We start from the raw sequence: 50,337 nt of genomic DNA on the forward strand, positions 1-50,337 counted from the left end.
TCCACGTCGCTCGGCGTCTTGCAGCGCGCGCACCTGATCTCCAGCCAGGGGAAGCCTCCATTCACGGCCTGATCGATGGTCGGCGATGGATCGATCGGTTCGCCGTCACTCCACATCCGCTCGTTCCAGCTTTCGCAAAGCAGCGTGTCCGCTTGCTGGATCATTGCTTCGCCCTTGGCCCGCATCTCCGCCGATTGGCCAGCCAGGATATTCGCCATCGCGCGTGCCTTGCCGAGCTCTTTCGCCAGAGCCTTGCGATCGCCGCCCGACAGGGGCGTAGGATGATACTTCGGGGCCATCCGGACATCCAGGCGCAAAGAGATCGGATCGGCAAATCCTGAGCAAACTACGGCGTCTCGAACGCTGGCCAGCACCCGTCTTCTTCATGTCTGCCGGTGCGCTGCTGGCAGGTGTTGTCGAGCAACCGTTGCGCCACGTCCTTCCAGACGGCGTTGGCGCCATACAAGCGGACGGCATCGGCGGTCTGGATCTCCACGGTCCGCTCGCAGCGGCGGCAGGAGACGCGCAGCACGTGGGCCTTAATTTCCGAGAGGCGTCGCTGTCGAGCCTGGGCCACGGCCGGGCCGGCGCGAGGGTCTTTGAGGACCGATTCCCAATATTCGGCCGGGAGCGGAGCATCTGGACCCGCAGCGGACGGCGCTCGTCTACGGTCGGCTTCAGCGGTCAGTTTTTCCATTTGCTTCGGGTTCGGCATGCGCCAGCTCGCGGGTCGGTCGGTCATGTCCGAATTAGAACATAGCAAGAACACTGTCGAGTCCGACCGGGCAGCCGCCGAGAAAAAATCCTCCTGTCGGACGGGTCGCGATGTCGGAACCAAGCCGGGTCGTTCGTCTTGAATCCGGTATCAGTATCGGAGTTCCGCCGGCATGGCCCACCGCGCTAACTGGAAAGGCTTCCTGCGTCTTTCCCTCGTCACCTGTCCGGTCGCGCTCTATCCGGCCACCTCGGAATCTGAAAAGGTCTCGTTCAACCAGCTGAACCGAAAGACCGGCCATCGGATCAAGTACGCCAAGGTCGACGCCGACACCGGCGAGGAGGTCGACAACGAGGACATCGTCAAGGGCTACAAGGTTGATACCGATACCTTCATCGAGGTGACCAAGGAGGAGCTTGAGAACGTCGCGCTGGAATCGACGCGAACCATCGAGATTGACGAGTTCGTCGACCGCAGCGAGATTGATCCCCGATATCTCATTCGCCCCTACTATCTGCGTCCCGACGGCAAAGTTGGGCACGATGCCTTCGCCGTCATTCGGGAAACCATCCGCGAGATGAACAAGGTCGCGATCGGCCGCGTGGTGCTGACCAATCGCGAGCACATCATCGCGCTCGAACCGCTCGACAAGGGTCTGATGGGTACGCTGTTGCGCTACCCTTACGAAGTCCGCTCCGCCGAAGAGTATTTCGACGACATCCAGGACGTCAAAGTCACCAAGGACATGCTCGATCTCGCCAAGCACATCGTCAATCAGAAGGCGGGCCATTTCGAACCGGACAAGTTCGAAGACCAGTACGAAACCGCCCTCATCGATCTCATCAATCAGAAGCGCGCCGGCAAGCCCATCACCGCGAAAGCGCGTCCTCGAGGTGAGAACGTCGTGGACCTGATGGACGCGCTGCGCAAGAGCATCGGAAGAGAGAGGGCGGCCGCGACAGAGGCGCCGAAGAAGACAGCCAAGAAGCCGCGCAAGGCAGCGGCCGGGCAGAAGGAAATGCTGATGCCGATCGCAGGCAAGAAGCCGGCGAAAGAGGCCGTGGCGAAGAAGCCGGCAGCCAAGCCGCAGCGGAAGTCGGCTTAGGTGTCGTGAAGCATCCGGTGACGCCGGACGGCCACTCCTTCGTCGTCCGCGGCAGGCTCTGGCAAATGGCGTCTCAACGAGGTCACGCGAGATCATCTCGTCGGCCGTCTAATGGCGGCCCGGTGCGCGCGCCAGGAAGGCGGCCGACCGCGAGGCCGAAGTAACGGTGCATCGGACCGCGGACGAGGCTAAGCAGGCGCTCGGCGAGCGCGGTCCGGTATGGCGGGACGACGGCTCGCCGGCTCTCGGTTGCTCTGCAAAGTAGGAGCGATATGGCCGCGGTGAAAAAGACTTCCAGATCGACCTTGAGCGCAGGCATTCTCGCATACCGCAAGGGCGCTCATGGGCTCGAGGTTCTGCTCGTTCATCCCGGCGGCCCGTTCTGGCGTAAGAAGGATGATGGCGCCTGGTCCATTCCTAAGGGCGAAATCGATGCCAATGATGCTCCGGAGCACGTCGCTCGACGCGAATTTGCCGAAGAACTCGGCCCGAGCGCTTCGATTGGTCCGCTCCAGCCGCTGGGGGAAGTCCGACAGCGAGGAGGCAAGCGCGTCATCGCGTTCGCCGGCAAGGGCCACTTTGACCCGGGGACGCCGACCAGCAATAGCTTCGATATCGAATGGCCGCCCCGAAGCGGTCGACGGCAGAGCTTTCCCGAAGTCGACCGAGCGGAATGGTTTGATATCGAGCTCGCGCGGACCAAGATGCTGTCCGCCCAGGTCGAGTTTCTCGATCGTCTTTTGGCAATCGCAGTTGAGAGCGCCGTCAAATGATGTTCCGGATCGGAATCATTTCGGACACGCACGGCCTGTTGAGGCCCGAGGCGGAACGAGGCCTGACGGGCGTCGATCACATCATCCATGCCGGCGACATCGGGCGCCCCGAGATCGTCGACGCGCTTCGCCGGATTGCGCCCGTCACGGCCATTCGTGGAAACGTGGACAGTGGCGAGTTGGCTCGCGACTACCCCGACACGAACCTTGTGCGCCTGGCGGGAAAGTCGATCTACGTTCTGCACGACCTGAAGACGCTGAAGGCCGATCCCGGTGGCGGCATCGACGTCATCGTCTCCGGGCATTCCCACGTGCCGAAGATCGACACGGTCGGTGGCATTCTCTACCTGAATCCCGGCAGCGCGGGACCTCGGCGTTTCAAGCTGCCGATCACGTTTGCGACGCTCGAACTCACGCCTGACGGCATGCGACCGGAAATCCACGACCTTGAAGGCGACTGAGTGCCACCGCGGAGGGCCGGAGGAGGCGAGTGCGTCAATCCTTCCGTTTGCCGGGCTACGCCCCCGGGGGGAAGCGCTATTTGCGCGGACGTTCTCGCTCGCGCACGACCTCCTTCGCCCGCTTGTCGGACCTGAGCCCGAGATAGACGGGCTGGCGCAGTTCGCCCTTGCTCGTCCACTCCGCGAATTTGACCTCGTCAACCAACGAGGGTTTGACCCAGGTCGTGGCAGCCTCGTCCTTCACTTTGGCAGGGAAGGGTGATTTAGGGGTCGTCAGCTTCACGAGCTTGGCATGGAGGTCTTCCAGGACCTTGTGGCTGAAGCCAGTGCCGACATGTCCGATGTAGCGCCATGTGTCGTCTTCCCGCACGGCGAGGACCAGGGCGCCGAAGAACGGTCTGGTGCGCTTAGGCGCTGTGAATCCCGCGATCACCACTTCCTGCCGCTTTGCTGTCTTGATCTTCAGCCAATCCGCCGTCCGGCTTCCGGACGCATACGCGCTGTCGGCGCGCTTCGCCATAACGCCTTCCAGACCTTTCCGCTCGGCCTCGGCGAAGAATTTCGTGCCGTTCGCTTTGCGGTGACGGCTGAAGGCGATCAGCCGGTGGCTCGGCAGGATCGCTTTCAGCCGCTCCTTGCGCTCGAGAAGAGGCCGTTTGCGCAAGTCAATTGCGTTCTGAAACATGAGATCGAAGGCACAATACAGGAGCTTTGCTTCATGACGCAGCGCGTTCTGCAGCAGCTGGAAATGCGAGACGCCGTCCTTTCCGATCGCCACGAGCTCGCCATCGATCACGGCGTCGCCCTTCACGCCCTCCAGCGCTTTGGCGACCTCGATATAGCTGCGGCTGATGATCTTGCCGTTGCGGCTGTAGAGCGAAACCTTGCCCCGGCGGATTTCCGCGATCATCCGGAAGCCATCGTACTTATCCTCGAAAACCCAGCCGGGGTCGTCGAACGGCGCGTCGGTGAGCGTAGCGAGCATCGGCTGTAGGCGTTTGGGCAGGGTCGACGTCCGGCTCATTCAATGGCCAATCCTTCAGAGCGTGTTGTGTAAGGCACGGACGTCCTTCAAGAATGAGGGAACGCTGAAAGCCATGGCATGTTCCGTCAGACGCCGCGGCATATCGCAGGGTGCGCGACGTTAACTATCGAACGGGAAGGTCTGATCAGACCGATGGCCAGAAAACTGAGAACCTACCAGACTTCGCTGGGCTTCTTCGATCTGGCGATAGCCGCTCCTTCCATGAAAGCGGCTCTGGAAGCGTGGGGCGCAGACAGCAATCTCTTTCATCAGGGCGCGGCGAAGGAAAGCGAGGATCCGGACGTCATCGCCGCAACCATGGAAAAGCCTGGCGTCGTGCTCAGGCGCCCGGTCGGATCCGACGGATCTTTCAAGGAACGTGCCGAGCTGCCCACGGATCGTCTTCTTGCCAGCGACCGTCAAACTAGTCAGCCAGTTGTCAAGTTCGCCGCCCCGAGTGACAAACACGCCATAGATTTCGAGCGTGTCGAATAGCTAATCGGCCGCACGTCGACTCTTCCATCAAGGAGTCTTACCTGCCATCCTGTCCGAAGGTCGGGGCCATACTGCGGTCGACTTCGTCGAAGCTGGAGTGGCGTTCTTCGACCGCGAGAAATACCCCGACTGCGAAATCTCGGACGAAGAATTTGCATCCCTGCACACATCGCGAAAGTCTGAGGACGTTGTCGAGAGCAAACCGTCTGCGGACATCCGTTTTGTTGGCTGCTTAATGAGCAATGGGCGCTACCTGTCGGCGAGAGGGGCGCCAGACAGGAAAAGTTGGACGCTCAACGATGATCCATCTTGAATGCCGATGACCAGACATTGTTTCGCTGAGAAGCTGTGTTACAAGCCGCTCCTAAATCTAAGGAGCTGTCATGGCGAAGAAAGCAACAAAGAAACGTGCCAAGCGTCGCGAATGGACCAAGGCCGATGTCAAGGAATTGAAGGCGCACTCGAAGGCACGCACTCCGGTCGTTAAAATAGCCAAGATCACCAAGCGCACTGTCGGCGCGCTGCGCCAGAAGGCGCTACATCTCGGGATCGGGCTCGGACATCAGCGGTAACGAATAGAAGAGGGGGCGCGTCGTTGACGCGCTCCGCCAGCTTACGGCCTTACGCTGCAGTAAGCGGCGGCACGAAGCTTCGAGGCGGTACGGGGCCAATGCGGCTCGCGGTTGTGGCTGTCGTGCATTCTTGAGCTTTGCCTATCTGCCGGAGCCTTGCGCTTGCGAGCAGACTCTTGTCGATTACTTCCATAGTTTTTCGAGAAAGCTAGGCTCGCACGGCGCGACCGCCATGCTTTTGAAGCCGGTGGTCTGGTACGACATCACCTAGCGCGTTCTCATTTTCAGACGTCGCCCACGAGGCCTCACCACTCTCGTCGGTATGTTCTGGGGCCTGCGACCCCCAGGCCGTGAAGGCCAAGTCCCCATGAAGAATGGGGGCGGAAAACGGCGGGCCGTGTAGTCGCCTCACTTCGCTTGGCTCCGGCCCGCACCAGCCCCGCTCGTTTTCCGGCCTGTGACGGCCACCCCCCGCTCATTGGCGCTGGCCTAGTTCCGGTTGCATGCGCAACCGGCAAACTAGGAGAAGCTCATGAAAGCCAACGTTTACCAGAAGATCACGGATCAGATCGTTCAGAAGCTAGAGCAAGGCGTAAGGCCTTGGCACCAGCCGTGGAAAGCGGAACATGGCACGGGGCGCATCTCGCGACCTCTGCGCGGCAACGGCATTCCTTACAATGGCATCAACATTCTCATGCTGTGGTCGGCGGCCGTCGCGAACGGTTACACCGCACCCATCTGGATGACTTACAAGCAGGCCAGCACGCTTGACGGCAAAGTCCGCAAAGGGGAGACCGGGACGCTTGTCGTTTATGCTGACAGGATCATTCGAAAAGAGACCAAGTCCGAAACAGGCGAAGAGGCCGGACGCGCGATCCCCTTCATGAAGGGCTACACGGTCTTCAATGTCGAGCAGATCGGCGGGCTTCCGTCGCACTACTACGGCCAGCCAGAGCAGCCGACCGCCCCCATTCAGCGCACCACCCACGCCGACGCGTTCTTTGCGGCAACCGGAGCCAATATCGTCCATGGCGGCAGCCGCGCCTGCTATGTTCCCTCGACCGACAACATTCATATGCCCTGCATCGACTTCTTCCGCGATGCGATCAGCTACTACGCAACGCTTGCGCATGAATGCACGCACTGGACAGGCCATGAAAGCCGGTTGAATCGTGACTTCGGCCGCAAACGTTTTGGGGATGAAGGCTATGCGGTGGAAGAACTGGTCGCCGAACTGGGTGCGGCCTTCCTGTCTGCCGATCTGGGCCTCACGCCGGAGGTGAGGGAGGACCACGCCGCCTATATAGCGTCCTGGATCAAGGTCCTGAAGAACGACAAGCGCGCCATCTTCACCGCCTCATCGCATGCGCAGCACGCGGCGGATTATCTTCACGCGTTGCAGACAGAAAATTCCGCCGCGGCCTGAGCCGCGGCGTCTCGATGCAGACATGACCGGACTACGTAGCGGAGCCGCGCGAGCGTCCCCCGGCAAGTGCCAAAATTTCGGCCGCGCGCCTGACCGGCGCGCGGCCGATCTAGTTTGCGTACAGCGGCGGCGACCGCTGCTTGGAGGCCCCGTCATGATCGAGACCTCGATCACCTTGATCTACGCCGTCTGCGGCCGCCAAGGGATCGTTATGTCGTGCTCGTCATTCAGCATCGAGCGAGAAGGCCGAACGCGCTGCTCGTGTAATGCCTGGAGCATTGAGATTGCGGTCTGTCGCATCGCTTCAGGCGTAGCTTCGCCTCGGCACGCGGGACTGCGACGAGGGACGCTGGTGTTTGCCGGCATACGTCTCCTAGCTGTTGATACACCAAATGTCAGCATGTGCCCGATCGATTTGGCTCAAGTCCTTGTACTGCGCTGGTGTCGGCCGCCACGGTGGTCTCCGTCGGTTCGTTCATGGCGCGTCCAACGCAACCTCGAATGGGCTGATCAGGCCCGAGGGGCGGCCAAGGCCTCGATCGCCTTCCCGCAACGGCTGCGCCCGCTTTTTTCCCCTGCCGCGAAGGAGCGGCATTCCTCGCGGGAAGACAAAAATGGCAGGCTATCGCCGTCCTCCGCTGCGCTGCGGGCCCAAAAAAGTCTGCGGGCCGATCGCTCCCCGGGCCAAGGATCGCCATCGAGGCTGCGATGGGCGCGGCCCGAGCAACAAACGGAGACTATCATGGCTACCATCGGCACCTTCACCGCTTCGGACAACGGCTACGTCGGCTCGATCAAGACGCTGACGCTGAACATCAAGGCACGTTTCGCCGCATCCGAGAAGGACAACGACAAGGCGCCCGACTACCGCATCTTCGCCGGTGTGACCGAGTTCGGCGCCGCCTGGAAGAAGACCGCCCGCGACAGCGATCGCGAATACCTCTCGGTCAAGCTCGACGACCCGAGCTTTCCGGCCCCGATCTACGCCTCGCTGGTGAAGGTCGACGGCGACGAGGGCTTCACCCTGATCTGGTCGCGCCGCAGCGGCAACTGATCGCTGGCGATCATCGGCCCCGCCTCCCCGGAGGCGGGGCTTTTTGCGCTTCTTGCGCGCTCTGAAGGAAACGAAAAGAGCATTTTCCTTCCATCAGTTCGTGACAGTAACTGCGCAATGATGCTCGTCCTTAAATCGAGCAGCCAAGCGGCGAAGACCGTCGGCTCCTTCTGATACCAAGAGTAAATTAGAGCTTGGGACTTCTAAGTCGGACCCCTTCGCCTTTTAAGTCAGCGGAAATAAATTCAATCCCGGCTTTCCTAAGAGCAGCCTCGATTGCATTGGTGGTGCTCGCACGAGGGTCCGAACTTCCCCTCTCAATCCGTGCGATCGCGTTAATGGCAACGATCGCCTTGTCTGCCAAGTCCTGCTGGGTCCAACCTAGAAGGGCTCTGGCCGCCCTAATCTGTCTTGCGGTGATCATGCAGATCACCATTGCCAGCTCTAGCAAATTCGCCAGTAATAGGGTATTTATAGATGCAACTAGGTGTATTTTCGACCTAATCGCAGAGGTAACTAGGCTGCCTGAGTTCCCGAGTCAGAAAATGCACTTTCCGAAGTCGAGAGCACGTGGCATGCCAAAGATGCTTATTTGAACACCGCACATCCCATGTCTCTTCCTCGTAAGGCGTAGCCTCCGATGTCCAAACCGCCGCTCAACCCCGATGTAGCGGACGCTGCACCTAGCGATCAAACCGCAACATCCTATGACCATCAGCATGCCATCACGTATTTGCGTCTGCTGCAGGCCGAAAGTGAAGGCGCCGACTGGAGGGAAGTCGTTCGAATCGTGTTGCATATCGACCCCGAGGTTGACCCTGACCGCGCGCGCAACGCATACCAGAGTCACCTTGCGCGCGCGAAGTGGATGACCGAGAAGGGCCGTCTCTTGCGCGGCGCGGAGGCAAGTTAGAAGAGTTTGTCGACCAACGCGCCGGCTTGGAAATCATCCTCTCCCGCCAAAAACATGGTCATCGAGAAGCACCACGTAGTGCCAGACCAGGGGCGTCCTACAACTCGCTCGTTCACAATTGTTGCACCGCAATCCTTGTTGATTGCGTGCATGCGGGTGGAAGCAATACCTGGGTTCGACTGACGGCTGCTGGAATTCTGCTAGAGCCTTCAGGACGCTGAGATCTCCGACATCGCTCGGGAATGTCTTCGTCGTAACGCGGACACCGGCGCGACTATGAAGCGATGGTCGGCGGCAGCCCAGGTGGCGAAGTGACATCCGTATTCAGGAGGAGACGCGGTATCTGCTTTCGCCCATGACCCGGAGAGATTGTTCAAGCAACGGACGATCTTTTGGCCGCTCGATGGGCTGCCAACTACCGTGCCGGTCGCGGTGACCGCGTCCCTCGTCCGGAGTGGCTCAGAGTCTCGTCCGTTGCTCGATCTCGCGGCTGGCCAGGTCCGCCGCGGAGGCGACGGCTGCCAGGTAGTGCTGCGCATCGGCGCAGTTGATCACCGTGTCTGGTCAAGAGAACCGCCCAGCCGTGACGCTCATTAAGTAGTCAAGTTGGCGTTCGACGGCGAATGTAACGCGTGGGCGTGCGCGGCCCGACGACCTTGGCGCGGCATGCACGGGCGTGCGCCAGGTCCATCCGTTTACGAGTTATCAGCGACGCGAGCGGTTGAGCGCGGCTCCTTGCGCGCGCGATCCAGAGTGCCGGCAGCACATATCGCGCCATCACAGAAGCGCGGTTCGCTGAGAAGCTTATCCCGGATCGTGCCTGGAAAACGCACGACCTGCGCAGCCGAACCGTCCGTCTGACGCAGAGGCAACGCTTAGGGCGCAGCCGGCCGTTGCTCAAATGGGATGGCTGTCGCGTGGTCGGCGAGCGCGAACTTTCTCTCATAAACTGGCAGTCCGATGATGCGCTGGATGGCCGCGAGATTGCGGGACCATTCCTCCCTCCAGACCAATATTTACGGGGCCGGCGAGCGCGGTAGTGGTCCAGGGCGGCCACTCCACCGGCGTGCAGCAGCTTTACCCTGGAAGGGCGCGAGCACGACGGCATGCTTGGCTCCGTCGAGATGCGCGCGTTTGGGCTGTTGTGCCGCTGCTCTTCGCTTTGAGGCTCTGCAGCGGTCTGCTCTTGCGAAGAAACGGCGTCGCAGCCGGCGGCGAGCTGCCGCATCACCGCGGCCGGAGTGCTGCCGGCCGGCGCAAAGACACGCGGTCCATCGGCCAACTCGATCGCGACCGTGCCGTCCGGCGGCTGCACCAGATCGCGCAAGATAGCGAGCGCTGGGAGCTCATTGGCCGCGCTGTCGGCGAGCGTAACCATCGCGAGTTGCGGTGCCTTGCGAACGGTCAGGCCGAACTTGACCCGCCGGCGGACCACCATGCTGGTGGCGACGCCATGGCGGCAGCAAACCTGCGCCACGCTGACGCGGGGTTTCTCCGTCTCCCGCACGATCACCCGCTTCTGCCCGTTGCTGAACCGACGCCGCCTCGACCGCCCGTCCACCGCTTCCGGCGTCAAGCGGCATTTGCATGGCGCGCAACTGGCAGCGCTGCTTGTTTGAGCCCAGGCACTCGGATGAAGCAACAATCGCCACTCCGTCTCGTCGTCGGAGTCTTCGAGACGATCGCGCCAGATCCGCAACGAATCGGGCGAAAGGCCGAGCGCCGCGGCATGCTTGGCATGCCCGATGCAGCTCCAGTTCGTCGCCTCGACATGCATGCTCCAGAACGCTCGAAGCGCGATCGGACCGCAGTTCGTGCGCACGCTATGGCGATAGCGCGTGACCTCTTGCGTCGCTTCGGCTGCCGCTTCTTGCGCTGACGTTCTGCCGTTGCTTGGTACAAATTCCGGAGCTTTTCCGCACGTTTGCGTAAGTCTTCCGGACTCATCAGATGGCACACCCACGCTCAAACGTTGCCATCGAAAGCATGCGCCGGCCGCAATATTCCTCCGCATCCTGGTCGCTGCGGTACCGGCTCTCAACGTGCGTGGGTGTTGGCCTTTGCCCACGAACGGCGAAGCGCCGTCGGACATCCTCCACTGCAGCAGAGAACCCGAAATGGAACGAGAACACACTGTGGAAGAGTTGTGCAGGGACCGGACGCTTAAAGACGACCGAGCGATGGCAAGATAAAGCGAACTGTCGTTCGCACCTCGCGGGCTCGGCAAGTGATTGTCTGCACATTGTCTTTGGCACCTTGCGAGGGCGATCTGACGGCGTTGTGCAATGTGCGCATGCCGCCGCCTCAAGGACGTTCTTGTTTGTTTTCAAGTTCGGAACGGTTGCCGCCCGCAATGTGCGCCGGGGCTTGCCCCGCCATCTCTGCACTGCCGCACCCCATTCTGCGACGCTTTCCGATCGATGATTTTGAGGCTTGCGCGGCGTGACTCCCGCGCCGATCGTCACGTCATGGCGAGCGATGAGCACGACGATTTCCGCATCAGGCCTGGTCGGGTGCGCAACCGGGGCACGCGCGTCAACGCGCGCGATCTGCCCTTCCTGACCGAGGTGAAGCTCGCCGTGCGCAAGGCGGGCGGCAACCCCAGGCAGATCGGCCGAGGCCCGGAATCGGCGGGCAGCCGGAACGGGCAGGGCCCCGGCCGCTTCAACGCGCGCGGCCGCGGCGCCAGGGTGGTGGCGTCCTTTCCTCGGGACGGCGGCGGCTGGCAGCAGGACTCCAGCGGTCGCTTCCGCGCGCGTCGGGTCGTGGTCAAGGCGCGGGTGGTGAAGCTTAACCCGCAACGAGGTTCGCGCGGGCCAAAGATGCGCGGCGCACCGAGCAGGGCGGCCGCCGCACATTTGCGTTACCTCGAGCGCGACGGCGTCAGCCGCGGCGGCGAGAAAGGCCGCGCTTATTCAGCCATTGAGAACGAAGCGGACGGCAAGGCGTTCATCGAACGCGGACGTGAGGATCGCCACCAGTTCCGGTTCATTGTCGCGCCGGAGGATTCCATCGAGATGGCGGACCTGCGCGGTTTCACCCGCGACCTCATGCGCCAGATGGAGACCGATCTCGGTACCAGGCTGGACTGGATCGCCGTCGATCATCACAACACCGGCCATCCGCATACCCATGTCATGGTGCGCGGGGTGCTCGATGATGGCCGCATCCTCAACATTGCCGGTGATTATATCGCTCATGGCGTCCGCCATCGGGCGAGTGAACTGGTCACGCTCGAACTTGGCCCGCAGACCGAGATCGAGCTTCAGAACAAGCTCCACAACGAGGTGCAGGCCGAGCGCTGGACCCGGCTCGACAAGATGCTGGCCTCCGAGCAGCGCGACCAGGGCGTCATCGATCTCAGGCCCGGCGAAGGGGCGAGCTATCTCGTCCGCGAGAACCGCGCCAACCTGATCGGGCGCGTCCGCCAGCTTGAGCGGTACGGCATCGTCAGCGAGGCCGAGCCGGGTCGCTGGACGCTCTCGGGCAAGGCCGAACGGACCTTGCGGGAGCTTGGGGAGCGGGGCGACATCATCAAGACCATGCATCGGGCGCTTGCCGAGCATGGCATCGCCTCCGAGCGCGGGCCCAGCCAGTACGTCACCCACGGCAGGCAGATCGCCGGGCCGGTCGTCGGCCGGGTGCTGGCGAAGGGACTGGCCGGCGACGAGATGAGCGACCGGTTGCATCTCGTTATCGATGGCGTGGACGGGCGCACCCACTATGTCGAGACGGCCGATCCGGCCAGGCTAGACGAGATCAAGCGCGGCCACATCGTCGCGCTCGAGCCGGTGCTGAGCAAGCCGGAGCCACGAGCTGCGGACCTCAACATCCGCGACAGGGCGGCCATGAACGGTGGCCTCTACCGGCCGAGCGAGCATCTGGTGGCCGCGCGCCCGGAGATCGAACGCTTCAAGGGCGACCCGGACGCGTTCGTCCGTGCCCACGTCCGCCGGCTCGAAGCCCTCCGCCGCGCCGGCCATGTCGAGCGCATCGACGCCGACCACTGGAAAATCCCCCACGACATCGCCGAACGCGGCATGGCCTATGACGCCCCCGGCCGGCCGAAGGACTTTGCCATTCGCACGCTCTCCACCCTCGATCTTGAACGCCAGATCGGCAGCGACGGCGCGACCTGGCTCGACCGGGAACTGGCCTCAGCCAACCGGACGCCGCTCGCGGAGGCGGGCTTCGGGCGGGAGGTCACGGACGCGATGGAACGCCGCCGCCTGGCCCTCGTCGATCAGGGGCACGCCACCCGGCTTGTCGACGGCCGCGTTCGTGCGCCGAAAGACCTCATCGCCCGCCTTGAGGCGACCGAGATCAGTCGCGTCGGGCGGCAGATGGCGGCCGAGCGCGGGCTGACTTACCTGCCGGGCAAGCCGGGCGAATTCGTCGCCGGTAAGCTTGCGGGCGTCGCTACGCTGGCCAGCGGGCGCTTTGCCATGATCGACGACGGCCTCGGCTTCCAGCTCGTGCCCTGGCAGCCTGTGCTCGACAAGCGCATCGGTCAGCACATCAGCGGCGTAATGCGCGACAGCGGTGGCATCGAATGGGGGTTCGGCCGGAAACGTGGGCTGGGGCTATGAGCTGGAGCCTTTTGCCTGCCCGCCGACCGTCTTCCGACCGGCGAGAGCGCGGACGAACGATCGGGGTCTTCGAACCGCGAACGCAGCATACGCGTTCGATAATCAGAGACTTCTGCTGATGAAGCTGCCTTCAGCAGTGAGCACCTGAAGGGTTGGTACGGACTTGGCCGGGCACCACTTCGAAAGCGTCATCGGTCCGCCGATCCGCTATCGAGGCTTCGTCCTCTTGCTGACCGGCTTGAAGAATTCTGCCGGTTCAACATCAAGGACGGCAGAAAATTTGCCAATGATTTCCAAACCTACGTAGGTAATGCCCCTTTCCACCTTGCTCACATGAGCGCGGTCGACAGCTGCCTCATGGGCCAGCTCTTCCTGGGAAATTCCCCGCTGGTGCCGAATGCGGCGCAAATTCGTCGCGAATAGCTGACGCAGATCCATTGCGCCAGCCAAGCGGTTTGTGGTTTATTGACCCACGGCTTTAAAACCGAATTCGTGGGGTGCGAGTGGATGGGAGGACCCTATGCGTAATGCTCTGACCCGCCCCGGTGTTGCGGCAATTGCGCCGGCCGATCCGGCCTTAACCCCCTATGACCACGCCCACCGTATGACTTATCTGAGGTTACTTGACGCTCACGCTGAAGGTACCGACTGGCGCGAGGTCGTACGAAATGTGTTGTCCATCGATCCTGATCGAGAGCCGGTACAGGCGCGCAAAACGTTTGACAGCCATCTAGCCCGAGCCAAGTGGATGACGGAACACGGCTACAGACACCTGTTGAAAGGTGCATTTAGATAACCGGTCGTAAATGGGCGGTACTGATGGCCATTGTTTTACCTTCGCAATGGTCTCAAACATCCCCACAGCGCCCCCGCCAAACGGATTGAGGGCTTCCGCTTTCGCCTTTGCCCACTCGACCCATGCCCTCAACGTGCGATCTGAGACCGTGACGTCACCCTCGGTCGCGAGCCGAGCCTCGACCTCTGCGAGAAATGTCAGCAATCTCTCCCTCTGTTCCCAATTGATGGCGTACTCGCGAAACTTGTTGCAGCGCTTCTCGTCGATTTCCCGCAATCGATGGGCTTCGCTTCCTCTTCACGGTAGCGCTTCTCCTGCTCTTCACGTTCACGCTTCATTTCTTCAAGGGTCGGCCCTGCCGCCATTATCGCGCCGACGATAGTTGGCATGAGTTGTCCAATCTTGATCTTTTGCGATTCGACCCACTCAGGCCGCCGACCTTGCAAGTAGGTCGTGATGCTGACCCGCAGAAAGCCTGAAGAATCCTGACCCGACTTGCAATACTCGGCGGACGCGGTCCATTTGCGTTGTTCCTGCCATTGCTTGAGGGACTGCACCATCTTTTCAACGACTGAGCACTCGACTTGATGCCCGTCGATCAAGAACGTTATCTTGCCTGACGCTGGTGATTTCTCGATTGTGCCACCAGCCTTCTCAACTGCATAAAATATCGCGCTGGTGGCTCTGAAACGATACAGATCGCGCTCTGACAGGTCAGGGATCGAGGGTGACGTCCAACCGATCTCCCGACGACGATTCCTGTTCTCCAGCTCGCGCTCTTTCTGGCGTTTCCTGTGACTGGCGATCCACGTCTGCACGCGTGGGTGAAGGTTCTCGTTGCGCTCAGGCACCGCGACATCACGAATGCGATTGGCCACCGTCGCGGCGGCTTGTTTAGCCGCAGGGGAAGGCGCCGGCTTTGGCGGCGTAGGGTGGATATCTGCCGCGCTTGGGATCCCGTCCCGCCGAGGTGGAAGCTTTAGTGTGACGACTGGCTTTCCGGCTTCCTTCTTGGCCCAGTGGCCGCGCGGAGGATAAGGCACGTCCAGCCTGTCGCAGACCTTGGCCAGACCGTTTCCGGTGATTCCGAATTCCTCGGCAAGCCGGATCATCAGCTTATCCCAGACCATCCGGTACAGCTCTTCGCGCGTGACGCGCCGCGCATGCGACACTTTCACCGAACGCGAAGGTGATCAGGATCATGATAGAGGCACTGCGCAAGCGATACGAAGAGCGATTTGGCGTCATTGAATGCCTCCATTCAGGCGTGTCAGCCAGCGCAAGCCACTCAGGCTAGGGAGGAATACGTGTTCACCTCCGCGGACTACCGTGAAATCGGGCAAGCCTTTAAGGTGCCGACGAGCTGGGCGCGCTGGAAACGCGTAGTCGTCCGCGTGGTCGCGACGGCCAACGATAGGATCGCCGCGCGCGCCTTCTCCGATAAAATTGCCGTCGTTGATCCACTGCGACTGTACAAATTCGAACTGGCGTTCTGGGTCAGCATTGATCATTGCGAGGACTATTCCACGGTCTTTGCCATCGTCCTCCGTCGCGTCCTCAGGCAGAAGCGGACCGTACGCTGATCCGCGGCGAAGAACTCTGTGCTGGCGAGTGTCGGTTATCGTGCCATCTAGCGCAGCCCGCGGATTGACGCGGCGGATGTGACTGCCGACTGGTGTTCTTCTTCCGTCGGGATCGTCTTGATAGTTGAAGTCGTTGCGGCGCATGACGTCGCTCGCGAGGAGGGATCGTCGGTGTCTGGAGATAGCGCGAGCGGGCAGCCGCTGCGCCACCGGCCCATCATCTTTGCCGCCAGGAACTCCTGGCCAGTCGAGCTATCTGCGTTGTCGCGTAGGAAGCGGCGGAACGCCGCAACGTTCTGCCTAATCTTTCGGATTGCGATGAAGGTTCCATTGCGCCAAAGCTCAGGTGGCCCACCTGCACTGGCAATCGTGCCGAGCTCGTTCTCATATCCAAGTACGAACTCGCCCGCTTTCGCAGGTTGACCTTGACCCGGTAGAGGAGCGCCGCCTTCGCCCTCGATGAACGGCCGACTGATCCCGTCAGCGAAGCCGAAATGTTCGCGAAAGGTTGGAGGGATACCGACATCCAAGCGAGAGATAAGCCGGAGTGTGGGGAGGCCGCGCATTGCCTCGTGGCCAATGGCAAGCTTCGCGTCGCGAGCGGCTTCCGTCTGCCCCATGAGGAAGAGGCCCATGTGAAAGCCATTACCGCCGTGAGGCCAATCCCAATTGGCCGGATCGCTATCTCCGACGTCGCCCAAAAATGTTTTGCGCGCTGCCATCCCCTGTTGAAAGGCGCGCGGGAATCCGGCCAGAATCTCGGCGTTCACGCCCAATCGTCGAAGACCTTCGGCTGTGTACACAACGTTGATCCAGGCCGCATCCGCCGGCGCCTCCCAATCGGCAGCCGATGTGATGTGGGGAAGAAGTCTCGTCAACGCCCGTCGAGCACAGTCCGCATCATCGATGCGGAAGACGAGATAAGAGCCGTAGTACGGCATTGGCCTATTTCGCAGGACGGTCCCTTGGATATCGGCCAGTTCGAGTTCTGCCCCCATCACGAGAACCTCAGTTCGCCGCGTCCAGAAGCTCGGACACGGCGCCGCCCAATCTCTTCAATCTTGTGACGTCTTTGACCGTGAGGTCGTGGTGACAGACGTAGAACATCTCTGCCGTCACGAGGCTGTCCGCAATCATCTTCTGGGTTTCGGGCTTAGAGGATCGGTCGTAGCCATCCCACACACCAATCATGAGGCCGTCGAACCAGGGGCCAGCCTCGCGAACGATATCACCAAGATAGGGTACGAAGTCCCCATCGTATGTGACCGTCACCAGAGCCTGCGTGTCATCGTTGATGATGATGACCCGGAGCTCGTGAACAGTGCCGATTCTTCCCTCCCAGTAGCGCGACTCTGCCTGAAATTGACCGATGCGTTCGCGCAGCAACTTCGCTCCGCCTGGTAAGAACTTTACGACGGCAGTGGCTTCGCCACGTTTGCCATAGCGAAGCCCGGGTCCATCTGGTTGATGGCGAACCTCAAAGTTATCGGTGGTCCGGTCGTTCTCAACGAAATTGGCCATTGGTTTGTCTCCAGTGAGGGTTAGGTGGACTTTGCAGCGTGGCGCCAACCGCCACTTCGCAGCGCGGCCGACAGTTCATAGACACCGCGTCGGATCTGAATGATCGGATCGTCAGTGGTCTCGAGGCCGTCCACGAGCGCCGTCGGATCGTGGTTCATGACGACATCGCCGAACTCCGCTTCGGTTGTCGGAGCGGAAACAATCAAGTGACCGATCGAGACGCGCTTTCGTCCCTCAGGCCAGAGGACGGTCGCGTCATCAAGTATGTCGTCAGGCTCTGCGAGCTCGAGTTCGAGTTCAAAGGCAATCGGCCGTTCCTTGAGCCGCTCGTCGAGCTCCGTGAATAGGACTGACACGTCCTCATGTGCTAGCTGGGCGACCGGCTGGCCTTTTACGCCGGCCACGGGCGTCCAGTGGATGCGGGCCGGAGTCGTTACGTTGTCGGAATTGGTAAGAAGGAACGTGTGGACGGCGTGGAATTGCGTGTGCGCGAAGCTGATGGGCGCGGGCGACTCAGCTCGCATCTTTAGCACGGCCGCGCTGTTCGGATGTTGGGGGAGAATTGCCTTCAGGCCGTCCATGTTCGGAGGCTTACCCGGCTCGGTCGGAGCGGCGGCCTCAACGAGCGCGATGAATTGGTCAATCGATCGCGCGATGAACAGCTTCTGGCTGAGCATTACCAGGTTGGTGACGCGACCGTCCGGTAGATAGAAGCGTGTTGCCATTCCGACAGTCGAGCTGAAGTGCGCGAACGGATCTCCGCCTCCTTTCGAGAAGCGCACCGTCACCGGCACTTCTTCCCCCTGTAGATGTACGGCGCGCGTGAATTCCCGGGCGACTGAGTAGGCCTTGAAGCTTCCTCGGTACAGACGTCCGTCTGCGTGGAGCGTGCGGTAACCCGGATACCGACCGAGTACTGCGTGAATCTTTTCGACGATCTCTGCGGCTTTTCGATACTGGCTCTGCTGCGTCATTTGGGGCCTCTTCGTTGAGGGCCGATCCTAAGCAGGGCCTGTCTTTGGCCGCAGTAAGGGCAGGCGAGCTAACCGTAAGGAAACGCGCCGTCACCTCCATCAATACGCCCCAAACCGTAGTACGTCGCATGACGCCTTGAGGTGTAGAGCTAGGACGGAGACAGTTCGATGACGAACATGACGAGCGATCTGAAAGGCAAGGTAGCGGTCATCACCGGTGCGGGTGGTGGGATCGGATTGGCTCTCGCGCTAGAGGCGGCTCGACGCGGAATGAAAGTCGCTCTTGCGGATGTCGGGGAAGAGGCACTGGTTTCAGCCAGGGATCAGGTGGAAGCAATCGGGGTGAGCGCGACTGCGTTGAAGACCGATGTTCGAAACATGGCGGACATCGAGGCGCTCAGACTTCAGGCGACCGATCGACTAGGGCAGCCATGGCTCGTTTGCAACAATGCCGGCGTAGCAAAGATTGCACTGACGTGGGAGACGTCAGAGGCAGATTGGCGAAGGTTGATAGACATCAACGTGTGGGGCGTCATCAACGGCATCAGATCTTTTCTGCCCGGCTTGCGCGCGCGGAAGTCAGGATACATCCTCAATACCGCGTCCGTTGGCGGACTTCTGAGCATGCCGGCAAATGCCGCGTACGTTGCCAGCAAGCATGCTGTCGTCGGCCTTTCGGAGACGTTATACAGGGAGCTAAAGGCAGACAATTCCGGGGTCGGGGTCTCTGTACTGTGCCCCGCGTTGGTCAAGACAGCGATTGCCGGCACGCGAGAGGTCGACGGTAAGAAGGTCTCCGCGATCGACTCGCCACATGCCATGGAGCCGGCAGATGTCGCACGGATCACGTTCGATGCCATCGAGACAGGGCAGTTCTGGATTCTGACGCATGCCAGCCATATAGCGCCCCAGATGGCCGCGCGCCTGGCGCAGATGATCGGGCAGAATAATCCGAACCGTGACAGCGTCGATCCGTCGATAGCCCAGACGGCGACAGCGGCCACCGGGGTTGATTTTATTCACGCTCCGTAGCGCGTCAAACGCTTAGGTGTATCGAGATCTCAAATTGGGCGGATCGAGTCATGCGTGCCGCCCTTTGTAGCCGTAGCGCTGCAACTCCTTGCGGCCGGCGATGTCGAACTGGACCAGTGGATTGAGCCCGCCTGTTCGAGCCATCTGCCGAAGTTCTCTGAGATTGCGATTAGGCTGCAGGTACGTGTCGACTATGGAGTCCATCGTCCTTTCCGCTGCCTCGATGACGTTTTCTGAGCAGATAAGCCTCATCCGTCCGATCAAGGAATAGAGTTTGACCAGATCCGCAATTTCGTCCTTACCGTGGCTGAGCGCGTCGCTGTATAGCCGTGACGCTTCTGTGACGAACTCGCTGAATAGCTTTTCCCGTTTAGCGGTTTCGGTCAGCAGGCGCTTCTCCCGCATGATCGTAATCTGTGTCAGCCAAGTCGTCGCAAACGACGTAATACCGCCAACGGCCACGCCAGCGAGCCCAACCAGCGCGGAAAAATAAGGAGAAGCTTCCATCGAAACACCGGAACGCGGGAGGTGTACGACTCTTACAGGGGAGAAGGAGCATCCGTCTAAGGCGAAGACGTTAGCTGGAGGATTCACTTATGCTTACGTACAGGTAATATAACACTAAAAGGTCCGAAGCGGGACTTTTGGATTTTTTTGAAACGTTTTCATTGGAGGTCCGTCCAAGTCTTTTTAGCCTCTGTGTCTGGCGTGCAGCGGGGCACGAAGGACCGGAGGCCTCATGAACCAATTGGCAATCTCAGATGCAGCGATCATTCGCCAAGAACTGCGTTGCCTTGAGGCGAGCTCCATTTTCTCGAGAAGCGGTAACCTCTTCTCACTCTTGAGGTTCGTGGTTGAGGAGTCGTTGGCGGGACGCGGAGAGACCCTCAAGGAACTTGTCATTGGGGATGCTCTCTATGGGAAGCAACAACCATACGACCCGCGGATAGACTCGACGGTCCGGGTTGAAGCGCGGCGCCTTCGGCGAAAGCTGGACGAATACTACCGAGCCGACGGAGCCAGCCGCCCGATCCGTATTGAATTGCCGACGGGCGGTTACAGACCTCTATTTCGCGACACACCTGTCAGGTCGGCAGATGGCGTGCCGAACAAGCTCAGAGCGCGCACCTCGACAGCGTCCGTTGATCTCGCAATCTTGCCGTTTCGGGCACTTTCAGCTGAGTCCGAAGACCACCGCTTCGCCGACGGCCTTACTGACGATGTGATCTATGCGTGCGGAGCTTTGCCAGGGCTGAGAGTGGCTCCCCGGCTCGTCGTCTTCCAATATAAAAACAGAAGCTACTCGGTGGCCGAAGTCGCCAGTGAACTGGGCGCCGCACTGGTCCTTCACGGAACTATCCGCGCCGAACCAAGCCGGAGCAGAGTGACGATTGAGATCTCCGATCCGCAAGGTTTCGTTGCTTGGTCGGATCGGGTAGAGTTCTTGAGCTGGGATAGCATCGGGGAACAGGAGAAACTGGCGGGTGCCATCGCACGTCGAATCCCAGTTGGTATTGCACAAAGCGTATCTTGCTGCAGCAATTCGCAATGCTCGGCGGTCGCCTGATCTCACGTCGAAATTCCGAATCAGCCGTGAGAACTTGGAGCGCACCTCTTGAGCAAGGGGGAAACGACGATCACTGGGCCAGTCGATATCCTCAAGTTCGGCCCATTTTGGCTCATCCCGAACCACGGCGTACTACTCAAGGAAGGCCGACCTGTTCGACTGGGTAGCCGGGCATTCGACATTCTAGTCTTGCTTGCGAGAAATGCCGGCCGCGTTCTCTCCAAGCAGGAGCTCATGGACAACGTATGGCCAGGCACAGCCGTCGTTGAGGCAAATCTTTCCGTACATATGGCAGGGCTCCGCCGTGCGCTCGATACAGGGCAAGCCGGTCCGCACATTCTGACGGTCTCCGGACGAGGATATCGCTTCGTCTCGAAGGTCGAGGTCATCACGAGTGCTGAAAAATATCCCGTCACCGAGACCACAGGAAACATACCATTCATGTTAACGCGCCTGATCGGTCGGGATCAGGTGTTCGCCGAAATTTCGAAACGTGTGGCGCCCCACAGATTGCTTACCATCGTTGGGTCAGGAGGTGTCGGTAAGACCGCTCTGGCGCTCAACATCGCTGAAAATCAACTGCCGCATTGGCGACATGGTGCGTGGCTGATCGATTTCTCGCCCTTCTCCGATCCTGACCTGGTTTGCGCGGCGCTTGCGACGGTCCTCGGGTTGGAAATAAGGTCGCAAAACCCGACTCCGGCCCTCGTCACCGCTCTCCATGACAAGGAGATGCTTCTTGTCTTCGATAACTGCGAGCATTTGATCGAACCTATTGCAGCGCTGGCTTATGCAATTCTTCAAAGCGTGAGTACGGTGGGGATTATCGCGACCAGCCGCGAACCACTGATGATACCTGGAGAGCTGGTTCATAGACTTGAGCCGCTTGAAGTCCCTTCTGATGTCAGTCCGGTGGGCGCTGTTGAGGCACTCGCCTATTCATCCGTAGCGCTACTTCGCGAACGAGCGCTCGCTGTCATCCCGGAATTTGAGATTCGGGATGAGGATGCGCTAGCTGCGTCGCTCATTTGTAGAAAGCTCGCCGGCGTGCCGCTCGCGATCGAGTTCGCGTCCGCACTCATTCCATCCTTCGGCATCAGCGAGCTGGCTTCGCGCTTGGACGATCGTATGAGACTACTCCGCGGAGAACGGCGAGCGGCCGCGCCTAGGCACAGGACATTGATGGCTGCACTGGATTGGAGCTATCGACTTCTAACTCCTGCCGAACAGCTCGTTCTGCGCCGATTGGGTATCTTCTCCGGTGGATTTACCACCGATGCGGCCGATGCCGTCCTGTCGGATCCCGACCGCCAGCTGGACGTGCCGGGCATTCTAACGAGTCTTGTCTTAAAGTCGCTGATTGCGGCCGATCTTCGCGATAATCACTCCCGCTTTCGTCTCCTGGAGACGACGCGAGCGTTTGCGCTAGAGCGGATGGAAGAAGAGTTTGAGCGTTTAGATGTCGAGCGCAGGCACGCTGAGTACTTTGCGCGGCTTTTGCACGGAAAGCAGGGACTGCCGTCGGCGCGCACAGATTACACTTCGTTTACTCCCGATCTCGACAACATACGTGCAGCATTGCAGTGGGCCATGTCGGATCGCGGCAATCACCATCTTGCCGTCTCGATCGCGGCGGGCTCTCTGCCGATATGGTTTGGCCTGTCCCTCTTCGCTGAATGCGGCTCGAAAATGAGGGCTCTCTTCGAGATGCTCCCGGCGGAACTCCGGGATACCCCGGAGGGGCAGTCGGTTCATATTGCCACCATCGCTACGGATATCTTTTCGCGAGGGACGCCAGCGGATAGTTACGACGAATGGACGAAAAAGGCGGCCGCCGCGGAGGCGCGGAATGACATTCGCGGACGCGTACGGCTGCTGATCGCAAGATGGACGTATAATGTTCGTGTGCCTGATTATTTGGCAGCGGATGAACAGTCGCTCGCCTTCGAGGCCATGGCGCTATCCTCGGAAAGCCTTGCCCATGAGCTTCCGCCTGCAGATGATCCCTATTACGCGCTGGTCGCTCCTGAAAGCTTACGTGCGACCACGCAATGGATGCGCGGGACGACCTTGCATCACATGGGCAGGTTAGATGAGACTATGGCGCCATTCCTCGCGTTTCTTCGGGAAGAAACCCCGGAGTTTCGTACCTGGTGGATGGCGGCAACGGGTTTCGATCGACGGTCGGACACGCTTGGACTGATCGGCCTGACGAAATGTGAGCGAGGTGACCTCTCGGACGGAATGGCCGACGCGGAGAGTGGAATTGTGGTGGCACGCGAGACAAAGAAAGCTCTGGCTCTCTGCCAAGCCTTACAGTGGTCGATCGCTTGCCGGTTCATTTCGGCAGCGGACGTGACGAACATGAGTGTCGATATCGATGAGATGACGACTACAGCCGAACATCATTCGCTCACCAGCCATCTGGGCATGGCGCAATGCTTCGCCGGCTGTCAACTCGCCCTTCAGGGACGATATGCGATCGCAGCACAGCAATTTCAACACGGGCTCGAGAACCTTGATCGCGCCAGATATGGCGTGTTCAAGCCAATCTTCGTCGGCGTACTAGCTAGTGTCTTCGCGGCCGCGGGCCAAGTCCGAGACGGCCTGCGACTAATCGAGCAATTCGAATTGAAAGGCGATAGTCCGATCGGATTTGGATATGCCGAGTATCTTCGCCGAAAAGCTCAATTGTTAATGCTAGTCGGGCGCGAATCTGATGCCGAGGATGTACTCAGAAGGGCCGTCGATATCGCCAAGGACCAGGGAGCGGTACTCAACCACGTTAGGGTGGTTACCGATCTGTATGCATTGTGTCATGAGGCAGGTCGCCGCACTGAAGCCATCTCGGGCCTACGTGGAGCCGTTGAGGCAATTCCAACGACACTTCAGGGACGCCATCGCGAGCGCGCAGAGAAGCTTCTCGCTGCCTGGCAGTAACGATGGGTGTGATAAAGTTCATGCGGGCATAACGGATGGCGCCTGAGCCACTGGGAGAGTTGCGGTTCGGTCGGTTTCGGCTTCTTGCCGATCAAGGCATGCTGCTTGAGGGTGACCGTCCGGTTCGTCTCGGAAGCCGAGCATTCGACGTGTTGAACTTGCTGGTTAGTAACCCTGGTCGGGTGCTGACGAAACAGGAGATCATGGACGCCGTCTGGCCGGACACAGTTGTAGTCGAAGCCAATCTATCGGTTCACATGGCTGCCCTTCGCCGGGCTTTGGGGAACGTCGACAATAGCGGTCAATACATCATCACGGTACCGGGCCGCGGCTATCGCTTCGCCTCCAGGGTGGACGTGGTCGCCCGCACCGAAGGATTCTCCGCGGCGAAGCCGATCGGCAATCTTCCGCTTCTGCTCACCCATCTGATCGGACGCGACGCTAATCTGGCGGATATTGGCCAGCGACTGAGGCCTCACAGACTCCTGACCATTGTGGGCTCCGGCGGCGTCGGAAAGACCGCCCTGGCTTTGAATGCTGCTGAGGCACAACTGCCGAAATGGAAAGGCGGCGTCTGGCTCGTCGACTTTGCGACGTTCTCCGATCCGGAGCTTGTTCCCACGGCGCTTGCTACGGTTCTTGGGCTCGAAGTACGATCGACAAGGCCAATACCTTCTATAACAAGCGCGATCGCCAACAGAGAGTTGCTTCTAGTCTTCGACAATTGCGAGCATTTGCTCGAGCATGTAGCGGCTCTGGCCCATGCGATCCTGCAATCCACGAGGTCAGTCGGAATACTTGCGACCAGCCGCGAGCCGCTGACAGTTCCGGGTGAACAAATTCAGAGACTGGAACCTCTCGACGTTCCGCCGGAGTCTATGCCTATCGGAGCGGAAGAAGCTCTCGCTTACCCATCGATCCAGCTTCTTTCGGAACGTGTTTGTGCGCTCAACGTTGACTTTGTCTTGCGCGACGAGGAGGCATTGGCAGCGTCCTTGATTTGCCGCAAGCTTGGAGGAGTGCCGCTTGCGATCGAGTTCGCATCAGCGCTCATTCCATCATTTGGTGTCGTTGGCCTAGCCTCTCGTCTTGACGATCGGTTGAGGTTGCTCCGTACGGAAAGAAGAGCGACGTTGTCTAGGCATCGTACCTTGGCTGCTGCTCTCGATTGGAGCTATCAACTGCTGGACGAGACGGAAAAGCTTGTTCTGCGGCGGCTTTCGGTGTTTTCGGGCGGATTTACCATCGAATCCGCGGCTGCCGTGGTGCCGGACCCGGACCAACAGATCGACCTGGCGGCAACGGTTGCAACTCTTGTCCTCAAGTCACTGATCGCACCGGATCTTCGTGATAGCCAACCGCGGTTTCGCCTGCTGGAAACGACGCGCGCGTTTGCCCTGTCGCTCCTGACAGAATCGTTCGAGCAACAAGAAGTGGGTCAGCGACATGCTGTCCACATTTCGAAGATGTTGAAGGGTAAAGAGGGGCCTTCACCCCATCTCAACGCTACTGCGTTCCTACCGGAACTCGACAATATCAGGTCAGCGCTGAACTGGTCACTGTCGGAGAGCGGAGATCTGGCTCTGGCCGCGTCCATAGCGGCCGAATCATTGCCAGTGTGGTTTGGCTTGTCTCTCCTGACCGAGTGCGGCGCCAGAATGCAAGTCGCGTTCTCGAAATTGACGCAAGGTCTTCGGGAATCGTCTGAGGGGCAAGCGATACATGGAGCGATCACGTCCACAGAGATCTTTACGAGTGGAACCGCGGACGCGAGCTATCGCGATTGGATGCGTAAGGGCGACGCGGCGGAAGCAAGCAAGGATGGTCGCGCCCGGGTCAGGCTCCTGGTGGCGACATGGACGTTCAATATCCGACTTCCCGACTATCCGGCAGCCGACGAACAGTCGCGGATGTTTGAAGAGATCGCGCTGAGCTCGAACAGCGCCAATCTCAAAGCTTCGATCGGTTGGATGCGCGGTACGACGCTGCATCATATGGGACGTCTAGGTGCGGCGAGAGCTCATTTCGAGCAATTCATCCGCGACGAAACTGCCGAATTCCGCGCCTACTTCATGTCCACAACGGGCTTCGACCGCCGTTCCGACGCATTCGGCCTTCTGGGCCTCACCAAATGCATGCAAGGCCACGTGGAGGAGGGGCTAAGGGACGTAGAGACCGGCGTCAGCGAAGCGCGTTCGACTCAAAAGGCGCTGCCGCTGTGCGAAGCGTTGCAGTGGTCGATCGCCGCAAGGCTCATATCTGCCGCGTCGATCAGGACGATCAGCTGTGAGACGGAAGAACTCTATTCGACCGCGGAGCAGCACTCCCTATCAAGTCATCTGGGGATGGCGCTTTGTTACAAAGGTTGCGCGCATTCGCTGCAGCAGAAGCACGCCTCAGCAGCGAAGTTTCTTGAGGCTGGACTCGATAGATTGAAGAAGGCGCGATACGGTCCTTTCGATCCGCTCTTCGTTGCCGTTCTCGGGTCGGTGCGCGCCGCTATCGGGCAGGTCAGGGAAGGCCTTCGCGCGATGGAGAGCTTCGAAAGCGACCAACAGTATCTGATGGGCTTCGGTCGTTCCGACTTTCTCCGCAGAAAGGCGCGTCTCAAGATGCTTATCGGAGCGTTCGCGGAAGCAGAGGGACTGCTACGCGAAGCAGAGAGCGTAGCAGCCGATCAAGGAGTCGCGGTCTGGGTATTGCGGGCCGCAACGGATCTAGCCGAATTTCTTCACGGACGAGGGCGGATCGACGAAGCGTCCGATAATTTACGCAAAGCTATCGCGACCGCCCCGACGGGACTGCAAGGGCCGCACCGTCGGCGTGCTCAAGATCTACTTGCGCTTTGGAACTGACGCCCGCTCTCGTATTCATGGCGCTGCTCTGAACCCATCATTTAATCGAGCGATCTCCCGACATAGCTAGTTCCACCGCCGCCGTGGACTAGAACCGAGTTGGCCACCCGGGGGGCAGGTTCTGCGGTGGGCTTCTTAACCGGCTTGTCCTGCTGCTTTGACCAGGAACGATAGTATGCGACGGCGGTCATTGCCGCGATGCCCACGATGCTGACGAAAATTTGCATCGGAATAGTACCCGAGACCTCCGCCAGGACGAAGTGAGCGGCGAACGAAAGAAAGATGCCGGCACAGAACACTTCGAGAGATTGTTGACCACACTTGATCGCTGGACGGAATCCCTTCCATTCCAAACCAGGCCAGTCGCGAGGCAGAAGCCTCACTACGAGGAAAGCAAACACGATGAAGTGGACGAGACGGTATGGCGCCAGATTCGTTTTGTCGTTCGGAACGAACTGGTCGTAGACAATATCCGGAACGAAACTCCTGACGACGGAAAAAGTCTCGCTGAACGTGATAATCGCTGCGAATAGCAAGTATGCGACCCCGAGTGTCAAAGCTGTTCGCGACCGGATGAACGTCATGGACGTTCCAGATCCACCGAGTGCAAACCAAGCGCCAAATACGAACAGCACCTGCCAGGCAAACGGGTTGAAGTACCACCTGCCGTGCGGATAGGCAGGCAAATTCCAGCCGAAATGGCGGGACACGAGATATAGTGCGACGGAGCCAAGCATAGTTAGATTGGGAGCGCGCAACATCGCCCAAAGGACGGGTGGAAAGAGCCCAATCAGAACAATGTAGAGCGGCAGTACGTCCATGTTCACTGGCTTGAACGCCAACATCAATCCATAGAACAGCGTCTGTGCAGGCTGTTGGAGGAAGATGTGGACGTTGAACTGGTCGAGAAACGCCTCGCCGCCATATTTTGGAGCGAGGTATCCGATCTCCGTCAGATAGATGACGAACAGCATTACGTGCGCGACGTAGATCTGCCAAGCTCGCCGCAATAAACGCGTGGAGCCAACGACAAACCCGCGATCAATCATACTCTTTGCGAATACGAATGCGACCGTATAGCCGGAAATGAAGATGAAGAGGTCGGCAGCGTCGCTGAAGCCGTAGTTGCGCGTAGTAACCCAATTTAGGACGTTGTTGGGGATGTGATCTAGAAAGATCGCCCAGTTCGCGATGCCCCGAAAAAGGTCGAGCCTCAGGTCGCGGCCCTGCGGTGGCAGAACGGCTTTAAACGACGCTGTCATCGGAAGTCCTCCCCTGGATACCGACGACTTCAGCCATGGTATCGCCCGGAGAGGAAGAAAGCTGGCGTTAGCTGGACGAGCACGCGGCGCTAACGGTTAGCGCAGAGAGCATCACCCCGGCTTACGACCGCCAGGGGTTTCAGACGACTAAGATCTCGCCGACAAAACGCCCCTGCAGGGAGCGCGACATAGGCGGGTTCGATCGTGACGCGACCAAATCATTCCGGGCTGCATCGGATACTAATTGTCGGAGGTGGGGCAGGCGGTTTGGAGCTGGCGTGTCGCCTAGGCCGGACGCTCGGCGGCCGCATGGCCGAGGTCACGCTGGTCGATCGCAACGCCTCGCATCTCTGGAAACCACGATTGCACGAGGTTGGTGCGGGCCTCGCTGGCGCGGCCGATGACGAAACCAGCTACCTCACGCTGGGACATCGGCATGGCTTCGAGTTCTGTCTGGGCGAGTTGGTCGGCTGGTCGAGGAACGAACGATCGATCGTCGTCGATAGCGTCACGAGCGCGCTGAGCGAGGATGAATTACTAGAACGGCGTATCGTTCCGTACGATACGTTAGTCTTCGCCCTCGGCAGTCGGGTGAACGACTTCGGTATCTCGGGCGTCAGAGAGCACTGTCACATGCTCGACAGCACCGAGCAGGCTCTGCGCCTCCAACGCTGCTTTCTCGAGGCGGCCGTCAAGGCCAGTGCAGGAAAACTTGCGCGCGTGCGGATTGGAATTGTCGGCGCGGGCGCGACGGGCGTCGAACTCGCGGCCGAGTTTCACCATGCCGGCCACACCATGGAACTATACGGAGGTCTGGGGGCAGCGGGAAAGTTGGACATAACGCTAATCGATCGATCTACGCGAGTCCTTCCGGCCGTTGATCCTCGCACTTCCGCGAGTGCGCAGAAGGCGTTGCAACAGCGCGGTATCAAGGTCTTGCTCGGACAGCAGGTGAGCCAAGTGTCCAAGGACGGCCTGCTGTTGGCGAGCGGCGACAAGCTCCCATGCGACATTATGGTGTGGTCATCGGGCATCGTTGGGCATCCCGTCATGACGAGCATTGGTCTACCGACGACGAAGGGCAATCGCGTCGATGTCGACGATTGCCTGGCGTGTGCCGGCGTACCCGATGTCTATGCGATTGGCGATTGTGCCGCCGCACCGAGTGCTGACGGTAAGGGTGTCCTACCACCTACGGCACAGGTCGCTCACCAACAGGCCGAATACCTCGCCCGTGCGCTTAAACATCGGATCCAGGGAGCTGCCAGCCCGCCATTCGTGTATCGGCCGAGAGGGACGCTAGTGTCGCTCGGCGCGAGAGAGGCTGCGGCGGAGTTTGAAGCGCCAATCCGGCAAAATCGCGTTCTTCCTGCGCACGGTGCCTTTGCCAAATTGCTCTACGCAATGCTCCATCATGCACATCGAGTGACCCTGCACGGGGCGGGACGCGCCACGGCATTGTTCTTTTCGGATCGATTGAGGCGTGCGGCATTTTCTGCCGTCAAGCTTCACTGAACGGTCTCATACGGTCCCATATCGCGAGCTTACAAATGAAGAAATACGCCCGCCTGGTCATTCTGATTGCGGTGTTTGCGGCTCTAGGCGCAGCGATGTGGGTTGCCACGCGTCCGCCCCCGTTGGTGATTCAGGGAGAGGTAACAGCAGACCGCGTCGATATCAGTCCCAGAGTATCGGGTCGAATAGTGAAGCTTAATGCCAATGTCGGTGACAATGTCACGACTGGGGAAGTCATAGCAGAGTTGGAAAGTCCGCAATTGGGGGCGGCACTTCTTGCTGCGAGGGCGACACTCGCGGTGGCGCGCGCCGACCTTGATAGGATTAATAGTACCCGACCGGAGAACATCGCAGCGAGGAAGGCGGACGTTGCTGCCGCGCAGGCCGACATCACTCTGAACCAAGAGACTTATAATCGGCAAGCTGAGCTGGTGAAGACCGGTAGCACGCCTCAATCGCGTGTCGATGAGGCGACCCGAAATCTCGAAGCCGCAGTCCGGAAGAAGGAAGCTGCGGAGGCGGCATTCCAACTTGCGGTCACAGGAGCAAGCAAGGAAGAGCGGGCATTGGCGGCCGCCCAAGTCAAGCAATCGGAGGCGTCTCTAAATCAGCGCGAAGTCGACGTCGGTGAACTCACGATCCGGGCGCCGGGTCCTGGGCAGGTCACTACCAGAGTCGCCGCCTTAGGCGAAAACTTCAGCGCCGGCGCGCCTCTCTTCTCCATGATCGACATGGGCAATATCTGGTTCACGTTCAACGTTCGGGAGGATTTGCTGAAGGGTCTCAAGATCGGTGACACCTTCGATACGGTGATCCCGGCTCTCGGATCGCGGCACGCGACGGTTCGCGTCACCATGATCAATGTGCAGGGGCAATACGCAACCTGGCGAGCAACGCGCGCAACGGGTGACTTCGATCTGCGTACCTTCGAGGTGAGGGTCGTTCCGACAGAGGATTTAGTCGGACTGCGGCCAGGGATGAGCGTTATCGCGGCTTGGGCCGCCGGGGCGCGCTAAATGGTCGCGCGCGTTGGTCTACGGTTCGGCTTCTGGTTGGTTTTTGTTCGCGAGATCAATTGGCTTCGCCGTCGTCGCTTTCTATTGGCCTTGACGACGATTGTGCCGCTGATGTTAGCCGCGCTAATGGTGTCGATCTTCAGTGCTGGATTGGCTACGCGATTGCCAATCGCGGTACTTGATCTCGATACCTCAAATCTCTCCCGATCTATTATTCGGCTGGTCGATGCTACGGGCGACACGGCCGTCAGCGTTAGAGTCTCCGATCTTTCCGAAGGAAGGCAACGTATTCTCTCTGGGGACGTCCATGGTCTCCTGATGTTGCCGAAGAATCTTGAACGAGACGTGTTCGCAGGCCGTCGACCCGAGGTGGTGTTCTTCTACAATACCCAAACCATGACGACGGGTAATCTTACCCTCCGCGGTGTCAATGCCGCGCTTCCGGCCGCGTCGGCAAGCATCAGGTTGTCATTGAGGACGGCGAAGGGTGAGCCATTTGAATATGCGCAGGCCGATTTGGCGCCGATTCCGGTTCAGACGCATTCGCTGTTCAACCCGACGCTCAATTATGTTCACTTTCTGCTCGCCGCATTGCTGCCCGCGATCTTGCAGATCGTGATTGTGACTACTTCGGCCTACTCCATTGGTCTCGATATTGAGACCCCGTATCGGCTGCGCACACTGCGGACGATCGGAAGAGGCCTGTGGCCGGCTTTGTTCGGCAAGATCTTGCCTTACACGCTCTTGTTCATGATCGTCCTAGGGGGGCCTGACACGATCCTGTTTCAATATTTCGGTCTACCTTTGCGGGGGCATCCTGGGCTTCTGGTTCTGTCCGCACTGCTGTTCATCCTATCGTGCCAATTCTTGGGGATTCTACTGGCTCTGGTACTGAAGCCGACTGCCAGCGCAATCAGCATCGCCACGCTGCTGACTGCACCCGCCTTCGGATTCATGGGCATCGGCTTTCCTCGTCTGGGGATGAACCTGTTCGCGCACTATTGGGGCGCTGCGTTACCTGGGACCTGGTATCTTATGGCGCGTATCGATCAGACGATACGCGGCACACCGGTCGATCTCTCTTGGCAGCCGATCGGAGCCTTGTTCTGCTTCACGGCGGTTCTGGCCAGCTTGGTCGCCCTGAAGCTTGAAATGATCGGAAGAGGTTCAGAAAGGCAAAGACGGCGCATGCTTGTCAATGCGACGGGAGAAGCGCGATGATCTCCGTCTTCCTATCCGAGCTTCGTCGGGTGACCTCTCAGAAGGCTGCATTTTCGGTGCTCATATTGAGCATGATCCTTTACGCGCTGTTCTACCCCCAACCCTACCTCAACGAAGCCTTGCGCAACGTGCCCATTGCGGTGGTCGACAAGGACGGAACGGCAACGAGCCGGCTCTTCGCGCAGTTGATCGATGCCACCCCGGATATCGAGGTAGCAAACGTATTGCCCGACCTGGTGAGCGCAGAACGCGAGGTGTACCTAAGGCACACTTTCGGTGTTCTGGTGATCCCGCAGCACTTCGAGCGTGATCTGCTACACGGGCGTCCTTCGCCGGTCGCACTTTATTCAGACGCCAGCTATTTTCTGCTCAATCAACGGATGACGATCGGTGTATCCGCCGTTGCCAAGACCATGGGCGCGGAAATCGAGACGGCGCGGCTTGTAAATATCGGCATCGATCCCGTCCTGGCTTCGGCCGCGGCCGATCCGATGCCGCTGACTGCCCAGCCGCTGTTCAATCCGCAGGGAGGTTACGCGACATACATTCTACCAGCAGCGTTCGTTTTGCTTCTTCAACAGACACTGCTGATCGGTGTCGGGCTGTTGGGTACACTTCCGGGTGCGGTCAAGGGCGCAAGCGCGGTCTCGACGGTGGGAGGTAAACTACTCGCGTACTCTGCTCTTGAGGTGATTCTGCTGCCAGCTTACCTGATCGTCTTGCCATATCTTTACGGCCTGCCGAGGTTAGGATCTGTGCCACTAATACTGCTGCTCGGCATCCCGTTTGTCTTGTCTGTGGGCGCGTTAGGTTTGGTAATCGCAGCACTGTTCCGCAAACCCCTTACCGTCCAATTGGCTATGGCCGCGGTCGGAATGCCGTTTATGTTTCTATCGGGCTTTTCCTGGCCATCTGAAGCTATTCCGCCCGTTGTAAACGTGGTGGCCCGGTTGCTCCCCAGCACATCCGCTATCGATGGGTTTGTACGAATCAGCCAACTCGGGGCGTCGCTCTACGAGGTTCGCGCAGACTTGCTCGTGCTCAGCACGCTAGCGGTCGTCTATACGTCAACGGCAGTGTACCTAGAAAGCCGGATGAGTGCCCGATCGCCATCAGCGGCGCGAAGCGCTGCTGCAGATTTCGCCTAGGCAGTCATTTGAGAAGTTACGGCCGCGTTAGCGCTTCGACGGCCTCCTAACTGGCGGTTCCAAAAATACCTGCTTGAGATCGTTTCCCGACACGACAACTACGATGAAGTTTAGCTTGCTTTTCTCTTCGACGAGCCCGGCGCTGATGGCTTTGCCTGTGATATTGCGCTCCGCGACGCGCACAGCATCTAGCACATCTTGCTTTACGAACGTGAGGGACGCCAATATCCGTCGATCCCGTTCGTCCAGATCCTTGACGGCGGTTGGAATTGCGGCGCCGACGGGCTTTCCGGAAGAGGCGTCGATGACATCTTCCCATACCCAGGCGCCGCTGAAGGACTTGACGCGAAACACCGGAGAAGGAGGAGAGCCATCAAAACTTGCGTCTACTACAGTTGCATTGCGGTGTAGCTTTTGAGCGCTCGCCAATGCGTCAACCAGCAGGATGGCCACTTTCTTGAAAACATTCAGCTCTCGCTGGATAGAAATATCATCTATGCCGTCCTTGGCGCGATCTGTCGTATTCGCAGCCGCGGCGGTTAAATCGGTCCGAGCGAACGCTGGCCCGGTGGTCAGCAATAGCGCGGAAAGCCACAGTGCATTTATTGACCAAGCTGTCCACTTCAGGAGCTGATTTCCGTCGTGCTTCGTTGCCACACCGCGACCCACTATTCGTGCTCTCTTTGAATACCGGGTCTCTTGATAGGAGACTGGGGCTCGCAAGGGTCGTGACATCACGTAATCAAGACATGCTAACGGCGCCCCCGGGCGCCGGGGCTTCTGTGAGGTAGCTTAAGTTAAGCAGTGAACGGTTAGAGCTCGCGGCCGTCATGCGGCGCCAGGCGCGCAGCGGATATGCTCAAAGTTCAGTTCTGGCCGTTTTCATCGGACGAGAGGCGGAGTCGCCGTTTTGGTATTCGGACGACTTGGATGCCGTTCATTTTAGCCACAGTCGAGCGCGCGACCGGGGGGACCACCGACAAGGGCCAAAAGGTCTTGGAATTGATCGAGGCGCGCCCGAGTGCTGACCAAGCGGCGGAGTCGGCGAGGGTCACGAGCCCGTCGAGCCGGAATCGCTGTTGCCGCAGCTAGCTCACCGGGCCAAGAGGCGGCCGAGATCAGCGCCGCGAAGCTCGAGAAAGAGCACGGTCGACAACCTCATTGGGTGTGCTGCGGCCACGTCGCCATCTCCGTCAAGCGAGAGTTCTTCCCGAGAGATTGCTTACTCGCGCCAACGAAGCGGAATTTCAGATTCCCTTGGAGCGGACATATCGCTTTATAAAATCGAGAAAATCTGGCGCACCCGACACGATTCGAACGTGTGACCTTTGCCTTCGGACGGCAGCGCTAGGCGACGGCCTCAAATAGCAATTTGAGATGGTTGCAGGTCCCCGCAACCAGCACACCCCCAGACTCCTGGGGGCCAGCCGCCCTCTCAGAAATCCTGAGCAGGGCGGCGAGTTGGCGGTAAATCTCGATCTCCACCGGCTTGTAGCGCTCACGCGGGTGGATGACGATTTTCTCGACGATCTCCCGGATTGCCTCATGGGCCGCCAAGCGGCTGTCTTCGTCTGCCGAGGCGAGGGTCTGCTTCAGGTCGCGCACCTTGTCGCGGTAGGCGTTGGCCGCGTTCGGGTGGAACTCGACCGTTGGCGGGACGATGTTGGCGATCTCGGCTTCGAGCTGGTCGCGCTCCGCTTCCAAGGCCGTTAGCCGGTCACGCAGCGCGCGGCTGGGGGCTTCGGCAAGGATGGCGTCCACGGCCTTGGTGATGGCGCCGTTGACGTTGCCCAACCGCTTTTCGAGGTCGCGGCGGCGATGCGCGGAGGTGCCGTGGAGTTCACGAGTGATCCGGTGATACTCCCGGACATACTCGGCGATCACCTCAGGCGCGGCCAACTTCTCCTCGATCCCTTCGAGCACGATAGCCTCGACGGTGGCGCGCGGCACCATGCGCTTGTTGTCGCAAAGGCCCGTCTCCTTCATCCGCGAGCACAGCAGCAGCGAACCGCGTTTGTCGTGGCCGCCGACGATGTAGCCCGAGCCGCACCGCCCGCACTTGACCAGCCCCGACAGCAGGTTCTTAGGGCGGGTCGCAAGCCGCTTGGTCTGCGGACCACCGCGCTTAGTTCTCCGGGCCTGGACGCGGGCCCAGATATCGTCATCGACAATGCGCAGGTGTTCGGCTTGCGCCGTCATCCATTCCTCGCGCGGATTTTCGCGGCTGATGCGTTTGCCGGTCTCCGGGTCTTTGATAAAGCTCTGTCGGTTCCAAACGATGCGGCCCACATACAGCTCGTTCTGCAGGATGCCGTTCATGCGCTTGCGGCTGCCGCCGATGGTGGAGGCGTTCCAGGCACCGCCACGCGGGCCGGGCAGCGTCTTCTTGTTCAGCGCCGCGGCGATGTCGCGCGGTGACCTCGCATCGAGATAGTCGGCGAAGATGGTGCGGACGACGGCGGCCTCCGCCACGTCGATTTCAAGCTCGCCGGCTTTGCCGGGTATCGGCCGGTAGCCGTAACTGCGCCCGCCGTTGTGGCGGCCGTCACGGTTGACGCCGGCCTGGCCGCGCCGGGTCTTCTGCGCCAGGTCTTTAAGATAGAGCGAGCCCAGCAGTCCCTTCACGCCGATATGGATATCACCGGCGATGCCATCCTGTGCGGTACGGATCTCGATGCCTGCGAACCGCAGCCGCTTGTGGATACCTGCCAAGTCTTCCTGGTCGCGCGAAATGCGGTCGAGCGCTTCGGCGACGACCACATCGAACTTCGCCCCCTTGGCATCACGCATGAGGCGCTGCCACCCCATCCGGTTCAGGGTGCTGGCGCCGGAGATGGCGCGGTCATCATACACGCCGACGATCATCAACCCTTCACGCTCGCAGATATCGCGGCACAGCGCGACCTGATCCTCGATCGACCTGTCGGTTTGTTTGTCCGAGCTAAACCTTGCGTAGATCGCGGCCTTCATCGGTGCTGGCTCACGTCTGGTGTGCCGTTCTGCCGCTCATAATCCGCAATTGCCGCAGCACGAGCAAGCGCACGAACGAATCGCAGCATTGCATCGGGGAGGGCCTTCCGGACTTGCTGGATGAGGCCCACGCGCGTTCGTCCGCCGACCAACCATGACCGCGACAGCTCCGCCAGGCCGCACAGCGTTGTGGCCGCGCGGCGTGATTTACCGATGGCGTCCGAAGGACGCACGAGATGCGTGTTGGCGTTTTGCTGATGAGTAGGTCGGTGTTTTGTTGTGCGCCAGGCTGTCAGATGCGTCGTTAAAAGCGTTTTTGATAGTTACGAGGGGGAGCGGCGGTGTCGATATGAAATCGACTTTAATCGATGCTAGGCTTTCCAACCCTCATGCCTAAGCTAGGACGCTTCTTTCTTCCCTTCAAGAGGAAAAGGAAAAATCATCAGTCACCAACCTTTCGCCAGCGCCTGCCAGCCTCGGTGTTGGAAATCCCTCGCGAGCTTCCATGAGTGTCATTCGGCGCACTATTTGTTACCTTATCTGCGTCGAAGGTTGCCCCCGGAATCGACCGTTCGCGGTTGGCACGCTGTTGGTCGAGCAGGTTGGTTGAGCCGGAAAATTTAGGATCGCAGCGCCGCCATCAGGTGATCCACAAAAACTCGTACCTTCGGGAGGACCTGGCGCGCGGTCGGAAAGACAGCCCAGATCGACAGCTCGCGAGGCACTCCATCTTCCAGATGGATCGGCACCAGCCGTCCAGCCTCAACCTCGGGTCTGATGTCCCAGTCAGACAAAACCGTCAGCCCTGTGCCCCCGACGCACGCTTCGTGTGAGCCCTCAATGCTGTTTGACGAGCATCGACCTTCGACCTTGACCATCCGCTCCTTTTCTCCCATTTGGAACGGCCAATGATTGACGCCGGACAGGGTGATGCAGTCGTGATTGGCAAGGTCGGCAACGGTGCGTGGTGTTCCGTGTCGCTCGATATAGGCCGGCGCGGCGCATAGGATGCGTTGGTTCGGAGCGAGCCGCCGAGCCACGAGCGTTGAGTCGCGAAGTTGTGCGATGCGGATGCCGACATCCATGCCTCGTCCGACCAGATCGGTGATGCCGTCCGTGATCTCGATGTCGATCGATAGGGCGGGGTTCTCCTCAAGCAGGCGCGGGACGATAGGCATGATAATCTTTCGGCCGAATGCCGCAGCCGCCGTCACCCTGAGAAGCCCGGTCGCGCCCTGATCACTTGGCGCCAGCGCGGCGCGACCTGCCTCCGCAGTTTCCACCATACTCGTCGCGTAGGACAGGAAGGCTTCGCCCTCGGCCGTCAGAGAAACCGAGCGAGTTGAGCGGTGCATCAGCCGCACGCCAAGTTCGTCCTCAAGTGCGAGCAGCCGGCGAGACGCGGCCATGGGGGTGATTTTCAGCCGCCGGGCGGCTGCCGCAAGGCTTCCCGCGGAATAAGCCTGCACGAAGATGTTCAGAGCGTCGATGTCCATAGGGCTATATAACAGGAATCGTTATACAGGCATCTCATTTATTCCGGCTTATCGCGGATATCGTTACGACGTACATCTTGGGGGCAGAAAGGAGTTGCCCCATGGATCCCTTATTCACCCCCATCAAACTCGGCGCTCTATCGCTTAAGCATCGCGTGGTTATGCCGCCGCTCACTCGGCTCCGGTCACGCCAGCCGGGCGATGTGCCCCAGGACGTCAACGCCATCTACTACGGCCAGCGCGCCACGGAAGGCGGCCTCATCATCACTGAGGCGACCGATATCTCGCCCGCAGCCACTGGCTATGCCGGCGCCCCCGGCATCCATTCGGAGGCGCAGGTCGATGGCTGGAAGAAGGTGACCGCCGCCGTGCATGCGAGAGGCGGGGTTATCGTCAACCAGCTCTGGTACACCGGCCGTTTCTCGCACTCGTCGCTCCAGCCCGATGGCATGGCGCCGCTGGCGCCGTCCGCGATCGCGATCAACGGCAACACTAAGACCCGAACCGGCGAGGTTGTTCCCTTCGAGACGCCGCGCGAGCTCACCGAGCAGCAGATCAGCGCCATAATCGAGGACTTCGCTCGCGCCGCCGCCAACTCGAAGAAGGCGGGCTTTGACGGCGTCGAGATCCACGGCGCGAACGGATATCTGGTCGACCAGTTCCTGCGCGATGGCAGCAACAAGCGCACCGACCGGTACGGCGGCCCGATCGAGAACCGCGCGCGCTTCCTCCTCGAGGTGGTCGACGCAGTGCTGACCGTGTGGCCCGCCGATCGCGTCGGCGTCCGTATCTCACCTTTCGGGCGCGACGGTAATATGTTCGATAGCCAGGGCTTTGCGGTTTGGAATTTCGCTGCGAAAGCGCTCGGCGAGCGCGGCCTGGCTTACATCCATGTCGTCGAACCCCGGTCGGATAAGAGCAGCGATACCAGCGCGCTTGATCCGAATGCGCCCGACGCCGCGGCCGAGCTGAAGGAAATCTTCGGCGGCCCGCTGATCTCTGCCGGCGGCTATGTCGGCGATACGGCGCGCGCGACCGTGTTGAGCGGCAAGGCCGACGCGGTCGCTTTCGGCCGGCTGTTCATCGCCAACCCCGACCTTGTGAAGCGGCTTCGGCTCAATGCGCCGATGAACGCCTATCACCGTCCCACTTTCTACGGCGGTGCCGAGGCTGGCTACACCGACTACCCGACGCTCGAAGACGTCCAGCGTCAGGTCGCTTGAACCCATCAATCACAACGCACCGGTAAGGCGAGCGTCGTCCTGAGAGGATTCGCTCGCGACCGGGCTCACCAGGAGAAGAACTATGACCCGTCGTGAATTGCTTACGAGTGCTGGCGCCGTTGCCGCGGCAGCAGCGATCCCGGCTGTGGCGCAAGCGCAGTCTGGGGTGACCGAAGGCGCCGCTGGCGCCGGGGCCTTCTGGCCGAACGGTGCGCGGCTCGCGATCAGCATGTCGCTGATGTACGAAGGTGGTGGCCAGCCGATCTCCGGCGCGCCGGGCGTCATTCCCGAGCCCATCCGGAACGGCCTGCCGGACATGCCGACCAACGGTGTCTTCCAGTACGGCATCTATGAGGGCACGCCGCGCTTGCTCGACTTGTTCGACAAGCACGGCGCCAAGGTCACCGCGTTCATGATCGGCCAGGCGGTCGACAAGGATCCGGCGCTGGCGAAGGAAGTCGTCCGCCGTGGCCACGAGGCGGCCGCTCACGGCCGCACCTGGTCCGCGAGCTACGACATGAGCCCGGCCGACGAGCGGCAGTTCATCATCGACAACATGAAGAGCATCGAGCGCGCAACCGGGCAAACGCCGAAGGGGTGGAGCGCTTACTGGGTGCGCAACAGCCCACACACGCTCGACATCCTCAAGAACCTTGGCTTCACCTACTACTTGGACGAAGCGAGCATGGACCAGCCGTTCATCCTTCCGGTAAAGGGCGGCGACTTCGTCACCGTGCCGTACACCTTCCACATGAACGACATCGTCTCGTTCCCGTTCGAGGGCTACAACCCGGCCGCCTACGAGCAGGCGCTGAAGGACGAATTCGACCAGCTCTACGAGGAAGGCGCGACCAAGCGTCGAATGATGGTGATGGCGCTCCATGACCGCATCTCTGGTCACGCCAATCGCGTGCGCGTCCTCGATCGCTTTTTCACTTACGTGAAGAGCAAGCCAGGCGTCTGGTTCGCTCGCAAGGATGAGATCGCTGACTGGGCGATGAAGACCCGCAACATCACGCCGTATCTCGACCGCGGCCCGGTCCAGAAAACCGGTCTGTCAGGACCGTCTGCCTGATTGTCGACCTGCTCGGCCGGCACTTCCCGGCCGAGCTTCGCAATTACATTGAAGGACCTGACAAATGCACAAGTTCCGTACACTTTCCATTTTGCTGCTGGCTGGAGCCATGTTGGCGGGCGCGAACGTCAGGCCCTGATCTGGCGATGGCGACGTGCTTCCGCACTCCGTTCGTGTGAGCGATGGCAGGACCTGGCGCTACCTTGATGTCGATTGATCCTTCACCCGCCCTGTGCATTTTTGCGCAGCCGTTGCTGAGTTACTCCGAATTTCCGGGAGTCGGTTTGCGGTCTATCTCGAGAGGAAAGATCGAAAGGAAATGGACATGAGCGGGAATATCACAGGCAAGATCATCCTCATCCTTGGTGGAGCCGGCGGCATCGGTTCAGCGGCAGCGCGCGACCTCGCGAGCTAGCGCGCCAGGGTCGCGATCGCGGACATCGATGAGGAACGGATGGTTGCCGTTGTCGACGACATTGTTCGGTCGAACGGGTCTGCGCAGTGCTATCACGTCGACGTGACCAACAAGGATCTCGTGCGCGACGTGGTGGACCGGGTCGTCGCGGATTTCGGCAAGATCGACGTGCTGATCAACGCAGCTGGGATCATGCTGATCAGGCCGTTGACCGAGATCAACACCCGCGAGTGGGAAACCACCATCGACCTAAATCTGAAGGGTACGCTCGGGGGCGTTGCGGCGGTGCTTCCGGTGTTCCTGAAGCAGAAGAGCGGCCACATCATCAATCTCGGCTCGGTCCATGGCCTGAAGGTTTTCTCGCCCGGCGGCGCCGTGCATTCGGCGTCGAAATACGCGATCCGCGCCTTCTCAGAAGGCCTACGCGCCGAACTCGCGGAGACTTCGATCCGAGTCACGACGGTTACGCCAGGCGCGGTCGACACAGGTATCCAGAACAAGACGACCGGTGCCGACAGTGAGCGGATGCTCGAAATCTACAAAAAAGCCATCCCGGCGAGCGCAGTGTCGCGCGCGATTGCCTTCGCGATCGAGCAGCCGGCGGCGGTCGATATCAATGAGATCGTGTGCGACCCACGGCTCAGGTCATTTGAGATCGCCTAGGTCGGAAGGAGACAGTATATGAAGAAGATCGTTGCACTCGCGATGGCCGCAATGCTTGTATTTGGCAAAGCGGCACAGGCCCAGGTCATGCCTTCAACTTCAGCTACCACCACCTATCATCATGCTCTGGTTGACGGAATCCGCGTCTTCTACCGCGAGGCCGGCCCGAAGGGCGCGCCAACGATCGTCTTGCTGCATGGCTTTCCGTCGTCGTCGCGGATGTTCGACACGCTCATTCCGTTACTCGCGTCCCACTACCATTTGATCGCGCCGGACTATCCCGGATTTGGTCAGAGCGAATCGCCGTCACCCGCGAAGTATCGCTACACCTTCGATCATCTTGCCGAGACGACGAACCGGCTGCTCGAGCAGCTCAACATCGGTCGCTACGTCCTTTACATGCAGGACTACGGCGGTCCGGTTGGCTTCCGCATCTTGGTGCAGCATCCTGACCGGGTGAGCGCGATCGTCGTTCAGAACGCCAATGCCTATAAGGAGGGGCTCGGCCCGAAGTGGGCCGGGATAGCGCAGTATTGGGCTGATCCGAAGGCGCATACGGAAATCTTCCAGGCCTTCTCGTCGCTCGAAGGCGCCAAGCAGCGGCACATCGCCGGCAGCCCGCATCCGGAGCGCTACAATCCTGACACCTGGACCGACGAATACGCCATTCTATCCCGGCCGGACGAGCAGGAGACTCAGGCCGATCTCCTCTACGACTATCAGACGAATGTAGCGTCCTACCCCGAATGGCAGGCTTGGCTCCGCGCGCACAAGCCGCCGACGATGGTGCTATGGGGCAAGTACGATGTCTCGTTCATCGTCCCGGGTGCCGAGGCTTACAGACGCGATGTGCCGGAGGCCGAGGTGCATATCTTGGACGCTGGTCACTTCGCCCTTGATGAAAAGGTCGACGAGATCGCCGACCTGATGCTTCGCTTTCTGTCAAAGCAGAAGCTCTGATCAGTTCGGGCGCTCGAAGAGGTCGCGCTCGCGTTCGAAAATCTTCTGGAGATGATCCGTTACCATGCGCGTCGGGAGGTCTTTTTTGTCCTGCCGACGCGTCACCATCCAGATCCCGCGCGCCGGTGGATTGTGTTTCAATACGCAGAGCTTGAGGGCGGGGTCGGCTTTGCCGACGAAGTAGGGCAGTAGCGCGAGTCCCGCGCCCTCCCGCGCCGCGACGGCCTGGGTCATGTGGCTGTATGCCCGAAACGACATCCGCCCGTTGGGGAAATGATGGGTGAGCCACGCCGCCTCCGGTAAGTGCGCGTTTGCCTCGTCGAAGCCAACGAATATCGGGTCGCTTCCTTCGGTGATTCTTTGGCAGCTTTCTTCGGTGCCGTAGAACCCAAAGCCAAGCTCCACGAGGGGCTTGGCGATGACGTCTCCGTCCTCCGGTCTCGCTAGCCTCAAGGCAATGTCCGTCTCGCGACGCTCCAAGCTGACCGATCGCATGTCGGTCGCCACGTCGATGTCGAGCCCTGGGTGCTCAATCGAGAGGTGCGCGAGTCGCCGCACGAGGAAGGCTTGAGCGAGGCTTGGTGGCGCATTTACGCGCACGAGACCCTTTGGTCGATCGTCCTCGCCGCCGCGGCTGAGGATCGCCGCCGAAGCTTCCATGTCGTTTGCCGGGCCGATCGCCCTCGTGCCGGCCGGCGTCAGCACGTAGCCGTCCGGTCGTCGCTCTATCAGCTTTTCGCCGAGCGATGCTTCCAGGGTTTGAATGCGTCGCGACACCGTCGCATGGTTGATCCCCAGAGATCGCGCCGCAGCTGACAGGCTCCCGAAGCGAGCGATAGCGAGAAAGACCCGAACGTCCTCCCAATCCAGTGTTGTGCGTTTTTGATCAGCCATTGCGCAGGATTATCGAATTTTTCGGCAGCGCGCATCTGCCTAATTGGAGGGGCAAGCTTTCAGGAGGCAGACAATGACGAATTCCGAACTCACCTTGACCCTCATCGGCGGACCGACGGTCCTCATCGAATATGATGGCATGCGGCTTCTCACCGATCCGACCTTTGATCCCCCGGGAGAATACAAGGGCGCACACAGCCCGGTTGTTCACAAAAAGACATCTGGCCCGGCGATCACAGTCGATCAAGTCGGTCCGCTGGATGCGGTGCTTCTTAGCCATGACCACCATTTCGACAATCTGGACAACGCCGGCCGCGCCTTGTTGCCCAAGGTCGGGGCGACTTACACGACGAGCTCCGGCGCCGAGCGGTTGGGCGGCAACGCCTTGGGGTTCGCACCGTTTGAAACGCGCACGCTTGAATGCAAAAACGGAAAGCGGCTGTTCGTGACGGCGACGCCAGCGCGGCACGGTCCTGTCGGTATCGATGTCGGCGATGTCGTTGGCTTCGCGCTCGGTGTCAAAGAGCCTGGCGATCTTCTCTACATCACCGGCGACACGTTGTGGTTCAGCGGGACCGAAGAGGTCTCGCGGCGGTTTTCGCCGAAGGTCATCATCCTCTTCACCGGGGCCGCCGAACCGCGCGGTCGGTTCCATATGACAATGGGCAGTGAGGATGCGCTTGAAGCAGCCGCTGCGTTTCCGAAAGCCGCGCTGCTGTCCGTGCATAATGAAGGGTGGGGTCACCTGAAAGAGGATCAAGATCAACTTGCCCACGTCTTTGCGACGTTCAATCTCCCTGACCGTTTGACACGCTTCGATAAAGGAAGGCCTGTTGCCTTTGCAGTCTAAAGTGTCATTCGGCGCGCTATTTGCCCCTACGAAAAGCTGCCAAAAGTGGCCACCGAGATTGTGCTCACCGTGCTCGCCTACATGAAGCTCCCGGTTGCCGCTGAGACGACACGAGGCCACTCCAAGAGGCCCAGCGCCGTAAAGTGCGTCGGAGCGCCCCAAGTCGCGGGATTTTCACACGACCTGGTCAGAAGCGGAAATAATCGCAATGAGCACATCTCATCTCCTTGCAACCGTCGCGAAAGAACTGTCTAAGTCTCGCTGTTGACAGGCCTCAGCCGAGAGATGGTTGAGCAACTGACATCAAAGTCCTTGGCGATGGTCTGCTGCGTTTCGCCTGCCGCTCGTCGGGCGAGCGCGGCCTGGCGTTATGCCAAAGTAAGCTTCGGCTTTCGTCCAAACCTCACGCCATTCTGGCGGGCGTGTTCTCGTCCAGCAGTGGTGCGCCTCACGATATCATCCCGCGTCTTGCGAGCGATGTAGCCAACCAACGCCGCCAGCACCTCACCAAGTTCGGTTGTGGTGTCGGCCCACGGCTCGGCGAGAGATCTGTAGCGAGCTCCGCGGGAGGTGATCTCGTCAAGGATGCTGAGCATCCTGAACGGTCCGCCACGCGTCAGTCGATCGAGCGCGGGTAGGATGACGGTATCGCCTTGGTGCAGCCGGCGCAGCAACCTTGCCAACTCGCGACGATCGTCTTTTAGACCGCTTTGCTTCTCGCAAAGAATCCTCTCGCAACCCGCAGCCTCAAGCTGCGCTATTTGAATGTCCAGCTCCTGGCCGGACGTGCTGACGCGCGCATAACCAAAAATGGTCATTGCCGCTGCCCCGTTGCAAAACTCCTAAGTTTTGCAAGGCCGTCGACGCGGGAAGAGGAGGCCGGAAGTAAGTCGTACCTTTCCCGAGTCCGCTCAATAACTTGTGCGAACGTCTCGGGGGCGACCTTATTTTCCATCCGAGGCTGATTCTGCCCTCAGACCCTTGCATTCGTAAATCACGATTTTTGCATACAAACGGAAACCTTTTTTTGAGGGATTTCCGATGATTGCCGTTGCGATCCTGTTGCCTTGGCTGGCGCTCTTCATGCGTGGCCGTGTCGTTCAAGGCATTCTCTGCCTCATCCTCCAGATCACTGTCATCGGCTGGATACCGGCCGCCATCTGGGCGCTCGTCGTCGTCAACAACGACAACCAGGAACGCCGTCACCGGGAGATGCTTGACGCGGTGCGGGGAGGTCGATCGTGAGGCTATTCCTCGTCGCCTTACTGATGGCGGTCGCCAGCACCGCATTCGCCGACAAGCTGTTGCCGCCGGTCCGCATCGAACAGGAAGCGTTCGCGTGCCTCGACATCAACGCGGTGAAGTATCACGAACAGCTCGTGCAGAACGGCCAGACCGAACAGGTCGATAAGATGCACGGGCTTTACCATCTCACGGAGGGCTGCCTCTTCCCGCACCCCGGGCAGTACATGTTTTACGAGGGCTACGATGCGACCAGCAAAGGCGCGTTCGTCTGCCTGCGACAGCGGCCTGGTTCGGATTGCTATTGGGTGAAACGCACCGCCATCGGCGAAGTGCCGACGATGTATCCCGGTCGCAAGCTGACGGACAGCAACAAGGGGCCTGCTCCGCCTGGGAGCAAATGGTCAAGCGGTCGAAGGAAGCCGATAAGGCGATTTACGCGCGGTTTAAAGACAATTAGCCGTCCGGTGACGGCAACCCGGTCAGCGAGATGGCGCAGGGCATGGTGACCGGCATGCTTGGCATGGTCACGGGCGGGCCTGACAGCCACAAGGCCCGGAGCCTGAACCTGTGCGAGTACAACCTGCTGTCGGCGCAGCAAGAGGCCCGCAGGCTCACGGCCTACGATTGGTGCCCGCAGCTCATCGCGCCCGACAAGCTCGCGGCGGAAAAGAATGGCTACCGCTCCGACGTCGCCGAAATCGCCAACTCCTGCCTGGGGAATCGCTGATGCGGAGAGAGCCACTAGCATTGGCGATACTGACGGCGTTGTCACTGGGCGCGTGCCAGGACTACGGCACGGATGAGCGTTTGCAGGCGGCCGCCGACATCGTCGGCGCCGAGTACGGGCTTAGGGCAAATCACCTGGAAGTGTCGTTCGACAAGCGCGACGCCAATACTCTGGTCGTGTCCAGCAAGCGCGGCCCCTACAAACGGTATGAGCTGCGGGAGCCGGAGCGCTGCACGCGTGGGTTGAGCCGGTTTTTACCGCGGAGATCGAATACCGCGACGTCACCTCCGAAGGCCTGCTGCGCGCCAGCTCATTCAAAGGTTTATCTCGCAAATAACCTAGGTTGTGGCCGCAACTCTCATCGTAACCTACGCTGCTTGAAAATGTGGAGAGCAACGACGCTCCCGCTTCAGACCAGGAGCGCGTCATGACCAAAAAGCGAAATCGGGCCAGGCAAACCACATCGCTACAGGACCGCTTGGCTGCGTTTGCAAAAGATATGGCTCAAATGGCCGCGACGATGCCGGCAGGCGTCGAGCGGGACAGTCTGCTGAAGCGAGCTCGCACAGCGGAGATCGCGGCGGACATTGACGATTGGGTTTCTTCGGCTGGGCTGCAGCCGCCGACGCGATAGGGCTTGGAGCTTCTCCTCCTCCAGGTTCTCGAAGGGCCTCTGTATCCGGCGGGGGCCCTTCCGCTTTAGGAACGAGGCTCTTTGCCCAGCGTTTAAGCTGCATGAGTGAGAGTGTTCCTGTCCTTGTTGAAAACGCGGTCCAGATCGCTTGGGACTTTCTTGAGCGCAGCGGCGAGATCACCGACTGCTATGAGACCAGTCAATTCCTCGTCAGGACGATCGGCAAAATGGCGCTCGCTGGAGAACGCCGTCAGCTCATGCTCGCCAACCGCGCGATTGACGCTTACCGGCAAAGCAAGCTTAAGGCTGCCTGATAAACCCGATGAACACGTTCGACCCGGAAGTACCCTGTCGCGTGCACGATGGCCTCAACGACGAGTTTATCGAATGGGAGCCGCAATGTGCGCCCCTGTACCATGACTACGGCGTCAAGCAGGAGGAGGGGGTCGTCGCTTGGGACGGGCTGTTGTTGGATGGTTGGATGCCGATTCCTCATCAGCATCCCGGCGGTCACTAGGCGGCTTGACCTCACCGATCTCGACGCGGTCGCACTCCATGCATTGGAACACGCGCTCGCCTGAGCTGAGCACGGTGACGAGCCTAAGGCTCGCTTGGCATTTTGGGCACGTCATTCTTCTAATTACCGTACTGAACCGGAATCGTTTCAGGACGGCCTAGAAAAACATCAGCCCGGCAACATCGGCGACTTTAGACGCCAGGCTTCGGACCGCCTCCAGGCAGTCGCTGGGCTTGGTGACGATGGTCAGGCGCGAGTACCGCGTCGGCAGGGTATTTCGGTCGTATCCCGTATAGATGGTGACCGGGATGTTTTGCGACAGAAGTTTGTCCAAGAGTGGATAGACCTTCGAACCGCCTAAATTGATGTCGAGCAGGGCGCCATCGATGTCATCCGGCATACCAGCGATCGCGTCGGCGACGGTGCGAAAGGGGCCCACGACGGCGAATCCTTCGCTTCGTGCGGCCTTAGCGCAATCGTCGGCAATGAAATACTCGTCTTCGACGATGAGGATCTTGCGTTTTGCCATGAGTGTCACTTCGAAGAACAAACGCACCCCGCGAGTGTAAGCTCCTGATCCGGAATCCGCCAGCGTTGAGAGTGATTTGACGTTTTGACAGATGGCCAAAGGTTCAGCCCGTCTTGCCCTCGACATTAGCGAGCAAATGGCGGCTGCAAAGGTCGGTAATCCGCCTAGGCTGTTTCATAACAACGACACGGATGGTGGCGCTTTGGGCAGCTGCGTTGTCTGTATGACCCCGCGGTCACATAGTGACGGTGGGGATTAGTAACCCCGCTACGAATGGCAGGCACCGCCAGTAAGGTGCTGTTTGTGAATGGACACAAACGCTCGGCCTATGGCCGGGTGGCGGTGTCCTGTCCAGGGCGTCAGCCTAAAGGCACTGCGCCGTTTTCGTAGACGGTTACTAACACCCGGCCACCTCTCCCTAGAGGTGGTCAACCGTGATGGAAGGACCGCCCCCGTGCGACACGTAGTTCTGGGAATCATGATGATGCTGCCGATCGCAGTGTGTACCGGAGAACCAGCGAGGCAGCGGGTCGTGATCATCTCCGATCAGCAGAAGGGTGAAGCCAGAATATTGATAGACGGCCAACCAGTGTTGCGTGTCACCAGCCAGAGCGTGATCGTCTCCGGCGACCTGGTTTTCAGCGGCACATTGCTGGATTCAGATAGCACGCGTTGATGCGCTTGCTCGGGCTGCTGCTCCTCGCTTCGCTGTGGGTGGCCCATGTGTGGGCGGCTTGCGCCAGCCCTCATGGCCAGCAGCCGGCCCTGAAATGGCAGGGCGGTGGCGAGCAGGTCTGTAACCTCAATACCTGGACGGGCCTTGTCGGAACAACCAGCAGCACGACTTGTGCGACGCCAGGAATGCGGGAAGGATTCAGCGACGGCTATGTCTACATTTGCAACGGCAGTCACTGGATCAACTATGCCACCGGCACCAGCAAGGGCGCTTGCGCTATTCCCCATCGTGTCGACTTCGCCAACGGTCACTATCGCACCTGCAACGGCAGCCAGCTTGTTCCCTGGTGCATGTCCACCGAGGGCACACTGGTCGCCAATGGCGCGGCGTTCGGTTTTGGGCCGAACGACAAGGGGCAGCTGGGCAATGGGGGGACGGCTCCATGGGCCGATGCCACCCAGGTGGTGTCCACTACCGCCATCTCGTTCACGCAAGTGACGGAGGGAACGCAGCACACCTGCGGCGTCGATGTGGACGGCAAGGCCTATTGCTGGCGTTTGAGTTCAAGCGGCCAGCTTGGATATGGCGGGACCACGCAGCAGAACTATCCGGTACGCGTGGTGTCATCCACCGCCATTTCCTTCACTCACGTTGCGGGCGGGAATGTCTTCACCTGCGGTCTCGATAAAAACTCAAAGGCCTATTGCTGGGGCTCTAGTTCAAACGGCCAGCTGGGCTATGGCGGAGCCAGCCAGCAGAATAAGCCGGTGCAGGTGGTCTCCACCACAGCCATCTCATTTGCGCAGGTTGCGGCGGGGGCCAACTCCGCGGTTGCTGTCGATATCAACGGCAACGCCTATTACTGGGGTATCAATGACTCCGGTCAGGCGGGTATCGGCGTCAGCAACAGCCAGCAGCTATATCCGGTCAAGGTGATCTCCAGCACCGCCATCTCGTTCACGCAGATTTCTACGGGTACAGCGAGCACGTGCGCGATCGATACGAACAATCAGGCCTATTGCTGGAGCTACGGTGCCGATGGTGAGCTTGGTTATGGCGGCCTCGCGCAGCAGATCTACCCGGTGAAGGTGGTCTCGACCACGGCCATCTCGTTCACGCAGGTTACATCCGGACAAAGTTTCAACTGCGGCATTGACGCTAGTGGCCGCGCCTATTGCTGGGGGTATGGGGCCAGTTATCAAATGGGTAACGGAGACAACAGCAACCAGAAATGGCCGGTGCAGGTAATCTCAGCCACCACGATTTCATACACACAGATCGCGGCCGGCAGCGTGACGGCCTGCGCGATCGATGCGAGCGGAAAGACCTATTGCTGGGGCGAGGCGTACAACGGCGAGTTGGGCGTGGCTTATCAGACCGGCACCGCGACGCCGGCCCTGGTCATTTCCACCAGTACAATTCCTTATGCCCAACTCTCTGTTGGCGGGTTCGGCGGATGCTCCGTGGATACCAACGGCGCGGCCTATTGTTGGGGCTATAACCAGTATGGTCAGATCGGTAACGGCACCAGCGCCCCCAGCGATGAAGATTTTCCGGTGCGGGTGGTCTCGACCACCGCCATTTCGTTTACCCAGGTGGCAACGGGCGGCGATACGGCCTGCGGCGTCGATATCAATAACAAGGCCTATTGCTGGGGTTACGGCAATGGCGGCCGGCTCGGTTACGGCGTCAGCGGCGTCAATCAGAGCTATCCGGTCCAGGTCATCTCTTCTACTGCCATCTCGTTCACCCAAGTTGTCCAGGGAAGAGGGGGGCAGCCTGTGCTCTTGACGTCTATGGCAGCGCTTATTGCTGGGGTCTCGGCGCCAATGGCCAGCTCGGCATTAGCAATACTGCAAACCAGTACTCTCCGGTCCTTTTGACCTCTCCCACTGGCGTGTCACTAACGCAACTCGGCGTGGGGAATAATCACGTCTGCGCCATCGACGCGAATGACAGGGCCTATTGTTGGGGTGCAGGCAGTAGCGGTCAGCTTGGCAATGGCGGCATCACCCAGCAGAACGTGCCGGTTCTGGTGGTGTCGTCTACATCTATTTCATTCACGCAGATTACTGGTGGCAACACCCACACCTGCGCGCTGGATGTAAACGGCAGGGCGTACTGCTGGGGCACGGGCAGCAGCGGCCAGATTGGTAATGGCGACACCATTCAGCAAAACTATCCAGTGCGGTTGACCTCTCCCACCGGCGTATCACTTACCTCGATTGCCGCTGGCAATGTCCATTCCTGCGCGGTTGATACCAATGGCAAAGCCTATTGCTGGGGCAATGGCAGCTACGGCAATCTCGGCGTCGGCTATACCACACCGGCGCAAAACTGGCCGCTGCTGGTGAATGCTCCGGGTGTCTCATTTACCTCAATCGCGGCCGCAGAAGCTGGTGGTAATTTTACCTGTGCCGTTGATACCGTCCACCGCACCTGGTGCTGGGGCAACGTGGGTGGCAACAGCAGCAATCCTCTAGGCAACGGCAATCCGCTGGTTCAGCCTTATCCGGTTTTAATAAACACAGTGACGCCGACGATCTCGATTCAGAAGGCTGGAAATGGCAACAGCAGCGTTGGTCTGTTCGCCGCCGTCAGCGGCAGCGGCTGCTGAGTCCAGCCGCCCTTGCTCTGGTAAGCCGTGGTCTTACGGAGGCTCAATTGTGAACTGGTTCACAAGTGTCGGGTCCGATCGCTGCTAGAGCTTCGCGCGCTGGGGGATTTCAGGGGCCCAGTAATAGGGCGCCGCCGGGACACGATATTTCGAGCCCGACGGCGTAACTTTTTTAGGCGAGGGAAAGCCCCCGCCGGAGCGATGCCCGGGCTCTAGGTGGTGTGGACTCTAAGGATTCCCTTTTGAGAGCAAATCAGATTCAAGGCTTCTTTTTGGGAGGCGGCCTTGG

General features: G+C 60.0%; 52 protein-coding genes and 1 pseudogene (1 of these 53 running past the window's edge). 34 read left to right on the forward strand and 19 right to left on the reverse strand.

Annotated features, from left to right (window positions below; all coding sequences use genetic code 11):
* Both Q2M23_RS23150 and Q2M23_RS23155 read right to left on the reverse strand, forming a co-directional pair.
* Positions 1-299 carry the 5' portion of a hypothetical protein gene (locus Q2M23_RS23150; protein ID WP_316397190.1) on the reverse strand. It extends 106 nt beyond the left edge of the window, so the window shows 299 of its 405 coding nt (coding positions 1-299); its start codon is at positions 297-299; its stop codon lies beyond the left edge, outside the window.
* 47 nt (positions 300-346) lie between these two features.
* Positions 347-742, reverse strand: coding sequence for a hypothetical protein (locus Q2M23_RS23155; RefSeq protein WP_200844448.1), 396 nt, complete (start codon positions 740-742; stop codon positions 347-349).
* A gap of 145 nt (positions 743-887) precedes the next feature.
* Here Q2M23_RS23155 and Q2M23_RS23160 point away from each other — a divergent pair, with 145 nt between their 5' ends.
* The 3 genes from Q2M23_RS23160 to Q2M23_RS23170 all read left to right on the forward strand — a co-directional run bounded on the left by Q2M23_RS23160 (position 888) and on the right by Q2M23_RS23170 (position 3,054).
* On the forward strand, positions 888-1,820 hold the full coding sequence (locus Q2M23_RS23160; protein WP_316397147.1) for a Ku protein: 933 nt from the start codon (positions 888-890) through the stop codon (positions 1,818-1,820).
* A gap of 272 nt (positions 1,821-2,092) precedes the next feature.
* Entirely contained in the window at positions 2,093-2,593 is a 501-nt protein-coding gene (locus Q2M23_RS23165) for an NUDIX domain-containing protein (RefSeq protein WP_141340652.1), read from the forward strand.
* Positions 2,590-3,054: a metallophosphoesterase family protein gene (locus Q2M23_RS23170; RefSeq protein ID WP_141340651.1), complete on the forward strand. Its 465-nt coding sequence runs from the start codon at positions 2,590-2,592 to the stop codon at positions 3,052-3,054. The genes Q2M23_RS23165 and Q2M23_RS23170 overlap by 4 nt, the downstream gene beginning before the upstream one ends.
* 76 nt (positions 3,055-3,130) lie before the next feature.
* Here the strand turns inward: Q2M23_RS23170 and ligD are convergent, their stop codons facing one another.
* Positions 3,131-4,078 carry a non-homologous end-joining DNA ligase gene (gene ligD, locus Q2M23_RS23175; protein WP_316397148.1) on the reverse strand — a complete coding sequence of 316 codons (948 nt, stop codon included), beginning with the start codon at positions 4,076-4,078 and terminating at the stop codon, positions 3,131-3,133.
* A gap of 153 nt (positions 4,079-4,231) precedes the next feature.
* Here ligD and Q2M23_RS23180 point away from each other — a divergent pair.
* From Q2M23_RS23180 to Q2M23_RS23195, 4 genes and pseudogenes are all read left to right on the forward strand, one after another.
* Positions 4,232-4,495: pseudogene (locus tag Q2M23_RS23180) on the forward strand (cell envelope biogenesis protein TolA); the annotation flags it as partial.
* 461 nt (positions 4,496-4,956) lie between these two features.
* Entirely contained in the window at positions 4,957-5,145 is a 189-nt protein-coding gene (locus Q2M23_RS23185; protein WP_076830891.1) for a hypothetical protein, read from the forward strand.
* A gap of 532 nt (positions 5,146-5,677) precedes the next feature.
* Entirely contained in the window at positions 5,678-6,571 is an 894-nt protein-coding gene (locus Q2M23_RS23190; RefSeq protein ID WP_316397149.1) for an ArdC family protein, read from the forward strand.
* 742 nt (positions 6,572-7,313) lie between these two features.
* Entirely contained in the window at positions 7,314-7,625 is a 312-nt protein-coding gene (locus Q2M23_RS23195) for a DUF736 domain-containing protein (RefSeq protein ID WP_316397150.1), read from the forward strand.
* Positions 7,626-7,812: 187 nt separating this feature from the next.
* On the opposite strand, the gene Q2M23_RS23200 is transcribed toward Q2M23_RS23195, so the two are convergent.
* Positions 7,813-8,049 (reverse strand): multiprotein-bridging factor 1 family protein, encoded by a 237-nt coding sequence (locus tag Q2M23_RS23200; protein ID WP_076830916.1) that lies wholly within the window; start codon positions 8,047-8,049, stop codon positions 7,813-7,815.
* Positions 8,050-8,265: 216 nt separating this feature from the next.
* Here Q2M23_RS23200 and Q2M23_RS23205 point away from each other — a divergent pair, with 216 nt between their 5' ends.
* Positions 8,266-8,538, forward strand: a complete 273-nt coding sequence (locus tag Q2M23_RS23205; protein ID WP_316397151.1) for a DUF2285 domain-containing protein — start codon at positions 8,266-8,268, stop codon at positions 8,536-8,538.
* Positions 8,539-9,139: 601 nt separating this feature from the next.
* Here the strand turns inward: Q2M23_RS23205 and Q2M23_RS23210 are convergent.
* On the reverse strand, positions 9,140-10,315 hold the full coding sequence (locus Q2M23_RS23210; protein ID WP_316397152.1) for a transposase: 1,176 nt from the start codon (positions 10,313-10,315) through the stop codon (positions 9,140-9,142).
* A gap of 691 nt (positions 10,316-11,006) precedes the next feature.
* Between Q2M23_RS23210 and Q2M23_RS23215 the strand changes: the two genes are divergently transcribed.
* Positions 11,007-13,127 carry a DUF3363 domain-containing protein gene (locus Q2M23_RS23215; protein ID WP_316397153.1) on the forward strand — a complete coding sequence of 707 codons (2,121 nt, stop codon included), beginning with the start codon at positions 11,007-11,009 and terminating at the stop codon, positions 13,125-13,127.
* A 207-nt stretch (positions 13,128-13,334) separates the two neighbouring features.
* Here the strand turns inward: Q2M23_RS23215 and Q2M23_RS23220 are convergent, their stop codons facing one another.
* Entirely contained in the window at positions 13,335-13,565 is a 231-nt protein-coding gene (locus Q2M23_RS23220; protein WP_253588833.1) for a helix-turn-helix domain-containing protein, read from the reverse strand.
* A gap of 82 nt (positions 13,566-13,647) precedes the next feature.
* On the opposite strand from Q2M23_RS23220, the gene Q2M23_RS23225 reads away from it, so the two are divergent.
* A complete protein-coding gene (locus Q2M23_RS23225) occupies positions 13,648-13,923 on the forward strand; it encodes a DNA -binding domain-containing protein (RefSeq protein ID WP_316397154.1) in 276 nt (91 codons plus the stop codon).
* 197 nt (positions 13,924-14,120) lie between these two features.
* On the opposite strand, the gene Q2M23_RS23230 is transcribed toward Q2M23_RS23225, so the two are convergent.
* A complete protein-coding gene (locus tag Q2M23_RS23230) occupies positions 14,121-15,035 on the reverse strand; it encodes a hypothetical protein (RefSeq protein WP_316397155.1) in 915 nt (304 codons plus the stop codon).
* Positions 15,036-15,230: 195 nt separating this feature from the next.
* On the opposite strand from Q2M23_RS23230, the gene Q2M23_RS23235 reads away from it, so the two are divergent.
* Positions 15,231-15,506 carry a hypothetical protein gene (locus tag Q2M23_RS23235; protein WP_316397156.1) on the forward strand — a complete coding sequence of 92 codons (276 nt, stop codon included), beginning with the start codon at positions 15,231-15,233 and terminating at the stop codon, positions 15,504-15,506.
* A gap of 47 nt (positions 15,507-15,553) precedes the next feature.
* Here the strand turns inward: Q2M23_RS23235 and Q2M23_RS23240 are convergent, their stop codons facing one another.
* The 3 genes from Q2M23_RS23240 to Q2M23_RS23250 are packed head-to-tail and all read right to left on the reverse strand — an operon-like array spanning position 15,554 to position 18,001.
* Entirely contained in the window at positions 15,554-16,504 is a 951-nt protein-coding gene (locus Q2M23_RS23240) for a Dyp-type peroxidase (protein ID WP_410469754.1), read from the reverse strand.
* Positions 16,505-16,514: 10 nt separating this feature from the next.
* Positions 16,515-17,027, reverse strand: coding sequence for a hypothetical protein (locus tag Q2M23_RS23245; RefSeq protein ID WP_316397158.1), 513 nt, complete (start codon positions 17,025-17,027; stop codon positions 16,515-16,517).
* 20 nt (positions 17,028-17,047) lie between these two features.
* Positions 17,048-18,001: a catalase gene (locus tag Q2M23_RS23250; protein WP_316397159.1), complete on the reverse strand. Its 954-nt coding sequence runs from the start codon at positions 17,999-18,001 to the stop codon at positions 17,048-17,050.
* A 168-nt stretch (positions 18,002-18,169) separates the two neighbouring features.
* Here Q2M23_RS23250 and Q2M23_RS23255 point away from each other — a divergent pair, with 168 nt between their 5' ends.
* Positions 18,170-19,033 (forward strand): SDR family NAD(P)-dependent oxidoreductase, encoded by an 864-nt coding sequence (locus Q2M23_RS23255; RefSeq protein ID WP_316397160.1) that lies wholly within the window; start codon positions 18,170-18,172, stop codon positions 19,031-19,033.
* Positions 19,034-19,081: 48 nt separating this feature from the next.
* Here Q2M23_RS23255 and Q2M23_RS23260 read toward each other — a convergent pair whose 3' ends face one another.
* Positions 19,082-19,540 (reverse strand): hypothetical protein, encoded by a 459-nt coding sequence (locus Q2M23_RS23260; RefSeq protein WP_316397161.1) that lies wholly within the window; start codon positions 19,538-19,540, stop codon positions 19,082-19,084.
* Between the two features lie 232 nt (positions 19,541-19,772).
* On the opposite strand from Q2M23_RS23260, the gene Q2M23_RS23265 reads away from it, so the two are divergent.
* From Q2M23_RS23265 to Q2M23_RS23275, 3 genes are all read left to right on the forward strand, one after another.
* On the forward strand, positions 19,773-20,600 hold the full coding sequence (locus Q2M23_RS23265; RefSeq protein WP_316397162.1) for a hypothetical protein: 828 nt from the start codon (positions 19,773-19,775) through the stop codon (positions 20,598-20,600).
* 48 nt (positions 20,601-20,648) lie between these two features.
* Positions 20,649-23,540 (forward strand): ATP-binding protein, encoded by a 2,892-nt coding sequence (locus Q2M23_RS23270; protein WP_316397163.1) that lies wholly within the window; start codon positions 20,649-20,651, stop codon positions 23,538-23,540.
* A 98-nt stretch (positions 23,541-23,638) separates the two neighbouring features.
* Positions 23,639-26,395, forward strand: coding sequence for an ATP-binding protein (locus Q2M23_RS23275; RefSeq protein ID WP_316397164.1), 2,757 nt, complete (start codon positions 23,639-23,641; stop codon positions 26,393-26,395).
* A gap of 41 nt (positions 26,396-26,436) precedes the next feature.
* On the opposite strand, the gene Q2M23_RS23280 is transcribed toward Q2M23_RS23275, so the two are convergent.
* Complete coding sequence (locus Q2M23_RS23280; protein ID WP_316397165.1) at positions 26,437-27,657, reverse strand: OpgC domain-containing protein; 1,221 nt, start codon at positions 27,655-27,657, stop codon at positions 26,437-26,439.
* 204 nt (positions 27,658-27,861) lie between these two features.
* Here Q2M23_RS23280 and Q2M23_RS23285 point away from each other — a divergent pair, with 204 nt between their 5' ends.
* Genes Q2M23_RS23285 through Q2M23_RS23300 form a run of 4 tightly spaced genes read left to right on the forward strand, consistent with a single transcriptional unit; the run spans position 27,862 to position 32,557 of the window.
* Positions 27,862-29,172 (forward strand): NAD(P)/FAD-dependent oxidoreductase, encoded by a 1,311-nt coding sequence (locus tag Q2M23_RS23285; protein WP_316397166.1) that lies wholly within the window; start codon positions 27,862-27,864, stop codon positions 29,170-29,172.
* Between the two features lie 35 nt (positions 29,173-29,207).
* A complete protein-coding gene (locus Q2M23_RS23290; protein WP_316397167.1) occupies positions 29,208-30,188 on the forward strand; it encodes an HlyD family secretion protein in 981 nt (326 codons plus the stop codon).
* Positions 30,189-31,409: an ABC transporter permease gene (locus Q2M23_RS23295; protein WP_316397168.1), complete on the forward strand. Its 1,221-nt coding sequence runs from the start codon at positions 30,189-30,191 to the stop codon at positions 31,407-31,409. It begins immediately after the preceding gene.
* Positions 31,406-32,557 carry an ABC transporter permease gene (locus Q2M23_RS23300; RefSeq protein ID WP_316397169.1) on the forward strand — a complete coding sequence of 384 codons (1,152 nt, stop codon included), beginning with the start codon at positions 31,406-31,408 and terminating at the stop codon, positions 32,555-32,557. The genes Q2M23_RS23295 and Q2M23_RS23300 overlap by 4 nt, the downstream gene beginning before the upstream one ends.
* 27 nt (positions 32,558-32,584) lie before the next feature.
* Here the strand turns inward: Q2M23_RS23300 and Q2M23_RS23305 are convergent, their stop codons facing one another.
* The 3 genes from Q2M23_RS23305 to Q2M23_RS23315 form a co-directional block, all read right to left on the reverse strand.
* Positions 32,585-33,214 (reverse strand): PepSY domain-containing protein, encoded by a 630-nt coding sequence (locus Q2M23_RS23305; RefSeq protein WP_316397170.1) that lies wholly within the window; start codon positions 33,212-33,214, stop codon positions 32,585-32,587.
* A 690-nt stretch (positions 33,215-33,904) separates the two neighbouring features.
* Positions 33,905-35,527, reverse strand: coding sequence for a recombinase family protein (locus tag Q2M23_RS23310; RefSeq protein WP_316397171.1), 1,623 nt, complete (start codon positions 35,525-35,527; stop codon positions 33,905-33,907).
* Between the two features lie 620 nt (positions 35,528-36,147).
* Complete coding sequence (locus Q2M23_RS23315; RefSeq protein ID WP_316397172.1) at positions 36,148-37,023, reverse strand: LysR family transcriptional regulator; 876 nt, start codon at positions 37,021-37,023, stop codon at positions 36,148-36,150.
* 101 nt (positions 37,024-37,124) lie between these two features.
* Here Q2M23_RS23315 and Q2M23_RS23320 point away from each other — a divergent pair, with 101 nt between their 5' ends.
* The 4 genes from Q2M23_RS23320 to Q2M23_RS23335 all read left to right on the forward strand — a co-directional run bounded on the left by Q2M23_RS23320 (position 37,125) and on the right by Q2M23_RS23335 (position 41,359).
* On the forward strand, positions 37,125-38,246 hold the full coding sequence (locus Q2M23_RS23320) for an alkene reductase (protein ID WP_316397173.1): 1,122 nt from the start codon (positions 37,125-37,127) through the stop codon (positions 38,244-38,246).
* 82 nt (positions 38,247-38,328) lie between these two features.
* Positions 38,329-39,321, forward strand: coding sequence for a polysaccharide deacetylase family protein (locus tag Q2M23_RS23325; RefSeq protein WP_316397174.1), 993 nt, complete (start codon positions 38,329-38,331; stop codon positions 39,319-39,321).
* Between the two features lie 430 nt (positions 39,322-39,751).
* Positions 39,752-40,399 (forward strand): SDR family oxidoreductase, encoded by a 648-nt coding sequence (locus Q2M23_RS23330; RefSeq protein WP_316397191.1) that lies wholly within the window; start codon positions 39,752-39,754, stop codon positions 40,397-40,399.
* An 18-nt stretch (positions 40,400-40,417) separates the two neighbouring features.
* Positions 40,418-41,359 (forward strand): alpha/beta hydrolase, encoded by a 942-nt coding sequence (locus Q2M23_RS23335; protein ID WP_316397175.1) that lies wholly within the window; start codon positions 40,418-40,420, stop codon positions 41,357-41,359.
* Here the strand turns inward: Q2M23_RS23335 and Q2M23_RS23340 are convergent, their stop codons facing one another.
* On the reverse strand, positions 41,360-42,253 hold the full coding sequence (locus tag Q2M23_RS23340) for a LysR family transcriptional regulator (protein WP_316397176.1): 894 nt from the start codon (positions 42,251-42,253) through the stop codon (positions 41,360-41,362). It abuts the gene before it with no gap.
* Positions 42,254-42,326: 73 nt separating this feature from the next.
* Between Q2M23_RS23340 and Q2M23_RS23345 the strand changes: the two genes are divergently transcribed.
* On the forward strand, positions 42,327-43,103 hold the full coding sequence (locus Q2M23_RS23345) for an MBL fold metallo-hydrolase (protein WP_316397177.1): 777 nt from the start codon (positions 42,327-42,329) through the stop codon (positions 43,101-43,103).
* Between the two features lie 368 nt (positions 43,104-43,471).
* Here the strand turns inward: Q2M23_RS23345 and Q2M23_RS23350 are convergent, their stop codons facing one another.
* Positions 43,472-43,921, reverse strand: coding sequence for a recombinase family protein (locus Q2M23_RS23350; RefSeq protein ID WP_316397178.1), 450 nt, complete (start codon positions 43,919-43,921; stop codon positions 43,472-43,474).
* A gap of 223 nt (positions 43,922-44,144) precedes the next feature.
* On the opposite strand from Q2M23_RS23350, the gene Q2M23_RS23355 reads away from it, so the two are divergent.
* From Q2M23_RS23355 to Q2M23_RS23380, 7 genes are all read left to right on the forward strand, one after another.
* Positions 44,145-44,348 carry a YqaE/Pmp3 family membrane protein gene (locus Q2M23_RS23355; protein ID WP_316397179.1) on the forward strand — a complete coding sequence of 68 codons (204 nt, stop codon included), beginning with the start codon at positions 44,145-44,147 and terminating at the stop codon, positions 44,346-44,348.
* The gene (locus Q2M23_RS23360) at positions 44,345-44,854 is read left to right on the forward strand and encodes a hypothetical protein (protein ID WP_316397180.1); all 510 of its coding nucleotides are present in this window, start codon (positions 44,345-44,347) and stop codon (positions 44,852-44,854) included. Before Q2M23_RS23355 ends, Q2M23_RS23360 begins: the two co-directional genes overlap by 4 nt.
* Complete coding sequence (locus Q2M23_RS23365) at positions 44,836-45,075, forward strand: hypothetical protein (RefSeq protein WP_316397181.1); 240 nt, start codon at positions 44,836-44,838, stop codon at positions 45,073-45,075. Before Q2M23_RS23360 ends, Q2M23_RS23365 begins: the two co-directional genes overlap by 19 nt.
* Before the next feature lie 229 nt (positions 45,076-45,304).
* Positions 45,305-45,412, forward strand: a complete 108-nt coding sequence (locus tag Q2M23_RS44060; protein WP_410469756.1) for a hypothetical protein — start codon at positions 45,305-45,307, stop codon at positions 45,410-45,412.
* 90 nt (positions 45,413-45,502) lie between these two features.
* Complete coding sequence (locus Q2M23_RS23370; protein ID WP_316397182.1) at positions 45,503-45,709, forward strand: hypothetical protein; 207 nt, start codon at positions 45,503-45,505, stop codon at positions 45,707-45,709.
* Positions 45,710-45,810: 101 nt separating this feature from the next.
* Positions 45,811-46,023, forward strand: a complete 213-nt coding sequence (locus tag Q2M23_RS23375) for a hypothetical protein (protein ID WP_316397183.1) — start codon at positions 45,811-45,813, stop codon at positions 46,021-46,023.
* An 8-nt stretch (positions 46,024-46,031) separates the two neighbouring features.
* Entirely contained in the window at positions 46,032-46,226 is a 195-nt protein-coding gene (locus Q2M23_RS23380; RefSeq protein ID WP_316397184.1) for a hypothetical protein, read from the forward strand.
* Here Q2M23_RS23380 and Q2M23_RS44065 read toward each other — a convergent pair.
* Positions 46,138-46,341 carry a zf-TFIIB domain-containing protein gene (locus Q2M23_RS44065; protein ID WP_410469755.1) on the reverse strand — a complete coding sequence of 68 codons (204 nt, stop codon included), beginning with the start codon at positions 46,339-46,341 and terminating at the stop codon, positions 46,138-46,140. The genes Q2M23_RS23380 and Q2M23_RS44065 overlap by 89 nt on opposite strands.
* Before the next feature lie 42 nt (positions 46,342-46,383).
* On the reverse strand, positions 46,384-46,755 hold the full coding sequence (locus Q2M23_RS23385) for a response regulator (protein ID WP_316397185.1): 372 nt from the start codon (positions 46,753-46,755) through the stop codon (positions 46,384-46,386).
* Positions 46,756-47,236: 481 nt separating this feature from the next.
* Here Q2M23_RS23385 and Q2M23_RS23390 point away from each other — a divergent pair, with 481 nt between their 5' ends.
* The 3 genes from Q2M23_RS23390 to Q2M23_RS23400 are packed head-to-tail and all read left to right on the forward strand — an operon-like array spanning position 47,237 to position 50,048.
* Positions 47,237-47,431: a hypothetical protein gene (locus Q2M23_RS23390; protein ID WP_316397186.1), complete on the forward strand. Its 195-nt coding sequence runs from the start codon at positions 47,237-47,239 to the stop codon at positions 47,429-47,431.
* A complete protein-coding gene (locus Q2M23_RS23395) occupies positions 47,431-49,314 on the forward strand; it encodes a hypothetical protein (protein ID WP_316397192.1) in 1,884 nt (627 codons plus the stop codon). The genes Q2M23_RS23390 and Q2M23_RS23395 overlap by 1 nt, the downstream gene beginning before the upstream one ends.
* Positions 49,275-50,048: an RCC1 domain-containing protein gene (locus Q2M23_RS23400; protein WP_410469757.1), complete on the forward strand. Its 774-nt coding sequence runs from the start codon at positions 49,275-49,277 to the stop codon at positions 50,046-50,048. The genes Q2M23_RS23395 and Q2M23_RS23400 overlap by 40 nt, the downstream gene beginning before the upstream one ends.
* The last annotated feature ends 289 nt before the right edge of the window (positions 50,049-50,337 follow it).

This window comes from Bradyrhizobium sp. 33ap4 (assembly GCF_032654765.1).
Classification (GTDB): domain Bacteria; phylum Pseudomonadota; class Alphaproteobacteria; order Rhizobiales; family Xanthobacteraceae; genus Bradyrhizobium; species Bradyrhizobium australafricanum.

What these genes read in the sequence shown, in the direction of transcription:
- Q2M23_RS23155 (WP_200844448.1), bottom strand. Translation starts at nt 742, where the DNA reads ATGACCGACCGACCCGCGAGCTGGCGCATGCCGAACCCGAAGCAAATG.
- Q2M23_RS23160 (WP_316397147.1), top strand. Translation starts at nt 888, where the DNA reads ATGGCCCACCGCGCTAACTGGAAAGGCTTCCTGCGTCTTTCCCTCGTC.
- Q2M23_RS23165 (WP_141340652.1), top strand. Translation starts at nt 2,093, where the DNA reads ATGGCCGCGGTGAAAAAGACTTCCAGATCGACCTTGAGCGCAGGCATT.
- Q2M23_RS23170 (WP_141340651.1), top strand. Translation starts at nt 2,590, where the DNA reads ATGATGTTCCGGATCGGAATCATTTCGGACACGCACGGCCTGTTGAGG.
- ligD (WP_316397148.1), bottom strand. Translation starts at nt 4,078, where the DNA reads ATGAGCCGGACGTCGACCCTGCCCAAACGCCTACAGCCGATGCTCGCT.
- Q2M23_RS23185 (WP_076830891.1), top strand. Translation starts at nt 4,957, where the DNA reads ATGGCGAAGAAAGCAACAAAGAAACGTGCCAAGCGTCGCGAATGGACC.
- Q2M23_RS23190 (WP_316397149.1), top strand. Translation starts at nt 5,678, where the DNA reads ATGAAAGCCAACGTTTACCAGAAGATCACGGATCAGATCGTTCAGAAG.
- Q2M23_RS23195 (WP_316397150.1), top strand. Translation starts at nt 7,314, where the DNA reads ATGGCTACCATCGGCACCTTCACCGCTTCGGACAACGGCTACGTCGGC.
- Q2M23_RS23200 (WP_076830916.1), bottom strand. Translation starts at nt 8,049, where the DNA reads ATGATCACCGCAAGACAGATTAGGGCGGCCAGAGCCCTTCTAGGTTGG.
- Q2M23_RS23205 (WP_316397151.1), top strand. Translation starts at nt 8,266, where the DNA reads ATGTCCAAACCGCCGCTCAACCCCGATGTAGCGGACGCTGCACCTAGC.
- Q2M23_RS23210 (WP_316397152.1), bottom strand. Translation starts at nt 10,315, where the DNA reads ATGCATGTCGAGGCGACGAACTGGAGCTGCATCGGGCATGCCAAGCAT.
- Q2M23_RS23215 (WP_316397153.1), top strand. Translation starts at nt 11,007, where the DNA reads ATGGCGAGCGATGAGCACGACGATTTCCGCATCAGGCCTGGTCGGGTG.
- Q2M23_RS23220 (WP_253588833.1), bottom strand. Translation starts at nt 13,565, where the DNA reads ATGGATCTGCGTCAGCTATTCGCGACGAATTTGCGCCGCATTCGGCAC.
- Q2M23_RS23225 (WP_316397154.1), top strand. Translation starts at nt 13,648, where the DNA reads ATGCGTAATGCTCTGACCCGCCCCGGTGTTGCGGCAATTGCGCCGGCC.
- Q2M23_RS23230 (WP_316397155.1), bottom strand. Translation starts at nt 15,035, where the DNA reads ATGATCCGGCTTGCCGAGGAATTCGGAATCACCGGAAACGGTCTGGCC.
- Q2M23_RS23240 (WP_410469754.1), bottom strand. Translation starts at nt 16,504, where the DNA reads ATGGGGGCAGAACTCGAACTGGCCGATATCCAAGGGACCGTCCTGCGA.
- Q2M23_RS23245 (WP_316397158.1), bottom strand. Translation starts at nt 17,027, where the DNA reads ATGGCCAATTTCGTTGAGAACGACCGGACCACCGATAACTTTGAGGTT.
- Q2M23_RS23250 (WP_316397159.1), bottom strand. Translation starts at nt 18,001, where the DNA reads ATGACGCAGCAGAGCCAGTATCGAAAAGCCGCAGAGATCGTCGAAAAG.
- Q2M23_RS23255 (WP_316397160.1), top strand. Translation starts at nt 18,170, where the DNA reads ATGACGAACATGACGAGCGATCTGAAAGGCAAGGTAGCGGTCATCACC.
- Q2M23_RS23260 (WP_316397161.1), bottom strand. Translation starts at nt 19,540, where the DNA reads ATGGAAGCTTCTCCTTATTTTTCCGCGCTGGTTGGGCTCGCTGGCGTG.
- Q2M23_RS23265 (WP_316397162.1), top strand. Translation starts at nt 19,773, where the DNA reads ATGAACCAATTGGCAATCTCAGATGCAGCGATCATTCGCCAAGAACTG.
- Q2M23_RS23275 (WP_316397164.1), top strand. Translation starts at nt 23,639, where the DNA reads ATGCTGCTTGAGGGTGACCGTCCGGTTCGTCTCGGAAGCCGAGCATTC.
- Q2M23_RS23280 (WP_316397165.1), bottom strand. Translation starts at nt 27,657, where the DNA reads ATGACAGCGTCGTTTAAAGCCGTTCTGCCACCGCAGGGCCGCGACCTG.
- Q2M23_RS23290 (WP_316397167.1), top strand. Translation starts at nt 29,208, where the DNA reads ATGAAGAAATACGCCCGCCTGGTCATTCTGATTGCGGTGTTTGCGGCT.
- Q2M23_RS23295 (WP_316397168.1), top strand. Translation starts at nt 30,189, where the DNA reads ATGGTCGCGCGCGTTGGTCTACGGTTCGGCTTCTGGTTGGTTTTTGTT.
- Q2M23_RS23300 (WP_316397169.1), top strand. Translation starts at nt 31,406, where the DNA reads ATGATCTCCGTCTTCCTATCCGAGCTTCGTCGGGTGACCTCTCAGAAG.
- Q2M23_RS23310 (WP_316397171.1), bottom strand. Translation starts at nt 35,527, where the DNA reads ATGAAGGCCGCGATCTACGCAAGGTTTAGCTCGGACAAACAAACCGAC.
- Q2M23_RS23315 (WP_316397172.1), bottom strand. Translation starts at nt 37,023, where the DNA reads ATGGACATCGACGCTCTGAACATCTTCGTGCAGGCTTATTCCGCGGGA.
- Q2M23_RS23320 (WP_316397173.1), top strand. Translation starts at nt 37,125, where the DNA reads ATGGATCCCTTATTCACCCCCATCAAACTCGGCGCTCTATCGCTTAAG.
- Q2M23_RS23325 (WP_316397174.1), top strand. Translation starts at nt 38,329, where the DNA reads ATGACCCGTCGTGAATTGCTTACGAGTGCTGGCGCCGTTGCCGCGGCA.
- Q2M23_RS23335 (WP_316397175.1), top strand. Translation starts at nt 40,418, where the DNA reads ATGAAGAAGATCGTTGCACTCGCGATGGCCGCAATGCTTGTATTTGGC.
- Q2M23_RS23340 (WP_316397176.1), bottom strand. Translation starts at nt 42,253, where the DNA reads ATGGCTGATCAAAAACGCACAACACTGGATTGGGAGGACGTTCGGGTC.
- Q2M23_RS23345 (WP_316397177.1), top strand. Translation starts at nt 42,327, where the DNA reads ATGACGAATTCCGAACTCACCTTGACCCTCATCGGCGGACCGACGGTC.
- Q2M23_RS23350 (WP_316397178.1), bottom strand. Translation starts at nt 43,921, where the DNA reads ATGACCATTTTTGGTTATGCGCGCGTCAGCACGTCCGGCCAGGAGCTG.
- Q2M23_RS23355 (WP_316397179.1), top strand. Translation starts at nt 44,145, where the DNA reads ATGATTGCCGTTGCGATCCTGTTGCCTTGGCTGGCGCTCTTCATGCGT.
- Q2M23_RS23365 (WP_316397181.1), top strand. Translation starts at nt 44,836, where the DNA reads ATGGCGCAGGGCATGGTGACCGGCATGCTTGGCATGGTCACGGGCGGG.
- Q2M23_RS23370 (WP_316397182.1), top strand. Translation starts at nt 45,503, where the DNA reads ATGACCAAAAAGCGAAATCGGGCCAGGCAAACCACATCGCTACAGGAC.
- Q2M23_RS23375 (WP_316397183.1), top strand. Translation starts at nt 45,811, where the DNA reads ATGAGTGAGAGTGTTCCTGTCCTTGTTGAAAACGCGGTCCAGATCGCT.
- Q2M23_RS23380 (WP_316397184.1), top strand. Translation starts at nt 46,032, where the DNA reads ATGAACACGTTCGACCCGGAAGTACCCTGTCGCGTGCACGATGGCCTC.
- Q2M23_RS44065 (WP_410469755.1), bottom strand. Translation starts at nt 46,341, where the DNA reads ATGACGTGCCCAAAATGCCAAGCGAGCCTTAGGCTCGTCACCGTGCTC.
- Q2M23_RS23385 (WP_316397185.1), bottom strand. Translation starts at nt 46,755, where the DNA reads ATGGCAAAACGCAAGATCCTCATCGTCGAAGACGAGTATTTCATTGCC.
- Q2M23_RS23390 (WP_316397186.1), top strand. Translation starts at nt 47,237, where the DNA reads ATGATGCTGCCGATCGCAGTGTGTACCGGAGAACCAGCGAGGCAGCGG.
- Q2M23_RS23395 (WP_316397192.1), top strand. Translation starts at nt 47,431, where the DNA reads ATGCGCTTGCTCGGGCTGCTGCTCCTCGCTTCGCTGTGGGTGGCCCAT.